Here is a 57,671-nt window from a genome sequence, read left to right on the forward strand (position 1 = left end):
GGGAGCCACCTTCATGATGTAGCCGAACATGATGAAGAGCAGCTTGTTGAAGCTGTTGACCACGTTCAGGGCCAGCTGGCCCGGTGCGCCGAGCTTGCTGAAGGCAAAGCCGCACAGCATTGCAATGACCAGCACGGGCAGGACCTCACCGTCGGCGAAGGCGCCAACGAAGGTGGTGGGGATGATGCTGAGGATGAAGTCCACGGGGTTGCTGCTGGGAAGTTGCGTGGTGTACTTCTGCGCCACCGAGGAGTCCAGGTGAGTGGGATCGATGTGCATCCCGGCGCCGGGCTGGAACAGCGTCACCGCGGCCAGGCCCAGGGCCAGGGCGAGTGCCGTCAGCGCGTAGAAGAGGCCAAGCGAACGGATCAGGGTGGGGCCCACCTTCTTGGTGTCCCGCAGCGAGGTGATGCCTCCGACGATGGTGCAGAACACGATGGGGGCGATCATGAACTTCACGAGTTTCACGAAGCCGTCGCCGATGGGCTTGAGGGACGAACCGAGGTCGGGCCACAGTGCGCCCACAACGACGCCGAGGGCGACTCCGATGAGTACCTGGACATACAGGTGTCCGAGGATGGATTTGATCTTCATTGAACAACTTCCTGGTTGGTGCGGCCCCTTAATGATGGGGCAAAGAGGTAGGGGTGTTAGGCAGACAGCTCGGCGGCCGGGGCCACGTCGATATCTGCGGTGGCGATGTGGCGGGCTGCCCGGTGGAGGGCCACTTCGCTGACGGCGCCGGTGTCATCGGTGATGATTTCGGCGGTGATCACGCCGGCGGGCGTCCCGACCCGCAGCAAGCGGGGAGTTCCGGTGCCGGTGGAGGGTGATTGCCCTGCTGCGTTGGCTACGACCGATGACTGCAGCGAGGATGCAAGGGCAACTGCCACGGCTGAGGTCAGGCCGATGGCCGGGTGGGGTGCGAGCATGGACAGCATCCGCACCCGCACGTCGTGGCTGCCGGCGGTGATGGTTGTTCCGTCCGCGGCGATGTAATCGCCGGCAGGCGCCACAACCCCGACTTTCGGGACAGCGTTCTGCGGCGGATCCTCAGGCTTCCGCAGCCCCATGATGAGGCCGGCTGATGCCCGTGCCGCGATGAGGTCCGGCAGCTGGGCACTGAGGTTGTCCGTCATTGAGGAAAGATCGACGCCGGCCTGGTCGGCTGCGAGGAGCACGGCAGGGGCGCCGGCGTCCACCATCGTTGCGCCCAGGGTCCTGCCGTTGACCTGGAGTTGGTCCACGGTGTTGCCGGTAGGCAGGAGTGCGCCGGTGTTCTGGCCCCAGGGGCCGTGGAACGAGAGGCTGACGGGAACACCGGCGGCGCTGCTGCCCGGAACCCGTGCCAGGCCGGACTTGGGAATGTGGCCGCCGGGAGTTGGAACCGCTCCGCTGAGCACGGCGCCGGAAGTGACGTGGCGCATGCGGACCTTGGTCATGCCGTCCCGGGCGGGAACGATGCCCGTCTGGACGGCGAACAGGGCAATGGCGGTGGCGCAGTTGCCGCAGTTGGAACCCAGCTCAACGGTGGGGTCACCGATCCCCACCTGGGCGAAAAGGTAGTCGAGGTCTGCCTCGGCACCAGGGGTTGCCCAGATGACCGCAGCCTTTGACGTGGTGGACGTTCCGCCCCCGACGCCGTCCAGCTGCCGCGCATCCGCTGCGCCGAAAGCGGCTGACAGCAGTGCGGGGATTTCCTCGCGGGTGGGGGCGTGGAGGGCCACGTCCCTGGCATCGAAGAGCCAGCACTTGCTGGTGCCGCCCCGGTACCAATGTCCTTTGAGTCCCACTGTATTTCTCCCTCGTAACTTGCAGGTGCTCTACTTCACAGCACCTTGTACTTCTACGATCCGGGATGGGAGCCTTCAGCACAATCGCAAATAAATGGACGACTATCTACTTTTGCTAAACTCAGTGCATGGCAATCCTCGATCTCCACCGGCTCCATGTGCTCCGTGAGGTGGGCCGTTCCGGCTCCCTGACCTCGGCTGCTGCCGCCCTTTCCTTCACCACCTCGGCGGTGTCGCAGCAGATAGCCAAACTCGAGCAGGAGATGGGCGTGGTCCTCATCGAGCGCCATCCCCGGGGCGTGGTCCTGACCGAGGCGGGGCACGCCCTGCTGCACTACGCCGACGACATCGACAGGACCGTTGAAGCTGCCCGCGCCGAAATGGGGGAGTTCGCGGGCCTTCGGCGGGGCCAGCTCCGGCTTGGGACCTTTCCCACCGGCGGGGCCTCCCTGATGCCCGACGTTGTGCTGGCGTTCCGCGCCCGCCACCCGGAGGTGGCAGTGACGGTTGTCAGCGCCCGCCGGGACGGCCTGCTGGAGCGGCTGCGGCGGCGGGAAATCGAACTGACGCTGCTGTGGGACTATCCCTGGCAGCAGATCGAGGACCCCGACCTGGCCCTGGTCAGGCTGATGAACGATCCAACAGTGCTGCTGGTACCGCGGGAGCACCCCATTGCCAAACTGGGCTCGGTCCGCATCGGCGCCTTGAGCGACCAGGAATGGGTGGTGCGCGACGAGCACCCCGTGGCCGACGTCCTCAGCCGGGTATGCCGCGACGCCGGGTTCGAACCGCGGATCGCCTTCGCCGCCAACGATTACCAGGAGACACAGGGCATGGTGGCGGCCGGTATCGGGATCGCCCTGGCACCCAGGCTGGCGCTGACGGCCCTGCGGCCCGACGTCGTGGCGGTCCCGCTCGCCGGGTCCCCAAAGCGCCGGATCCTCCTGGCCCACCTGGCAAACCGGCGGCTCAGCCCCGCGGCGCAGCAGGCAACCAAGGTGTTCCGTTCCATCGCCAAGGGCGCGGCTTCCTGACAAAGGAGGGTGCCGCCGTCGTACGGTGCCTTTCCTGACGCCTACCGGGCCAGGGGCCCGGCAACCAGCGCCCGGGCAAGGTCCATGAATTCGCCGTGGGTCACCGGAGCGGGGCCTGCCGTCGAGGCAGTTGCCGTGTGGGTGTTCCGGGCGACGGCGAAGCTGTCGCTGACGAAGCGCCGGTGCACAATGACGCTGCGGATTGCCGGCAGGACCAGCAGGAACTGGCCGTAGTTGCCCTCCGCCAGGAACGCCCCCTCCCACTGCGGGCCGGATTCCCGGGGGAGCCACCACAGGTAGCCGTAGTCGCAGGTGCCAAAACCGGTGGCCGGCGCCATGTCTGCGCGCCTGACATGGGTGGCCACGCTGTCCCTGACCCACTCCCGGGGGACATGCTGCCGTCCCTCCCACTGGCCGCCGGCAGCCATCAGCATCCCGATCTTCGCCAGGTCCCGGGCGGAGAGGAAGAGGTGGTAGGCAGGGAAGGCGGACTTTCGGGCGTCCCCGAGCATTCGCTGGCGTGTGGGGTCGTAGTCGTCGAACCCCAGCGGACCGGCCAGGTGCTTCTGGAACGCTTCGAAGACGGTCAGGCCGCTGGCCTTCTCGAAGATCGCGCCGGCGGCGTTGAAATCCCAGTTGTTGTAGAGGAAATACTGCCCCGGTGCTTTTGTGCCACGTGAAGGGAAGGCATCCTCGTCACTGCCCGGGCTGGAGGGCGGATGGTAGACGCCCGAACGCGACGTCAACAGGTCACGGAGCCGGGCCGTCCGCTCGATGGGCAGCAGGCCGCCAACATCATCAACACCGAACTCATCGAGGGTGGCGTCGAGGCTGACCGTGCCGGCGTCCACCTGGATTCCGAAAAGGATCGAGAGCAGGCTTTTGCGCACGGAGGCGACGTAACTGGCGCGGGTGGTGTCGCCGAGTTCAAGGATGGTCCTGCCGTCCTGGCGGACCAGCAGGGACGAGGTGTTCCGGGGCACCGGAAGTGCGGGGACGTGGACGGCGGTCACGGGGCTCCTGGTGGTGGGTGAATGAAAAAAGCCTGGGGACCCGGCGGAGGCCGGGTCCCCAGGCACGGGATTGCGGGGTTACTTGGTGTAGCCGAAGACCTGGTTCCACTTGGCAAGGTCGTCCTTGCCATAGGTCACGGCGTCGGTGTTCTGCATGCGGTAGACCTTGCCGGAATCGACGGCGGGGAGCGTCACACCCATGATGGTGGGCGGTGCCACGTCGGTGCGGACCGGGTATTCACCGATCTGCGCAAAGACCTGCTGGCCCTGCTTGGAAAGGTTGTAGTTCATGAAGACCTTCGCGGCTTCCACGTTCGTGGCGGTGCCCGTCATGCCCAGGTAATAGTCGTACGAGACGAGTCCTTCCTCGGGGACGATGAACTTGACCGGGGCCTTGTCCTGGACGGCCGAGATGTTGGTGCCGCTGATGGTGACCGTGCCCACGGCCACTTCACCGCGGGCCAGCGCCGTGGCTTCAGCACCCAGGGAGTCGTAGATCTTGGGCTTCTGCGCAGCGTACTTGGCGAAGTAGTCGCCGCCCATCTTGGTTTCCATGAACCTGTTCAGCGCAGCGGTGCTGCCGCCCGAGCCGCCCTGGACGATGCCCAGCTTGCCCTGCCACTTGCCGCCGACGGCATCCGCCCAGGACTTGGGGGCATCGGCTTCCTTCACCAGCTGGGTGTTGTAGCCCAGGGTGTAGACGGAGTTGAACATGCGGGTGAACTGGCCGCCGTCCACGGAAACGTCCTTGAGGGCCGAGGCGCCGGGTACGTCATAGGCCTTCCAGACCTTGGCGTCCTCCATGGACTTGGCAATCCGGTAGTCGGAGGTGCGGATGACGTCGGCGCTGAGCTTGCCGGCGCCCTGTTCGGAGAGAACGCGTTCGGAGAGCTTGTTCGGGGTGAGCCGGACGACGTTGACCTTGATGCCGGTGTCCTTGGTGAAGGCGTCAACCAGCGCGCTTTCAGAGGAATCGGTGTAGCCGGAGTAGAGGGACAGGGTCTGGGTCTTGGCCTTCTCGTAGGTGTCCTTGTCCGCGATGGATTCGCCGTTGATCACCAGTCCGTTGTCGGTGTTCACAGCTGCGGTGGCAGTGACCACGCCGGCACTCTGGGCGGGGCTTCCGCACCCGGCCAGGCTGAGGGCGAGCAGCACTCCGGCTGCGGTGAGGGCGGGAAGTTTGGACGCTAACTTCATTGTGGGTGTCCCTTTCAAAGGTGGGTGAGGTCAGTTCTTGGTCTTGCGTTCGCCGCCGACTTTTTGGGCGATGACGGCGAGGATTCCGATGACGAGGCAGTACAGGACGCTGACGGCGGCAGCTGCCTGGCTCTGGCCGTTGTCGAAGTTGTCGAACACGAGGATGGACAGGATCCGGGTGTTCGAGGTGAAGAGGAAGATGGAGGCGCTGAGCTCACGCATGGACAGCATGAGGAACAGCAGGAACGAGGACATGATGCCGACGCGCATCAGGGGCAGGGTGACGTCCAGGACGGACCTGGTCCGTCCGGCGCCGAGCATGACCGCGCTGTCCTCGAGGTCCTGGTCCATCTGGAGCATCGATGCGGAGACGCCGCGGTAGCCCTGGGGCATGAACACTGCAACGCAGGCGACGGCGAGGATCGCCAGGGTGCCGTAGATGGGCAGGGGCAGCAGCAGCCAGGTCCAGAGCAGTCCGATGCCCATCACGATGGCGGGGACGGCAAGGGGGGTCATGGCGACCAGTTCGATCAGCCGTCCCACCTTGGACTTGGTGCGGTAGCGGATGTAGGAGGCGATGAAGCTGAGGGTGGTGCCGGCGAATGCCGCGATCAGGGCCACCAGGACGCTGTTCTTGAGGGCGAGCTGGAAATCGTTGGATCCGAGGACTTCGATCAGCTTGGCGAAGCTGAGGGAATTGGCCTCCAGCAGCTGCGACATCGAGGACACGAAGGGGGTGGCCTGCATGGACGCGGCGAGCAGTGCGAGCATGGGCAGGACGACGGACACGGCGAAGTAGGCCAGGGCCAGGATGGTGAAGGGCCAGCGCATCTTGCGCAGCGGCACCTGCCGGGGACGGTTGCCCTTGCCGGTCATGGTGGTGAATTTGCGCTTGTTGATGATGCGCTGCTGGATGAGGGTCACGGCCATCAGCGCAACGGTCAGGATCACGGCGACGCTGGCAGCCTGGTTGCTCTTGGCCGGAGTGGCACTCATGAGGCGGTAGATATAGGTGGGCAGCGTGTCCACGCCGGCGGGGTTGCCGATGACCTGGGCCACGGGGAAGTTTTCCATCGTCAGCGCGAAGACCAGGACGGCGGAGCCCAGGATGGCCGGCAGGGCCAGGGGCAGGGTGACGGTCCGCAGCATGGTGCGCAGCGGGGCCCCGTGGACGGTGGCAGCCTCTTCGAGGTCGGCGTTCATCATCGACAGCGAGCTGTGCAGCAGCAGGAAGGCGTACGGGGCGTAGAAGATTCCCAGCACGAACACCAGGCCCGGGAGGCTGTAGATGTTGATGGCGGCGTCAATGCCCAGGTCGCGGAGGAAGATGTTGATGTAGCCGGCGCTGGGCGAGCAGAGCAGGGACCAGGCCAGGGCGCCCACCAGGGCGGGGATGAACATCGGCGCCATGCCGATGAAGAAGATGAACTTCCGCCACGGCGCATCGGAGCGGGCGCACACGAAGGCCAGGAATGCGCCGATCAGCAGGGCGATGAGTGCCGAGCCTGCGCCGACCATGAGCGAGTTGACCAGGGCCCCGAGTGCTTCCGGGGTGGCCAGCAGCGCCAGGTTGGACAGCGTCAGGCCGCCCAGGGAGATGCTGCCCGGCCGGGGAACGCTGTCCGAGAACGCGGCGAGCAGGACCAGGGCAAGGGGGAGGACGATGAGGACGCCGAGGATCACCAGGACGATCAGGCCCGGCGTGTTCTTCCGGAGGCCGGCAAGGGTCCGGGCAGAGCGGTAGTTCCGGGGTTCGGGCTTCGGTGCCAGGCGGGCCTCGGCGCGGCTGGCCGCCTCGGTGGTCTTGAGGCTCATGCGAGGACCTCAGCCGGCAGGATCTGGACTTCGCGGGGGTTGACGGTGACCCACACGCGGTCCCCCACCTTGTGCTGTTCGCCGCGCCTCAGCCCGCCCAGTGCGTCCAGTTCGGGCCCGGATTCCAGCTGGATCGCGTACCGGATGTCGTTCCCCTGGAAGCCCGCCACGCGTACCGTCCCCGGCCACGAGTTGGGGTGTTCGGTGGGCATGGCGGTGATCTGCAGGTCCTCGGCCCGGATGCAGACCTTGGGGGATGCGCCCGCATCACTGGCCTGCTGCGCCGACTGGATGGTGAGCTCACTGTTGGCGATGCGTGCCGTGGTGGCGCCGGTGGCCTTGCCCTCCGGGGTGCAGTCCATGATGTTGGAAACACCCAGAAAGTGGGCGATCGAGGCGCTGGCGGGTGCCTCGTACATGTGCTGCGGGGCGCCCATCTGCACAATCCGGCCGCCCTGGAGCAGGGCGATGCGGTCTGCCAGGGCGAAGGCTTCGTGCTGGTCGTGGGTGACGTACACGCAGGTGAGCCCCAACTGGAGCTGGATCTCACGCAGTTCAACCCGGAGCCGGTCACGCAGGCGGGCGTCAAGGTTGGAGAGCGGTTCGTCGAGCATGAGCACGCTGGGCCGCATGACCAGGCTGCGTGCCAGGGCGACGCGCTGCATCTGGCCGCCGCTGAGCAGGCTGGCGCCGCGGTCGGCGTAGGGCTCCAGGCCGACCAGCGTGAGCGCCTCCATGACGCGCTCATCGATTTCGCTCTTGGAGAGCTTCTTCTGCTTGAGCGAATAGGCAACGTTCTGGGCAACCGTCATGTGCGGCCATACCGCGTAGGACTGGAAGACCATGCCGACGTTGCGCTTGTTCGGGGGCAGGTTGATGCCCTTTTCGGAGTCGAAGACCACAACGTCGTCGATGATGATCCGCCCCGAGGTGGGCTCCTCCAGGCCGGCGATGCAGCGCATCGTGCTGGTCTTGCCGCAGCCCGACTGGCCCAGGAGGACCAGTGCCTCGCCGTCTTCAATGTCGAGGTTGAGGTTTTCGATGGCAGTGAAGCTTCCGTACTTCAGCTGCAGGTTTTGAATGCTGATTTTCATGGCTGATTCCTTGGGCTGGGTTTTCCTGTAGAGGTTTCTTCAGTCACTTGGCACCAGGATGGTGCTTTCGCTGATGACGCGGGCCGAGCGTTGAAAGGAGACTTCAGCGGGATCGGCTGCATCCAATGCCAGCGCCGTCTTGCCTTTCAGTAAGTGGATAAAGAGTCCGGCCTCCGCCGCCGGAACCACGTTGCGCTGCACCACGCTGCCTGCGGTCCCCGAAGCAGCCGCGACGGCGACCGCGCTGGTGAGGCCGATGGCGGGGTGCAACGCGCTCATCGAGATCATCCGGGCCGAAACGCCGGTTGCGCCTGCGGGCGGAGGCCCCACGACGCCAACCTGCGGAATGGAGCTGAGGTTCTGCGGCAGCCCCATCCGGCGTGCGGCCGCAGCGCGCAACTGCGGAGCGATCCGGACCAGTGCCTCCAAGGCTTCCTCGCTGGCGGTTGCGTCCAGCCCCAGGTCCTGTGCGGCAAAGAGTGCAGCCGGGGCGCCCGCGTCGATCAGTGTCGCCTGGTACCGCTTCCCGTCGACCTCGATGTCATCCGTGGGGTTGCCTGTGGGGAACTGTGCACCGTAGCTGGACCAGGAGGACTTCTGGAAGATGACGTCGATGGGGACGCCGGGGTAGTGCTGGCCGTCGAGGCGCCGCCCGCCGTAGGCCGGTACCTGCGCCCCCGGTGTGGGGATCTCGCAAACGAGGCGCAGCCCGGTCACGGTGTTCAGGATGGGGACCCGGGTGACTTCCCCGGTGGGAGCGACCAGCCCGGCATGGAGCGCGTAGAGGCCCAGCGCTGTTGCGCAGTTGCCGCAGTTGCTGGCCCACTCGACTGCCGGCTTGTCGATGGCCACCTGGGCGAACCGGTAGCGGACCGTTCCGTCCCGGTCGGTGCCGGCCACGGTGATCGCCTTGCTGGTGGTGGACGAGGCGCCGCCTACTCCGTCGATCTGGCGGAGATCCGGCGAACCGAAGGTGCGGATGAGGAGACGGTCCGTCTCCAGGGCGTCAGCCGGAAGGTCCTCGTCCCGGAATATCCAGCACTTGCTGGTGCCCCCACGGACGAGGGTGGCCGGCACCGGGGTGACCGGGAGGGTGCCGGCGTGCGGCTCTTCCCTGAATAGAAGCGTCATTGGTTCTCCTGAAAATCCCCGGGCTACCGTGTGCAGCCGCCGGATGAATGTTCAAAGCTGAGCAAACCGGAATCCGGTAATTACCCTGCTGTATGGCGTTGGTCACAAACGGTATACCGTTGATATGACTTAAGCAACAGTCTTCAAAAGATGAATACCGAAAGGGGAGTGTGGGTGCCCGGTGCTTTTGGGGAGAGTGTGCGGAATATCGGCACGGTGTTCACAGCCCGCCGGAACGGTATGCAGTGCGCTAGAATTGCGGCTAAAGGTATGGCGCCGGCGCGTCCTGCCGCTTGTTTGCATGAAGACCGGAGGCCGCCCGTGGCGTCGCAACCAGAGACAAGCCCCTACCTGATGATCAGGAACGCCATCATCTCGCAGGAGCTGCCTCCCCGTGCCCAGCTCGTTGAAAGCGCCCTGGCCAAGAAGTACAACGTCTCCCGGACGCCCATCAGGGAAGCCTTGCGGCGCCTCGAAACCGAAGGGCTCGTGGAGCGCTACGGTTCACGCATGCAGGTGCGGGAGTACCGCCCGGAGGAGATGCTGGACCTCTATGAGGTGCGGACCTTCCTGGAGGAGGCGGCCGCAAAAACTGCGGCTCTCCGGCACACGGACATGGACCTGATGCTGATCGACCGCGCGCACCAGGCCATGGTCACCCTTGATTTCGATGCTGCCACTCCGGCTGAACTGGCCGCCGCCAACCGCACCTTCCATGAGCGCATCTGGGCCGCCAGCCACAGCGCCGCCCTCCTTGACCTGCTCGACCGGATCCTGGTCCACTTCATCCGCTACCCCGGCACCACGCTCTCCACCAAGGAGCGCTGGGGCCGCGTGCTGAAGGAGCACGAGGAGCTGCTGGTTGCCATCCGCGCACGGAACGCGGAGGAGGCCGGCCGCATCGCCAGCGCCCACATGGACGAAGCAAAGAACATCCGCATCCAGATGTACATCGACGCCCAGGAAATCAGCCACCCGCGCCTGGGGTAGCCACCACCTCCGGCACTCACCCTCTCCTGCCATGCCCCCAAGCATGTGCCGCCACCCCATTGCATGCGACGGCATACTTATGTATACAATCGTGTACAGCGATGGAGCTGAGGAGATTGATGATGATCAAGAGCGACGTTTTGGTAGTGGGCGGCGGCAACGCCGGATTTGCGGCAGCACTTGCAGCCGCCGAGCGTGGACGCAAAGTTGTCCTGCTGGAAAAGGCGCGGGAAGCCGCCTCGGGCGGCAACAGCTTCTACACCGCCGGTGCCACGCGCATCTCCCACGACGGGCTCCAGGAGCTCATCGAATTCGTGGAACCGGATGAGCGGCACGCCGCCAGCGAAGTCCCCGCGTACGCCGCTGCCGAATACCTTGCCGATCTGTCCAAGGTCTCTGAAGGGCGCAACGACCCCGAACTGTCCGCAGTCCTGGTCAACGAAAGCAACCCGACCTTGCGCTGGCTTCAGGGCATGGGACTCAAATACCGCCTGATGTACGAACGCCAGGCGTACCGGACCCAGGACGGCGGGTATCTGTTCTGGGGCGGACTGCACGTGGGCAACGTGGGCGGCGGCAAGGGACTCATGGCCGACCACCGCGCCGCCGCAGAGCGCATGGGCGTGGAGGTTATCTATGATTGCGCAGCCACCGGACTGGTCCAGGAGGACGGCCGCGTGTGCGGGGTCCGGTACCGCAGCTCATCCGAAGAAGGTGAGCTCCGGGCCGAGTCGGTCATCCTCGCCTCGGGAGGGTTCGAAGCCTCGCCTGAACTGCGCCGCCGGCACCTGGGGGAGGGCTGGCAGAACGCGAAGGTACGCGGCACGCCGGGCAACACGGGGGAGATGATCCTCGCTGCGCTGGATGCCGGGGCGGCCAGGGGCGGCGATTGGTCCACGTGCCACAGCGTGGCCTGGGACGCCTGGCACCCGGAGAACGAGAGCAACCTGGCGCTCACCAACCAGCTCACCCGCGGCGGGTACCCGCTGGGCATCGTGGTGAACAGCGACGGGAAGCGGTTCGTGGACGAGGGCGCCGACTACCGCAACTACACCTACGCGAAGTACGGCCGGGACATCCTTGCCCAGCCGGGATCGGCTGCCTTCCAGATCTTTGACGCTTCTTCCCGCCCCATGCTGCGCGCCGAGGAGTACGACATGCCGGGCGTCTCGGTGGTCACCGCTCCAACCCTCGCCGAGCTGGCCCAAAAGGCCGGTATCAGCCCCGAGGGTTTGGAGGAGACGGTGCACAACTTCAATGCTTCGATCACCGGCAGCTCGCCCTTCGACCCCAACGTCAAGGACGGACGCCGGGCCGACACCCAGCCGCCGAAGAGCAACTGGGCCCGCAGCATCGCCACCGGCCCGTTCTACGCTTTCCCGGTGACCTGCGGCATCACCTTCACCTTCGGTGGCCTCAAGACGGACACCTGGGGCCGCGTGCTCACCGAAGACGCGGAGCCGCTCGAAGGGCTGTATGCCTGCGGCGAAGCGCTGGGCGGACTGTTCAGCGGAAACTACCCCGGCGGCTCCGGGCTTGCGGCGGGCGCCGTCTTCGGCCGCCGTGCCGGCTCCATCGCCTAGGCAACCCAGCAGCCCCCACCAGCAACGGAAAAGAGGAAAAAGTGGCCAGTCCCATCCATCAGCGGCTTCGCGAGGATGTTCTCGCGAGTGTCTTTGCGCCTGACGAGCCGCTCACGGAGGCGAAGCTCACTGAGCGGTACGGGGCATCCCGGACACCTGTGCGGGAGGCGCTGCAGCGGCTGGAACAGGACGGGCTGGTGGAACGGCGCGGCAAGGCGGTGGTGGTCCGTACGCATTCAGCCGAGGAGATCATCGACATCTACGAGTCGAGGATCATCCTGGAGCAGGCCGCCGCGGCCAAGGCTGCCGTCAAGGCAACCGCCCTGGACCGCCAGCTGCTCACGGGGCTGCTGGCGCAGATGCAGCAGCTGGATCCCAATGATGGCCGGGCGCTCGCGGAAACCAACCGCGCCTTCCATGCCCAGCTGTGGCACGCCACCCACAGCCCGTCGCTGATCGGACTGCTGGAACGCCTTGACCAGCAGGTGCGCCGGTACACCCTCACCACCCTGACCTACCCGGGAAGGTGGCCGGTGGTGCTGGCGGACTACGCCGAGCTGCTGGACGCCATCGGGGACGGCGACTCCGAGCGCGCGGGTGAGATCGCCGCCCGCCACATGTCCGACGCCTTGAACATCAGGCTGAAGATGTACGCCGACGATCCCAGGACGCTCTAGGCCGCCGGCGACCGCGGGCGTCCGCACCAGACCCGCCGGCAGATGTTCCTGCATACTCCATCGCAACAGGAAACCCGAAAGTCGGGCGCAGGGCATCAGCCGGTGCAAAGAGGCGGGGCAGGCTCCAATGGGCCTGCCCCGCCTCGCTTTTCCGCGCCTTATGCGCCGGGCCGGCTTCGCTGGAACGGACGACGACGGCGCCGGGCGAGTGCCGCCGTCGTACTATCTGCGGGGCTGGTTTCCTGCGGGGAAGCGTGCGTCCGGACGCACAGGAACGGCACAGCAGCAACCGGCCCACGGCATAGCCCCGTGCGGTTTCGTTGCATCATGACCACTTCACGCACACCCCGCCAGCCCGACCTTGACCAGCCGCACCCCGACCACGACCGGGGGCTGGAGTTCGACTTGAACACCCTGGTAAGCCGCAGGTCCCTGGGACTGTTCCTGGGCGCAGGCGGTGCTGTGGCCGCGCTCGCCGCCTGCACGCCGGCCGGAACCTCTGGCTCTGTCTCCCCGGCATCAAGCACGGCGGCGGCCGCCACATCCTCCGCGTCTGCCACGACCACTGACTCCGCCGTCACTCCGACGCTGACCAGGGTCATCGCCGAGTGCGGCGTGGAAATCCCGCAGGAGACCGCAGGCCCCTATCCGGGGGATGGCTCCAACGGACCGAATGTCCTGGAGGCATCCGGGGTGGTGCGGAAGGACATCACGTCGAGCTTCGGGACTGCCTCCGCAAAGGCGGAGGGCGTTCCGCTGACCTTCATCCTGACCCTCCTGGACAACGCCAAGGGCTGCACCCCGATGGCCGGTGCCGCGGTGTACGCCTGGCACTGCGACCGGGACGGAAAATACTCGATGTACGACTCGAGCCTGAAGAACGAGAACTACCTGCGCGGCGTGCAGGAAGCCGACGCCAACGGGCAGGTCACGTTCACGTCGATCTTCCCGGCCGCCTACTCCGGGCGCTGGCCGCACATCCACTTCGAAGTGTTTGAGTCCATGAACAATGCCACCGCCGCCGGGCAGGTATTGGCCGTCTCCCAGATCGCGCTGCCGCAGGCGGCCTGCGACGACGTGTACGCCACCCCCGGGTACGAGCGCAGCGTCGCGAACATGACCCGCACAACGCTCAAGTCGGACAACGTGTTCGGGAACGACGGCGGCATCTACCAGCTGGCAACGATGACCGGTTCCGTCGCTGCCGGCTACACAGCGGGACTCAACGTGACAATCTAGGCTGCCGCAGCTCCCCGGTTCCAGGCAACTGCCTCCGGTTTCGTCATGTGGGCCTGGTAGTAAGGGACAATCGAGAGGTCAACACCTGAGGAGCGTGCGGATCGATGGGGCTGGGTATGGGGCGCACCCGCGGGAGCGTGGCTGTTGCCTGCCTGCGTTTGTTCGTTGCCTCGCTCTGCGCAGCGGCGGTGTTGGCCAGCGGTGCTGGCAGTGCGGTGGCCCCTTCCCTGCTGCAGCCCCATGACCGGGTTTCCAGCCAGCCGCGGGTGGTGCCGATGCCACCGCCATTGTCGGACGTGCTGGATCAGCCGGCCGCTGTCCCGGGTGGCTACCCGATGGCCTTGACGGCCCAGGTGGGAAACCACCACGTCCACGCGTCCTGGACCTACGTTGACGGGCTGCCCGCCTTCAACGCCCAGATTGACTCGTGGCTGCTGGGACTCCTGGATGCGGCGGCTCCGGCGGGTGGCCGCTACCGGCCCGCGATGGCACTGAATGCCGGCCAGCACCAGGGCCGGGAAATGGTCATTTCGGCCAAACCCGTCCAAGCCAAGGGCAATGAGCTTGTGGTCCGTCAAAGAGTGTCGGACACCGGGCCGGAGGGAGTCAGTGCGATGGCGTCCGCCACCGTTTATGTCGACCTGGCCTCCGGCGCGGTCCGGAGCGGAACCGACCTGCTGAGGCCTGAGTCCATCCCCGCCATGCAAGCACGCGCGGCGGGCATCCCTGCCGACATCGCGGCCCGCGCCCCTCAAGGAATCCCGACCGACCTTGTCCTCAGTCCGGAAGGCGAACTGACCGTCTCCGCAGGGCAGCCCGGCATGACCGGCCGGGAGGTGACGGCCACGATGAATGCCGCGGACACGGCTGCTGCCCTCAGCGATTACGGCCGCCAGGTGCTGGGGCAGCTGAACGCCGCCGCAGCACCGCGCCCGGCCAGCGCCCCGGCCCACAGGCACGTGAACTGCGATATTGTCCCGTGCGCTGCACTGACCTACGACGACGGGCCCGACCCCCGCACCACGCCCCAGTTGCTGGACATCCTGAAGGCCAACGACGCGCAGGCCACGTTCTTCATGACCGGGTCCAACACCACCGCCAACCCGGCCACCGCCAGGCAGGTTGCCGAGGCCGGGTACGCAATAGGCAACCACACCTTCAGCCACCCCTACCTGACCAAGCTGTCCCCGCCCGCGATCAGGAAAGAGATGGACCGGACGGATGCCGCGATCCTGGCCGCCACGGGTTCCACTCCCACCATGATGCGTCCGCCGTACGGTGCGGCCGATGCCGCGGTCCAGGCGGCTGTGGGCAAACCATTGATGATCTGGGCCGTGGACTCGCTGGACTGGCAGAGCAAGAATCCGGCGGCCTTCGTGCCCAAGGTGCTGAAGGAGATCACGCCCGGGGCGATGGTGCTCATGCATGACGTCCAGCCGTCGACAATATCCGGGCAGCAGGAACTGATTTCCGGCCTGCAGGGGCAGGGTTACAAGCTGGTGTCCGTCCCCCAGCTCTTCGAGGGAATTCCGCTGCTGCCCGGGCACGTTTACCGGTCCCGGCCCGCGCGGCCGTAGGCGGTCTACCGGCCTTCCGGCCGCGTTGAGCAGGATGCCGTGACGGCGGGCGAAGGGGCGCTGCCCGACCTGACGGGGTCATTCCAGCAGCAGGCCTCCGGACCGGGGTGCCAGCACATGGTCAAGGACGATGCAGGCGGCTCCCACGGCCGTGATGTCCTCGCCCAGAACCGATCCCACAAGCTCCACTTCGTGGATCATTCCCATGGCCAGACGGTTGGCAAGGGCGGCGTGAAGCACCTCCAGGTAGCGGGTTCCCACCGGGGGCCAGGACGGGCCGCCGAATACGATGCCATCGACGTCGAGCAGGTTGGCGATATCCTCGACGGCGCGGGCAAGGCGGTCCGCCGCTTCCTGGAGGAGAGACGAGGCACTTTGGTCTCCGGCATCCGCCAACGCCGCCAGCTTGTGGAATTGGTCGGTGATTTGGCGCAGATCCGCCTGGTCGACGGGGCCTTGGAGGATGCCGTTGCCCACGGCGTCGTTGACCAGCTCGACGGGCATGATGGATATGCCCAGGCAGCCCTTGCGTCCGCAACCGCACAGCCGGCCTCCCTCACCGGTGGAAAAGTGTCCGATCTCGCCCACGTTGTTCGAAGATCCGCGCACCACTTCGCCGTTCATCACCACGGCGGCGCCGACGCCGCTGCCGAGGTAGACGAAGGCAAAATTCTGGTCTGATCTCTTGTCCCGCACCCATAATTCGGCGTGGGCTGCCGCGGCTGAGTCCTTGTCGAGGAAGACGGGAAGCCCGGTCGCCTTCCCGAGCGATTCCCGCAATTCCACGCGTTCCCAGCCGGTAAGCATCGGCGGTCCAACCACGGCTCCCTGATCGAATTCGATGGGGCCGGGCGCGGCGATGCCTACGCCCAGAACACGCGTCCGGGGTATTTCCGATTCGCTGATCAGATCTTCAACGGCAGCCGCAATCCGTGCCACGGTTTCTTCCGGTCCGGCAACGGCCACGACCGGAAGGTGTTTGCGGTGCACCACCGCACCTGCCAGGTCCAGCAGCACGAACGTGAGCATAGATGGATCCAAGTGGGCCCCCACCGCATATTTGCTCTTCGGATCAATGGTCAGCGTGGTTCGCGGCTTGCCCTGCGGGACGTGCACTTTTCCGCTCTCCAGGATCAGTCCCAGGTCCAGCAGCCGCCGCGCGATGTTGGACACCGTCTGCGTGGACAGGCCCGTTGCACCGATGAGTTCCACCCGGCTCATCCCCGATTCCGAGCGGCGCACGAGGTCCAGTACAACGGCCTGATTGAAGGCGCTGACACGCTCCAGATTCGATCCGCGAGGCATCCAAACTCCCTAACTCAATTTATTTGACTAAGCCCAATCCTAGACTATAGTGGCCTGTATCACAGGCTGTCTGTTAGTTCGGACACTCCAACAAGTAGCTTCGCAGAGGCGGAGCTCTGTCTCCCAAAGGGATCCCCTGATATAACTAGGACGAGATTTTTTGCGGCTGCAGCAGGTCTGCTCGCGGGCACCGTTGCCCTGAGCGCCTGCGGCAGCTCATCTGCACCATCCCAGGCCACCGACCAGAACGCGGACGCCAAGGAGGTGACGCTGACCATCACCGCCAACTCCATCTCGGGTGGGAAAAACGCTGCCGGCGCCGACTGGATCACCAACTACGTCATCCCTAAGTTTGAGGAGGCGGAAAAGGCCAAGGGCGTCACAGCCAAGGTCAACTTCCAGCCCAACGGCGTGGATGACCAGGCCTACAAAACCAAAGTCTCCCTGGACCTTTCCACGGGCCAGGGCGCGGACGTCACGTCCATCGACGGAATCTGGCTGGGAGAGTTCGCAGACGCCGGGTACATCAGTCCCCTTGAGGACATTGTGGGCAAGGACAAGGTCCAGGCGTGGGACGGGTGGAAGCAGATCAAGCCCGCGGTTCAGCAACTCACTACCTACGAGGGCAAGCAATACGGCGTTCCGGACGGCACGGACGGCCGAGTCATCTATTTCAACAAGACCCTTTTCGCCCAGGCGGGCCTGCCCGCTGACTGGCAGCCCAAGAGCTGGGACGACATCCTCGATGCCGCCCGCAAGCTCAAGAAGCTTCCGGACGTAACGCCCCTGCAGATCAACGCGGGCAAGGCCATGGGAGAAGCGGCAACCATGCAGGGGTTCCTCCCGTTGCTGCAAGGTACAGGCCAGCCGATCAACAAGGACGGCAAGTGGCAGGGCAACAGCCAAGGCGTCCAGGACGTGCTCAACTTCTACTCGAAGGTCTACGGCTCGGAGCAGCTGGGCGATCCCCTGCTCCAGCAGGATGCCAAGGGCAGGGACAAGTCCTTCCAGGAATTCTCGCAAAACAAGTTGGGCATCCTGATCGAAAGTGACTACCTATGGCGCTCGGTGATCAACCCCGTAAAGGGTGTGTCCCCCATGGCCAACCGGGACAGCGCAGTGGGATGGGCCAAGATCCCGGCCCAATCGTCCGGCAAGGGCCCCAACGGCGCTGACTTTGTCAGCATGTCCGGCGGTTCGGGCGAAGTCATCAACCCCAAGACGAAGTACCCGCAGCAGGCGTGGGAACTGCTGCAGTTCATGTCGTCCGCGGACGCGATCAAGGCACGCATCGGGTCAACTCCCCAGATCTCGGCCCGGGACGATGTCAACGGAGAAATCCTCAAGGCCGACCCGCTGCTGAACTTCATTTCCACCGAGGTCCTGCCCGTGACAGCGTTCCGTCCCGGACTTGCGGACTACACGCAGGTTTCGGCTGCACTGCAGGACGCCAGCGGGATGGTGGCCTCGGGCAAATCGGCCGCGGACGCAGGCAGCTCGTATCAGAAGGCGTTGGAGGGAATCGTCGGTGGTAGCGACAAAACCTTCAAGTGACTTAACTGTGGAGGCCCCGGTGACCGCTCCAGCAGCGGGCACCGGGCCCTCCCGGGGAGTCGCAGACGACGGTGACGTAGCAGGCCTGGGCAAAGCGAGGGCAATGGCCTTCCTGGCCCCGGCCCTGCTCCTGATCTCGCTGTTCCTCGTCTTCCCCGCCCTCTGGACGCTCTACCTGGGCCTGACGAACTACCGCCTCAGCGGGTCAGCGGCCAAAAACCCGCAGTTCGTCGGCATAGACAACTACATCAGTGCGCTCTCCGACGACCGGTTTTTCAACTCCCTGGGGCTGACGCTGATCTTCGTGTTCGGGTCTGCCGTCATCGGACAGTCCGCGCTGGGGTTCGCCATTGCCTGGACCATGACCAGGGTCAGGACATCGGTGCGGGCCGTCGTCGAGTTCTTCGTGCTGCTGGCCTGGATCATTCCCAGTTCGGTCACCACCTTCCTGTGGTACGCAATGCTGGACCGCAGCGACGGAACCCTGAACGCAATGCTCTCCACGGGCAACACCGCCTGGCTTCTCGATTACCCGCTGCAGAGCATCATTGTGTTCAACACCTGGGTAGGCACGGCCTTCTCAATGCTCCTCTTCAGTTCCGCCCTGGCTTCGGTGCCGCCGTCCCAGCTGGAGAGCGCGCGCATGGTCGGGGCCGGTGCCTGGGCACAGTTCCGCGATGTGGTGTTCCCACACATCCGTGGACACGTCCTGACCAACACGCTGCTCATCACGCTCTGGACATTCAATACCTTCACCCCCTACCTGCTCACGGCGGGCGGACCCGATGACCGCTCCAACATCCTGCCGATCTTCATCTACCGGTTGGCCTTGAACGACGGAGCACTCGGGCAGGGCTCGGCGATCTCACTGATCATGATCATCATCAACCTGGTCATCGCCACCGTTTACCTGCGCCTGCTGAAGGAGAGGAAATCATGACCGCCGTGACTGGATCCAAGCGAACCGCCAACGGTGAGAGCCGTCAAATGCTCAGGCACTTCCTCGGGCTGATGGGCAAGAGCGTCTTCACGGCCCTGGTCCTGGCGTTCTTCGTCATCCCTGTCCTGTGGCTCGTCTTCGCACCGTTTGACGCCCACCCGGGCCTGAACGTGAAGCTGCCGGAGTTCACCTTCAACAACTTCAAGATCCTGTTCGACAACCCGACCGCCATCGCCTCACTGGGAAACTCACTGATCCTGGCCCTCGGTTCGATGGTGGTGGTGCTGGTCCTCGGATCGCTCGCGTCCTACTCGCTGTCACGGGTAAAAATCCCCGGCCGTGACCTGCTGCTGTACACCCTGCTGCTGCTCTCGTCCATCATTACGGGCACCGCGGCGATGGTGCCCACGTTCCTGTTGATGGTGAAGCTGGGGCTCATCGATTCCCAGTTCGGCGTGATCCTCGTGCTCAGCGGCGGCATCCTCCCCACAGTGATCTTCATCCTCAAGGACTTCATGGACTCAACCCCCAAGTCCTACGAGGAATCGGCCCGCCTGTACGGGGCCAAGCCGTTGCGGATCCTGTGGGACGTCGTCATTCCGCTGGCCCGGCCCGGGCTCGCCACCATCGCCGTCTGGGCTGTCGTCCAGGTCTGGGGCAACTTCCTTGTTCCCTACATCCTGCTGCGGTCACCGTCCAAGTCGCCCGCGTCCGTGGTGATGTACACCTTCTACACCGAAGGCGGCCAGCCGAACCTCGCCCTGATTTCCGCCTTCTCACTGCTCTTTTCAATCCCCGTCGTGGCAATGTACTTCTTCGTCAACCGGCGCTACGGGTTCCGCTTCCATGGAGGTATCAAAAGCTAATGGCCAGCATCACCACCAGCTCCCTGATCAAGGAGTATCCCGGCGGAGTCCGCGGTGTGGACGAAATGGACGTCACCATCCACGATGGCGAGTTCTTCGCCCTGCTGGGTCCATCCGGCTGCGGAAAGACCACCCTGCTTCGCACCATCGCCGGCCTGGAGAAATCCACGTCCGGCAGCATCAAAATCGGCGAGCGGGAAGTCACCAACATGGAACCGGGACAGCGCCGCGTCGCCATGGTATTCCAGGACTATGCGTTGTTTCCGCACATGTCCATTGCCGACAACATCGCCTACCCGCTGAAGATCCAGAAGGTCGCCAAGCCCGAAAGGCACTCACGGGCCGAAGAAGTCGGCGACAAACTGTCCCTCCAAGGCTTGCTGGAGCGCCGGCCCGGCCAGCTTTCGGGCGGCCAGCAGCAACGCGTCGCCCTGGCCAGGGCAGTGACCAGCCGCCCCGACGTCTTCCTGTTCGACGAACCCCTGTCCAATCTTGACGCCCGCCTCCGGCTCGAGGCCCGGACCTTCCTGAAAAAGCTCCAGCTGGACCTCGGCGTCACCACCGTGTTCGTCACCCACGACCAAGCCGAAGCACTCGCACTCGCAGACCGGATCGCGATCATGCGCTCGGGCAAGATGCAGCAGCTTGGAACGCCGCGGGAGGTCTTCCAGCGTCCGGCCAACACCTTTGTGGCCTCGTTCGTCGGCTCAACCTCCATGAACCTGCTCAAGGGCACCGTGGGCGACCACACGGTGACGATCGGCAGCCAGCAGGTGCCCCTGCCCACCGATGCCGTAGGCAGGGTGGCCGAGGGCCAGGACGTCACGTGGGGAGCCCGGCCGGAATACCTGGGCATATCCACCGGCGCGGCCCCCGGCAGCCTGGAGGGAACGGTCACCGTCTCCGAGAACCTGGGCGCCTCCGCCCTGATAACGGTGGAACTGGCGGACAGCGGGGAACCCGTCCAGGTGGTGGTCAGTGAGGACCATGAGCCCGGAATCGGAACGCGCGTATGGGTCACGTTCGAGCCCCGGCGGACGCTGCTGTTCGATGCCGAAGGCCTGCGGATCGGAGACTGACGGTGCGCATCAGCCGGGCGCTGACCCCGGATGACCGGGCAGCGAACCTGTACTTCGATGTTCCTTTCGAGGTGGGACGCTGCGAATCCTTGGAAGTACTCCTGGACTACGACAGGTCCCGGGCGGTCGTTGATCTGGGCTGCATGGGCCCCGACGGGTGGCGGGGTTGGTCCGGCGGAGCCAAGACGCGCTTTGTCATCGGCAGGACCGCGGCGTCCACGGGATACTGCCCGGGGGAGCTTGAAACCGGAGTGTGGAAGGTGGTTCTGGGCCTTCACCAGATTCCGGCGGAGGGTGTCACGGTCGAGTTGACCATCAATACGCCGGCAACGGGGACCGTGGAACCCGAGCCGCCTGCCACCGCGCCGGTCAACACAGTCCCGGCCAGCCGCCGTCGAACCATCCCTGCCGCGGCAGGGATGCGGTGGCTTGCCGGGGACTGCCATGCACACAGCCTCCATTCCGACGGCAGCCTCTCCCTCCGGCAATTGGCGGGAGAGGCTGCACGGAACGGGCTGGACTTCCTGGCCGTGACCGATCACAATACCGTCAGCCATCACCCGCACCTGCAGGGCGTGGGCAATGAGTATGGCATCGCGCTTCTGCCCGGACAGGAAGTCACCACCGTCCGCGGCCACGCGAACGCCTACGGCCGCATCAACTGGGTGGATTTCCGGGACCACCCTGACGCCTGGCTTGACCAGGTTGAAGGCGACGGCGGATTCCTGTCCATTAACCACCCGGTAGCCACCGATTGCTCGTGGCAATGGCAGTTGTCCCGGAAGCCTACCCACGCCGAAATCATGCATGAAACCTGGCTGCCCAACCGGCGCGACACCAGCATCTGGGCGTGGTTGAGCGCCTGGGGCGAGCCGGTTATTCCTCTCGGTGGCGGAGACTTCCACCGGCCGGAGGACGGCCATCCCACCGGATTGCCCACCACCTGGGTGCAGTCCGCGGACCCGTCGGAAGAAGGACTGCTGGCGGCGCTCAAGACCGGGCCGACAGCACTCAGTATGGGAATCGACGCGCCGCTCCTGCTGCGCGTCGACGGCGAACTGCTCGCCATCGACGCGGAAGGGACCATCCTGGTGGACTTTGAAGGCCGCCGTCAGCTCATCCGCGATCCCTATGCAACCATCGACGCCCAGGGAGCCGGCCCGTACCGGCTCGAAACGTCGGACCGCCGGATCCTCGCCCTCACCACATAGCCTGACCACGCAGATACGCCCCGCTTCTGGTGAAGCGGGGCGTATCTGTTGCCGTAATTAAGTCCTGGGGGTCAGGCGCAGTGTGCGGATCTCCCACGGATCCAGCTCGAACTTGTACTCACCGTCAGCCGGTTCCGCTGCCAACGTCCGGCCTGTCAGGTCAACGGTGGACACGCCGCTGAAGGGGCCGGTGACGACGCCACCGGTGGGCTGTTCGGCCAGCAGGACAACACGGATTTCGACGTCGTTGCCCACCTGGCGCATGCTGCTCAGCCGGATGCCGTCACCCCTGAGCCGCAGTCCTTCCGTGGGGTCCGGAACCGAGGGGCCCGGGGTGCCCCGGCCGCGTACGGCCAGACCGGGTGCGTTGAAGTGGTCCGCGAGCTGGACCGCGTCCGCGTTGCGGTAACCCTGGGCTGAGGCCATCACCGCGAATTCGACGTCCACCTGCGTACCTGCTTCTTCGGCGCCCGGGATGGGGATCTCTGAGGCGGCCGGTTCGTCACGCAGCGGGTGCACGTTGACGCTGATCGATCCCACGGCACGCAGCAGCGTCAGGGCCAGTTCCTTTCCCTCCACCACCTCATACTCTGTGGCGTCGTGCAGGAGCACGGTGGCTGGTCCCGCGGACACGAAGGTGTAGGCGGGGAACGTCGGAAGCGGAAATTCGCCGCCGCCGCCCTCTGCGGTAAGCGGACGGGCGGTGATGGCGAACTGGCCTTCCGACGCGGAGGATTCCACGGGGGACGGCAGCGGGAGGTGCATCCGCAGCCGGTGGTCTGCAGCCTCGTTCGTGAACTGGACGCGAAGTCTCAGGAACGGTTCCCCGCGGCGCAGTTCCACGAACGTGTGGACTGGAACGTCGACGGTGTCGTTGTCCCGGCTCCCCATGCTGCGGTCAAGGGAACGCGGCCAGGAGTAATGCCTGGTGACCTTGACGACTGCGCGCACGGGGCCGCGTTCGACAACCTCCAGGGCCACCCGGGAAGGCTCACTGACGATGCTGTCCATGGCCGGAGGGCCGTAGTTGTAGCTGTCCCCGCAGTCTCCGCCGTCAACCAGCCGTCCGATACCGTGCAGGACGGTGCCGTCCGCGCCGGTGAGGGTGATGTCCCCGTCCAGGCCGATGCGCGCCGAGACGAGTCCGTTGTCCAGGATGCCGTCGTCGCAGGATATGTGCTCCGGCTCGGGGCGCTCTGCCTGGAAGACCTTGAACGGGGTAATCCCCATGGCCGCGACGGGGACGTCCACTAGCACCCGGCGCCTTGGTTCGGCGACGATCCGGACTTTCCAGTCGCCCGGGTGGGCCTCGACGGCGGCTGCCAGTTCGGCTTTGAACGCGACGATGTCGAACACCGGGGCTGTGGGCACCTGGGCCACATCGAACTCGAGGGAATACGGCGCCACCCGGTACTGCTCGATGAGCTGGCCGAACAATTCGCGACCGTGGATGCGGTTCATCATGCGTTCCACCAGGACCGAGGCGTCCATGGTTTCATCACCGAGCATGGTGGGGGCGTGCCCGGTTTCCTGCACCGGCAGCAGGGTGCCATCGCCGGTCATGGCGGCCACCGGCATTCCTGCGTCCGGGGCGGGTACGTCGAGTTCGACCACCACGTTGCGGTCCGCGGCCAAGGTGTTGAAGGCCACGAACGCGTCGCTGGGGATGCTGCCGGCCACCGTGAGGGCCACTTCGTCCCGGGCGGCGCGGGCAATCTGGGCTGCCTCGTGCAGCCGGGCCTCTACCTGGCTGACGGTCTCATCGGTGCCGGAGCCCACCACGGAGTCGTGCGCGGTGGATTCGATGATGCGGCGCCAGGACATGCTGATGAAGGGCTCGAAGTCGACGCCCAGGTTGGATGCTGCCAGCCGTTCGGCGTCCAGGACCATGCGCTCGGCCGTGGCCATCGCGATCTTGAGGTTGCGGCGGATGGAGAAGACACCCGGAAGGATGTTGCCCCGGGCATGGGAGCGGAGTTCCCCGCGCACTGCCTCCAGGCGTTCATCGTCCGGGTCGTACGCCGACACGTAGTCCTCCAGCGTGCCGACGCGGATGGGGAAGGCGGATGAATTGTAGGTGTCCACGTGCCGCATCAGTGCCGTGTCGGGCGGCATATGGTCGGTGCCGACCATGCCCAGGATGGGGTCGCCGCGGTACCTTTCGGCGGTTTGTTGCCGGTATTCCCCCAATGCGTGCGGGATGTGTTCGGGAATGGCCAGGAGGTCCAGGGCGCTGCCGTATCCGTCGAAGAGGTATTCCACCCGGACGGATGATCCGTCTGGAGCTTCCCACCTGAACGAATGCCCGGAAACTTTTGATGGCACTCCACGCCAGAGGCAGGCGTGGGCGATGCCGGCCCGGGTAAGGATCTGCGGCATTTGGGCCACGTGGCCGAACATGTCCGGCAGGTAGCCCACGTTCATGTACCCGCCCAGCCGCCGGGCACCGTCCATGCCCATTTGGAGGTTGCGGATGATGGTCTCGCCCGAGCAGAGGAATTCGTCAAGCAGGATCTGCCAGGGGCCCAGGGCCAGTTGGCCGCTGGCCACCACGGCGCGGACCCGCTCTTCGTTTTCCGGCCGGATTTCCAGGTAGTCCTCGATGGCAGCCGTCTGGCCGTCAAGGGTGAACCGGAACCGCGGGTCTTCCTCCGCCATTTTCAGGACGGTGTCGAACATCTGGACAAGCTTGAAGCGGAACACCTGGAAGGGTTCGTACCACTCCCGGTCCCAGTGCGTGTGGGGCACCAGGACGATGCCAGTCTCCTCCGCCGGGCTCATGCCGAGGCCGCCTCTCCGCCGAGGGAGAACTGCATGGACCCGGCCAAGGCTGCGGCGATCAGCTGGGCAACCCTGACGTCCGCCTCACCTTCGGCGATCCCGGTGGGAGGCTTCTCTTGACCGTCCACCATCCGGTGGAAAGCGACGAGTTCCTGCTCAAACGCTTCCGTGACGTCGGCGGAAACGGAGTCGGACACCCCGCCGCCGGCTTTCTCGGTGATCTGCAGCCTGGTGGGGGCGTTGAGGAGGTAGGGGACGGTGAATTCCAGTTTTCCGCTGCCCGTGGTGTGGTGGACGGTCACGGTTTCGCGGTACACGGGGTAATCGGCCAGGTAATGCCAGTTGAAGTGCACGCGGACACCTTCGGCTGCTGTCGCAGCTATTTCGATGGACCCCGGGTCGTCCTGTTCCGCCCAGTAATGGACGGCATCAACTGCCTGCAAGGGGCCTACCAGCGCCCGCACTACCGCGATGTCATGAATCAGGCTGCCAAGGATGACGTTTGAGTAGAGCCGCCGCAGCAGGCCGGGGCTGTCTTTGCCCAGGGCTGCGTCCAGCTTTTGTTCGTCGGCTTCCACCAGCCCGGACAGCACGTCGGCGGGGACGTCCCGGGCTCCCGGGTGGAGGTTGGCGAAGGCCAGCTGCGCGGAGCCGGCAGGGTGGAGCACTTCCACGTTGACGTACCGCGTGTCTTTCAGGCCCGGCAACCGTTCCTTCAGGGTCACGACGGCGGGGTCGTACTCCTTCATATAGCCGAGCAGGAGCATAGGCCTGCCCTGGCCCTGCTCGGCTTTGCGCAGGAGTTCGATCTCGCCGAGGGAGAACGCCAGCGGCTTCTCGCACAGCACGGCCACCCCCGCTTCGATGCACTGCAGCGCCGGTTGGCCGTGGGATCCGGAAGTCAACAGCACGACGGCGTCCAGGTCCTCACCTTCCAGCATGTCGGCCAGGTTTTGGTACTGCTGTGTGGCCGGGATGCCGTATTGGGCGCCCACCCGGCCAAGCAGGGCGGGGGAGAGGTCTGCCACCGCAACAAGGTCGAACAGATCCCATCGCCTTGTGATCAGGGGAAGGTGCACAGACTGGGCAACGGCGCCCAATCCCACAACTCCGATTCGAAGCAAAGTCATTAGGGGATCCACTTTCTGAGTACGTTCCGGTTGATGGCATGGTGTTTGTCGGCAAGGTCGGGGTCGTCGTCAGGCTGGGGTATGGAGTCCTGCTCCAGCACCAGCCAGCCGTCATAGCCTGTCCGGACGAGGCCGTCCATGAACCCCTCCACGTCCAGGTCGCCGTCGCCCAAGGGCACGAACGCCTTCCCGGCCCAGACATCACGCATGTCCCCTTTGTCCCTGACCACGGCGCGCAGGACGTCGGCCCGGGCATCCTTGATGTGGACGTGGTTGATCCGTTCACCCCACAGCCCGAGGCTTTCCACCGGGTCACCGCCGCCAAGAATGAGGTGGCCGGTGTCCAGCGTGAGGCCCACGTCCGTGAGGTCGAGGAACCGTTCGATCTCCTCGGGCGTCTCCACGTGGGTGCAGGCGTGGTGGTGGAACGTGGGTTCAAAGCCGCGGTCCCTGACGAGGCGTGCCGCGGCGGCGATGTTCCGGGCCAGCGTGGCCCAGCCGCCGTCGTCGAGGGCCACGTCCGGGCCTCCACCCGGGTTGGACCGGCGACGGTCGGACCCGCTGTCCGCCAGGGTTGGCAGCGGTGGGTGACCCTGCACGCCATCAGAGGCTTCTTCGAAGACGTCGAGGGCTGCCGTGAGGGAGGGTACGGCGGCTGCGAAGGCGTCGTCGTCGGTGAAGGGAAGGTCGATCCAGCCGCCGGCGAGGGACAGGCCGTGCTGCTTCAACCGGCTGCGGAGTTCACCGTCCCGTCCGAGGAATCCGACCGGTCCCAGATCGATCCCCGTATACCCGTGTTTATTCAGAACCGCGCAGACCTCGTCCGGCCCGGGCAAGCGGCCTCCTGCCGTCGCGCCCAGGTCAAAGACGCCAAAACTCACGGGTGCACCCGCAACTCCGATCAAGGGAAACTCCTCGCAAGGCAAAAGGGAAAGTCGTGGTGGCCCCAGTGAGCCGGCAGCTTGAGCGGCCAGGAGGGACCAAGTCTGGACAAAAGTAATCTAGCCCACACTGGGCCACTAAATCAATTTAGTTGAGTAAGAGGTCTGGTGGCGGCCCGGTGACCACAAACAACGGCGTGAGTACCGTGGGCCGCCTATTCATCCTCGCCGTGGAGGCACCAATGGCCGACACTTCGAACAGCAGCACCGACTGCGAATTCCTGACCGTCTGGCGGGTGGCGGGAACCCCGCGGAAGGTCACGGACATCCTGGGCGATGCCGGCACGCTTCCCCGCTGATGGCCGTCGGTGTATCTGACTGTTGAGAAGTTGGATCCCGGGCAACCCGGACGGCACCGGGAAGGCGTTCTTCCTCCAAACCGCTGCTGCGGCGGCTGGGCTGGCTGCTCAAGCCGGCATTTGCCGCGAACCACCGGTGGGCGATGGCGCGCGGACAGGAGGCGCTGGCGCTGGAACTGCGCCGACGCCGGCCGGGCGCCGACCCAGCCAGAATCCCGCCGCCGGCTGGCCCCACGTTCGCACGCCTGTCCCGCTGGCAGCAGAAAGCTACCCACACCTGACGTGACCGGCTGGTTTTGCTGGAAGGTTCGACGACGGCGCCGGGTGAGTGCCGCTGTCGAACCTTCCATTGGAGGTGCTTCCGGGACCCTGCAGGCCTTTAGCGCGCGACCGGGGCGGTAACGGGCGCGCAGCTGTTGCGCGGCAGGTAGTCCGCTTTGACCTCGATGCGGCGGGCACCCTCCGGGAGCTTCCCCTGCATCCGTCCGAGCACCAGCTCGATGGCGTGAACGGCGAGCATGTCGAGCGGCTGGCGGATGACGCTCAGCGGGGGAGAGGTGAGCTCAGTCCAGGGATTGTCGTCAAAGACGATGAGCGAAAGCTGATCGGGGATGTCAGTGCCCATCTGGACGAGCCTGCGGACTGAACTTTGCACCTGTGCCGTGTTGGCAACGATGAGTGCTGTTGGCGGCTGGCGCATCGCAAGCAGCGATCCTACGGCGTCCCCGCCCGCGTCCCCGCGAAAAGGTACGTCACGTATCAGCGTGGGGTCTACTGGCAGGGAGGCGTTCCGGTGTGCAGCCCTGTAGCCGTTCAACCTCGCACTCCCGGTGGAGGTGGTAAGGGGGCCCGTGATCAGCCCGATCCGGGTATGGCCCAGGCTGATGAGATGCTCGGTTGAGCGTTGTCCCGAGTCAAAGTTTTCGATGCTGACAACATCGACATCTTCGAGTTCTTCGATGGCCCGGTCGATGAAGACGACATTGACGCCGAGGTCGCGCAGGCGCCTCCATTTTTCGATGTTGCCCCCGGTGGGAGTGGCAATGACGCCACTGACCGACCGGTCCAGCAACGTATCCAGGGAGTCCGCCTCCAGGTGCGGATCCTCCTGCGTGGTCATCAACACCACCTGCACGCCATGGCTGCGTGCCTCCCAGACGATCCTGTCCGCCAGGCGGGCGAAGAACGGATTGGAGAGATCGGTGACCACCAGGCCGATGGTGAGTGCATGCCCGGCGCTGAGTTCACGCGCTGCCGCCCTGGGCCGGTAACCCAATTCATCGATGACCCTCAAGACCTCTTGCCTCTTTGCGGGTGCGACCGGTCCCGACTCCGGGTTCAGTACCCGTGAGACCACAGAGACGGATACTCCCGCAGCAGACGCTACGTCGCGAATGGTAGGCGCTTTGCGCACCGCTCCTCCTTGAGACACAAGACCTTCGTGGTTATGACCTACGCGATTTCTTTCAGCCGTTTGATTCATGACGCCGGGCTGGAAGGTGATCGTTGACACAGCTTATCAGCAGCTGGTACAAAAGTGGAACCGGTTCCACTCCGGACGGTTTTCCCATAAAACGCGACAAAGAAGTTGTGCCATCCGGCAAGCCGGAGGTGCTTTTCTTTGGCCAAGCACCCCCTAGAGAGATTCCCGTGAACCTTCATAAACTCCTCAGCGAGCGTGAGCAGCAGTCCCGTCCCATCCGCGTTGGACTGATCGGCGCCGGCCGCTACGGGACCATGTACCTGGCGCAGGCCAACAACATCCCCGGCATCCACGTTGTTGCCATTGCCGACATCAACGTCAAGCGGGCGCAGGGGGCCTTCGAGCTGGTGGACTGGCCTGCCTCCCAGGTAGCTCCCGATATCGCTACGGCGCTGAAGGACCGCTCCACCGCCATCGTCGCCAACGCTGACGAACTGTTCGACGTGGACATCGACGTCATTGTCGAAGCCACCGGTAACCCGATCGTCGGCATCAAGCACGCCCTGAAGGCAATCGAAACCAAGAAGCACATCATCATGGTGACCGTCGAAGCTGATGCCCTTGCCGGCCCTGCGCTGGCCAAGCGGGCCGAGGAAGCAGGCGTGGTCTACTCCATGGCCTACGGGGACCAGCCGGCCCTCATCATGGAGCTCGTCGACTGGGCCCGCACCAGCGGCTTTGATGTGGTTTGCGCCGGCAAGGGCGCAAAATACCTGGAGCACTACCACGAGATGAACCCGGACAACGTCTGGGAGAACTGGGAGTTCTCCAAGGAATTGACCGACTCCGGCCAGCTCAACCCCTACATGCACACCTCGTTCCGCGACGGCACCAAGGCCGCCATCGAAATGGCGGCGGTGGCCAACGGCGCGGGGCTGGCCCCCTCCGATTCCGGCCTGAGCTTTACACCGGGCAACGTTGAAGAGATCGCCACCATCTGCCGCCCGGCCGCCGTCGGTGGATCCCTGGCCCACGAAGGAAGCGTCGACGTCATGTCCAGCGTGAACCGCGACGGCAGCTGGATCAGCCACAACACCCAGGAGGGCGTCTTCGTCGTCGTCAAGGCAACCAACAACTACGTTTCCGGCTGCTTCAACGAATACCCCTGGCACCCGGACCCCACCGGCCAGTACGCCGCCCTGTACCGCCCCTACCACTACGTAGGCCTCGAACTGAACATGTCCATCGCCAACGCAGCCCTCCGCGGCATCCCCACCGGCGGGCCCGTCGGCTTCTATGGCGATGTGGTCGCTACCGCCAAGAAAGACCTCAAGGCCGGTGAATTCCTCGACGGCGAAGGCGGCTTCACGGTGTGGGGCAAGCTGGTTTCCGCCAAGCACTCGGTCTCCACCGGCGCCCTCCCCGTCGCCCTGGCCCACCACGTGGAGCTGCGTAACGATGTGCCCAAGGGAGCGATCGTTGGTTGGGACGATGTCATCATTGATGACTCCCTGTCCCAAGCGCTGGAACTCCGCCGCGAAACCGAAGCGCTGATTTCCGCCCCCGTCACCGTCTCCTGAACCAGTACCACCGCATCCTTCCAATGAAGAAAGGCATCGAATGAACCTCAAGACCCGCGCCATCACCGGGGTACTGGCAACCAGCCTGGCCGCCGCCCTGCTGTCCGGCTGTGCAGGCGGAACCCCCGCCGGCCAAAGCGCCCCGGTGGCCAAGATCCAGCTCTCCATCCCCGATCCGCTGACGTCCTCCGTCGGCGTCACCGCCCAGCACTTCGCCGACCAGGTCAAGAAGACCTCCAACGGTTCCGTCCAGGTCACCGTGGTACCCAACGGCACGAGCTTCAGCGGGGACCAGAATGCCGCCGTGACCCGGCTGCAGGGCGGATCACTCGACGGACTCATCCTGTCCACCTCCGTCTACGCCTCGGTGGTGCCGGAAATGAACGGCATCAGCATCCCCTACCTCTTCTCGGACACCAAGGAAGAGGCAAAGTTCCTGGCTGGAGAACCTGGAAAGGTCCTGAAGGACAAGCTGGCGGCAAAGGACACCGTGGCACTCGCCTTCCTGACCCGGACCGGCCGCGAGATCACCAACTCCGTGCGCCCGATTGAACAGCCTTCCGACCTGAAGGGGCTGAAGATCCGGGTGCCGGGCAACACCCTGTGGACCGACTTCTTCGGCAAGCTGGGCGCAAGCCCCACGACCATGGCCTTCTCCGAGGTCTTTACCGGCCTGCAGACCGGAACGATCGACGGTCAGGAAAACCCGGTTGAGGTCCCTTGGACGAACAAGTTCTCCGAGGTGCAGAAATACGTCTCAATGACCAACCACATCAACGACGCCTGGGTGCTGGCACTGTCATCGAAGAAGTGGGATTCCCTCACGGATGACCAGAAGAAGGCACTCACCGCCGCTTCAGAGGAAACGGCAACCTTCAAAACCGGTTATGACGAGGAACAGTCCAAGAAGCAGCTGGATGAACTGGCAGCCAAGGGCATGAAGGCCAACGAGCTCAGCGCGTCCGGGCTCGCCGAATTCAAGGCCACCTCCCAAAGCCTCTACCCGGAGTTCTCCAAGCTCATCGGCAAGGAATTCTTCGACCAGGCCATCGCCTTCGCCGGCAAGAAGTAGCAAGGACGGGTGGGAGCCCACAAGGCGGCTCCCACCCGTGCCAACACCCCACTCCCCACACACATCCCGCTATCAATGTCGACAGTCTGGAAAACCATGAAACCCACCGTTGCTCCCCAGGACTACGAGGAAGTCCTTCCCCTCGAAGCGGAGGAAATCCTTCACCACGACCACGTGCCAGACCGCTGGAGCGGCGCAGCTTGGCTCGACAAGACGCTCGAAGGGATTGTGGGAGCGGCGATTCTCGCGGAACTCGTGGTCATCCTCCTGAACATCACCGTCCGCCTCATTACCGGTGATTCGGTGCTCTGGACACAGGAAGTGTCCGAGATTGCCCTGCTGACCATTGCCTTCATCGGCGGCGCCATCGCCTACCCGAAAGGCGCACACATGTCCGTCCAGGCGCTCATCATGCGCCTGCCCGCAACCTGGAAGCCGTACCTCGCCGCGCTGGTCGACTGGCTCGTCTTTGTCATGAGCGCCGGCGCGCTCGCCCTGTTCGTGCCCACCCTCGTCCAGCAGGTCGAGGAAAAGACACCGATCCTTCAACTCCCCGTGTTCTGGGTCAACCTGCCCTTCTCGGTGGGCATGGTCCTCATCGCCTGGTTTGCCCTGGTCAAACTTCGGCGCCAGGCCTGGCGACCCGCCGTCGTCGGTGCCGGAATCGCAGCCGCCCTCGTCGCCGTCGTCCTGATCTCCCCGCCGCTGTTCTACTACGCCTCACCGAACGTCCTGCTCGTGGTGGTCCTCGTGGCCCTGTTCGGCCTGCTGTTCCTGGGACTGCCCATTGCGTTTGTCCTGGCCCTCGCCTCCGGCATCTACCTGTACCTCGGCGGCATTTCCGACGTAAGCGCCATCCCCATCGGCATGGCGTCCGGAGCCAAGGGATTCGTCCTGCTGGCCATCCCGTTCTTCATCCTGGCCGGCACGGTCATGAACTCGGCCGGCCTTACCCTGCCGCTGGCCAAGCTCGTCGATGCGCTGATAGGGCATCTCCGCGGCGGCCTGCTGCAGGTGGTGGTGGTGACGATGTACATCTTCTCCGGTATCTCCGGCTCCAAGGTCGCCGATGTCGCAGCAGTGGGCACCACCATGCGCGGCATGCTCGAAGAGCGTAAATACCCGCGTGGAGAAGTGGTCGCCGTGCTGTCGGCGTCGGCCATCATGGGCGAAACCATCCCGCCCAGCATCGTCCTGCTCATCCTGGGCTCCATCACCACCATCTCGACCACCACCCTCTTCCTTGCAGGCTTCGTGCCGGCAGCCTTCCTCGCCCTGGTGGTCATGGCACTGGTGTTCCTGAGGGCGCGCAAGCAGGGAGGCGTCCCAAGCGCCAAGGCCACGTGGCGGGCCCGGGGCTCAGCCACGTTCTTCGCCCTGCCGACGCTCCTGCTGCCCGTAGGCATGGTGGTGGGGATCCTCAGCGGATTCGCCACCCCCACGGAAGTTTCCTCGGTCGCCGTCGCCTACGCCTTCGTGCTCGCGGCAGCCTACCGCCGCGGCAGCAGGCGCCTTCTGGGGGACACCTTGCGTGAAACAACCACGACGGCGGGCATGGTGCTGTTCATCATCGCCGCGGCGTCGCCCCTGGCGCAGACTCTCGCCCTGGCCGGCGTTTCGCAGCAGATCCACGACCTGATGTCCGAGCTGGGCGATTCCCCCATCCTGTTCATGCTCTTCACGGTGGTGCTGCTGATCATCATGGGCCAGCTCCTCGAAGGCCTGCCAGCGGTGCTCATCTTCGCGCCCCTGCTGCTGCCGATCGCCACCGACTTCGGCGTCAACCCCGTGCAGTACGCCATGGTCCTCATCATCTCCATGGGCATCGGATCCTTCGCCCCGCCGGCAGGGGTTGGCTTCTACGTCGCCTGCGCCACCGCCCGCGAAACCGTGGAAAACAGCCTCAAACACTTCTGGCCCTACCTGGTGGCGGTGTTCGTCGGCCTCCTCGTCCTCGCCGCCGTGCCCTGGTTCAGCACCTTCCTTCCCGCCCTCGCCGGCCTGATCCCCTTCTAACCGATGACAGAAACCAAACCTCCCTCGCCGCTCGATCCCGGTGTCTCCGTCTCGCTGCTCGGCACCGGCCCCATGGGAGCCCCCATCGCCCGGAACATCATCAACGCCGGGGTACCCCTGACGCTCTGGAACCGCACGCTCCAGAAAGCCAAAGCCATCGAAGAGGGGACAGTAGCGCTCCGGCCGGCGGAGGCCGCGGCGGATGTGGTCCTCACCGTCCTGCCGGACCTGCCCCAGGTCGAAGCACTCCTGGAAGGCGAGGACGGCCTGCTCGCGGGGTGGGCGAGGACAGGTGCGGTTGAACCTGTCCTGGTCATCCACGGCACCGTGTCCCCCACCGCCGTCGCCGCCTTCGCAGCCCACTGCAAGTCCCGTTACGGGGTGGTGGTCATCGACGCACCGCTCAGCGGCGGGACCATCGGGGCGGAGCAGGGGCGGCTGAGCATCATGACCGGCGGCCCCCGGAGTTCGGTCGAGTGGCTCACTCCGCTTTTCAAGCTCTATAGCTCCACGGTCATGTGGTTCGGGGAGGCCGGCGCCGGGGCCATCGTGAAAGCCTGCAACCAGATCGTGGTGGCCGCCACGGTCACCGCCCTGTCGGAATCCATGGCGCTGGCGAAGGCGTCCGGCCTGGACCTGGACAAGGTCCAGGCCATCCTCAAAGGCGGGCTGGCCAACTCTGAAGTCCTCCAGCAAAAAGGCAGCCGCTGGATCACGGGGGACTTCCACGGCGGTGGCTCTGCCAAGAACCAGCTCAAAGACCTGCGCTTTGTCACGGAGGCGGCCGCGGAGGCCGGACTCGCACTGCCCGTCGCCAACACCCTGACCTCGGCATTCCAAACGATGGTCACCGAGGGCCTCGGGGACCTTGACCACACAGGCATTTATCTGAGCATCACCAGCAATCGAGTAAAGGAACCATCATGACCATCGTCGTCACTGCAGTCTTCACGCCCAACGACGGCGCCCGCGACCAGGTTGCCGCGGCCCTCAAGCCCGCCATCGCCGAGGTCCACGAAGAACCCGGATGCCTCCTGTACGCCATCCACGACGCGCCCAACGGCCAGATCGTCATGATCGAGAAATGGGAGAGCGCCGAGCTGCTCGACGCACACGGAGTGGGGGACGCCGTGAAGCGGCTCAACGCCTCCCTCGAAGGACTCCTGGCCAAACCCGTCGAGGTCACCCGCCTGACGCCCATTCCCGCCGGCACCGCCCGGCAGGGCACCCTGTAATGCCCCAAAGCATCGTGGTGATGGGGGTCTCCGGTGCAGGGAAATCCTCCGTGGGCCAGGCGCTCGCCACCCGGCTCGGCGCCAGCTTCGTCGATGGCGACACCCTGCACCCGGAAGCAAACGTCAAGAAAATGGCTTCGGGCGTTCCCCTCACGGATGAGGACCGATGGCCGTGGCTGCACCTGGTGGGTACCAAGCTGTCCGCCAGCACCGAAAAAGCAACCATTGTTGCCTGCTCAGCACTGAAACGAAGCTACCGGGACGCCATCCGGACGGCCGCGCCTGCCACCACGTTCATCCTGCTGAAAGCCGACAGGCCGGCACTGCAGGACCGCCTCACCCAACGCCCCGGGCATTTCATGCCGGCCTCGCTGCTCACGTCCCAGCTGGAAACCCTGGAGGAGCTGCAGACCGACGAATCCGGCCTGATGGTCGAGTCAACAGGGGGCATCGACCCAACCGTCGAACGCATCCGACGGCTGCTGGAGCAATCAGCAGCGGACTGAGCCTCCCCTTGCTGGAAGGTACGACGACGGCGGCAGGGTGAGTGCCGCCGTCGTACGCTTCCGCGGGGGTGCTTTTCTCGGGGACGGTCAGCCTGCAGCTGACGGTGTGGGGGAGTCCTGCCGCTGGGTGACACGCTGGATGAACTCGACCGTCTCGCGCTCTGTCTCTGCGCGGGTGGTGGGTTCGTTGTGCACTTCATGCCGGACGCCGGGGAAGACGCGGGTGCGGACGTCCGCGTGGCCCGAATCCGCTAGGCGGTTTGCCACGTGGTAGGCGCCTTCGCCGTAGTTGGTCACGGGGTCCTGGTCGCCGGCGAGGATCAGCACGGGGAGGTCCGCGGGGAGCTGTTTGTACCAGTCGTCCGAGGTGACCTGATCGTAGAGGTCAACGAAGCCCTGCAGGAACCGCGCGCTCAGCCGTGCGCCGAAGTTGTTGAAGGGGTCCCTCCCGTGGTCCGTGACGACGTCGGCGTCCAGCGCCACCCAGGCTGTGGGGCCGGCGTTTTCGCCGAGGCGGCCCAGGAAACCGTCGAACAACTGGCCCACCAGTTCCTCAGGCGCGGGCTCCGCCGCACTCTCGCCGGAGGCAAGCCGGGCGAGTTCGGGCCGGTTGATCATTTTCTCGATGCCACGCATTTGGGCGGCGATTCCGCAGAGGATCAGGCCGGAAAGCTGCGCACCTGGATTGACGGCCATGCCGCGGGCGATCATGGAGCCCCAGCTGTGGCCGAACACCACGTACGGAAGCTGGGGGAGTGCCTCCCTGGCTTTGGCCTGGAGGGTGACCTCGTCCGCCACCACCACGCTGGCTGCGTCCTCACCGGCATCGCCCCACGTGCCCTGCTGCATCGCGGTGCGCCCGTGCCCGGAATGGTCGCCTGCCACCACGATAAATCCCGCGTCCACCAGGGTGGAGATGAGGTGGAGGTAGCGGCGGGAGTGCTCGCCGAGCCCGTGGATCAACTGCACGATCGCCTTGGGCTGCCCGATGGGTTCGTAGACCCAGGCCTGGATGGTGTCACGGCCGTTGGCGGACGTGAATTCGATTTCCTGCAATGACATGTATTCCTCCTGTGGCGGGCCGTCGCTGGCTCGTGGTGAGCCTAACCACAAGGCCGTCATGTGCGTCAATGCTTGCTGGTTCATTTAGCGGGCTTCCGCCTAGTCTGAAACCAGCCCCGTCCGCCGCTTTGAAGGAAGCCGATGCCGCACCCCAACCGTCCCCTGCGCAAGCTGGGGTTTCTGACCATTGGTTTGTTTGATCCGGCAAACCCGGCTGCGGGCCACGAGTCCACGTTGCAGATCATCGAGCTGGGGGAGCGGTTGGGGTTCGACAGTGCCTGGCTGCGCCACCGCCACCTGCAGTTCGGGATTTCTTCCCCTGTGGCGGTGATGGCTGCGGCGAGCCAGCGCACCTCGCACATTGAGCTTGGCACTGCCGTGACGCCGCTGGGCTGGGAAAACCCGCTGCGCCTGGCCGAGGACCTGGCCACCGTGGACCTGCTGGCAGGTGGACGCATCAACCCAGGCGTAAGCGTTGGGGAGCCGATGCAGTACGACACGGTGAAGCACGAGCTGTACCCGGACACCGCGGACGTGGAGGACTTCAGCTACGCGCGGGTGGGGCGGTTTGCGCGGTTGGTTGCCGGGGAGCCGGTGCGGGAATTCTCCGGCAAGCAGGGCGTGGTGGAAGAGTTCTCGAACCGGGTGGAGCCGCACTCTCCCGGGTTACGTGACCGGCTTTGGTACGGGGCCGGGAGCACGAAGTCAGCGGTGTGGGCCGGTTCCAATGGGTTCAACTTGCTCTCCAGCAGCGTGATCTTCCCGGACAAGGACCAGGAACCGGACTTCGCCCTTGTCCAGCAGTCGCAGATCCGGGCGTTTCGTGAGGCGGCCGCTCTGTCGGGGCATGCGGGGGCGCGGGTGTCGCAGGGCTTGGTGGTGATCCCGACTGACTCCGCTTCGCCGGCGCAGCGGGAGAAGTATCAGCGGTACGTCGACGAACGTACTCCGCGCACTGCTGCTCCGCAGGGGCCGAGGGGCATGATGTTCGCCAGGGATCTGATCGGCACCAGCGAGGAGATTGCCGAGCAGCTGTACGCCCACGCCGGTTTCCGGGAGGTGGATGAGGTGGCGTTCGCCCTGCCCTTCAGCTTTGACCACGAGGACTACGTCCAGATCTTGACCGATATGGCGGGGAAACTGGGGCCCACCCTTGGCTGGCGCCCGGCAGAGGGCATCCAACTGCCGTCGTAGTACTCGGAACACGGGGGAGCTCAATGGGCAGATCGAGGAGACCTCACCGGGGGCCAATGCGTTGCAGCCCGGCTGGCTGCGTTCTTACGGATACGCGTGGGCTGCCTAGGCAGAACGGTAACGAGGGCCGCCTAAATATCTACAGCTTCCAGTTCGCGAGGTAGGCTAGGCGGCAAAAGCTCCGCTTGACTAAGCGTTACTGTGTGGTGCGCCAACCGGCCGACAGCTAACTATGCGTATGCCAAGGCAAGTACGGCCCGTGTGGCGAAGTCGCGCCGCTGAACGTCCGTCAAGTCGCGGTCCTTTCTATCCGATACCTCGTAGTCAGGGATTCCATTGGCGGGAGACACGTGGATGAGCGCATTGGCAAGTGCGGCCTCTCCAATGCCGAACCTGAATTCATCTTCGCGAAAGGTGATGTCGTACTTGACGCCCGCCCCGACCCATTCACTGAAGGAGACGTAGGCGGTGGCCGCGTCAATGAGCGTCTCCCCATTGGATACGCGTTCCGAGAGGAAGCCGCGATGGTCCTGGATGTCTGTAATCCATATACAGAAAGACGTCATATGAATCAGCTCTTCCCGTTGTAAGGTCGCAGCTAGCGGTTCACTCCGGACCTCAGTTATCCAGCACTCCACAATTGGAGCGTAGAGACTCTTGATTTGCGAGGCTTCGTAGCGGTTTGAGCGCTGAGCCGCGTATGCGCTGCCCGCGAGGGTCGGATATCCGAAACGTGCAATGACTTGATTCGTCGAAACAACATTTGTCTCTAGTGCGAGGAAAATCTCCTGCGCCATCCAATGCTCCACGGATGACACCCTATTTAGTCCCGCATTCCCTAACGTGCTAATTTCCGTTCTAATATGCTCTGCAAAGTCTAAAAGGGTGAGTGAGGTGTGCTGCCTACGTCGTCTCATATTGATGACTATTTCTAGAGCGAGGGCAGACCGATCCTTGTCCGGCCCGAGCAAAATCTGTTTCAAGTGCTGCACGTCTTGGTCACCGACACGTCCGTGCTCGAGCTGCTGCATCGCACTTTGCGTTCGCCGCTCGCTCACGTCATCCTCGGCAAGTCCTACTTGGAAATAGCGTTCGAAGTAACGAGAGGCATTCATTCGGCCTTGTCGACTTGAATATGCTCCCGCGAGTCCGGCAGGTTTGAACAAAAAGTTGACTGCTTCCTTCACAGGCGTGGCATGACCACGCGTGACGAGGGCTTCAATGCGTTCCATCCTCGTTTTTGTTGTCGCATCTGCATCCCCTTCTCGCCAGGATAAATAGTCATGAGGGTTCAACCGGATGTGGTCCCAAATTCGATGGTGAGTAATGCGCAACCACGTTAAAGCCGTAAAATCGAGAGCGTCTACTTCTGCGTCAGCGAGAAGCGGGGAAAGACTGCGCATTTGTTCTCGCAGGCGTTCGGCCGCTCGTGGAGTCTCTAGGCCTAAAGCAAGAATTCTAACGAGGTCTTCACGCTCGTCGGCGTAGTCCGCCCCAATCTCGTCTTCCTCAGGGCTAACGGTGTCGAGGACCGCTCTACTCCAGCGCCGCCGAACCGCCATGGGCACTGGGGGAACTTCGAATGGATACTGGACTATCTTCTCCATGAACTCAGAGCTGTCACCATTCGTACCCATGGACTCTAGAACTCTCTCAACTGTGGCCTGGTCGTAAGCCATGAGGTAGTGCACGTTGGTGAAGCGCCCGAGTAGTCGCACCACGCGCAATAGTGTTCGCAATTCGTCACCGTCGAGCCGGTCGACGTCATCGACGATCATGAGCACCCTTTTATGTTGCTCCGCGATTTCGTCGCTAAGTCTGCCGAACTCAGAATTCCAAGCGGGACGCTTTGTGATCTCCGCTACCACCTCCGTCGTTATAGAAGCTAGCGCTCCACCAACCACCGGGATCATTTTTAAGGCAGGGGCACCGAAGCGCGAGTACGTGGCCAGCTTGTCTTTCACTGGTGAGGACTGAGGGAAAGCCTCGGTGAGAGCAGAAACAAATTCTACTGTAATGGACCCGACATCCGCGACAGACCAAGGACTGAACCAGACGGTTGTCCACTCTTCTAATTGCCCCGCAACGTCCTTTAATAAGGTTGTTTTGCCGCTCCCCCACGGCCCGACCAAGCCAAAAACTGTCGAGCCCTGACCGTCGAGGCATGAATCGATGCGAGTTGCTACTACACGAGTGAACTCGTCACGACCCGCAATATCGCTTCTAGTTCGAGACTCGTCGCTCCAAGGTTTGCTATTCATAGCAGTAGTCCATCACCCTCTTGGTACTGCCCCCGTATTTGATGCTGTGTCGCGAGCCTGCTATCTCAAGAAACCACATCATGTGCTGAGCTAAACTGGGAAACGAGTGTTCGAGCCAAGGTCGGGATTACCGCGTTTCGCACCTTTAACACCATCAGCCCATGATCCGCGGCTCTAATTCATGGCCCGATATACCTGCACTTAGAATGTGCTCTGTTATAGCTAATCTTTACGGACGGCAGCCTGGCTCCGCTCTCTACTTTGTTACGATGCGCTAGTCGATTTTGAGTATCTATGCACTAGGAAATATATGGCGGCCGTAATGGCATGGAATCGAAATTCCGCATCCGCGGCAGTGGTCATTCCCGGGTGAGAGCCATTCGCATGACTGATCTTCCACAATCCTTTGAAGTAATCGTGCTCACCTTCCTCGAACATTTTCTTACCCTTGAGGACTTCGATGGCGTCACCCCCCTTGTCTGTCCTGGTCCAGTTCGTTGCTCTATGCGTTAACTCAAGAAGTGTTTCCTCCAAGGCTGGACGCAGTTGGCTGTTTGACGACTCGAAGTTTCCCGCTTTGAAATTCTCGAAAGCCTGCGCGTAGTGCCCAGCTGCGGTCTCTAGCGAATTTTTTATCAGCAGGCTTTCAAGCTGTCCCGCTTGGACAGTTATCGGAATCTCATCCGCACCCAGCGGACCCAGCTGCCAGGCGTAAAGCATGGTTGGATCTGACCACTCATTTTCCTTGACCTGGCTGGTCTCGGTGTGTAGGGAAAGGTTCGCTGCACGTAGTTCGCCAACGAGTTCATGCAACCACTCAGGCTGCCCTTTGCTGGCAAGAGAATTGCACGTAATGATCGTCAGCTTTTGGAGAGCCTTCTCCCGAACCGCTGGCGGCGCCTTCGTGATGGCCATTCGCAGTCGGCTCGGCTTATTGATATTTTTACCCTCTTTGTCCTTGTCGCCGGGATCGTAATCACCTAGGCCGGCGCTTAGTAAGACCGTGCCGAGCATTCCATGCGTGTTGTTGTCGACGAGTTGATTGATGAGGATGGCTGTGGCCTCACTTGGAAATGTCATCTTCCTAAATTAGCCTAACCTGGACACTTCGACTGATTGCATAATTGGGCGTAAGCTTGCAGGCGTTCGTGCCTTACTTCCAGTGAAAGCAAATGACTTTCCGGCCTGTAAGACATCGGCTGACTGGGACTTGAATCGGCGTGCCTGGCCGCTCGAATAGAGGTTTGTGGGTTGTGGCGTTTGGTCGGCCTTCTTTAGTCGGCGAACCACAAGGAGATTCTGAAGAACCGCCTTCAGCCGCGCCGCGTAGCATCCGGACACACAGCGCAACCCAGGCGCCTCCGCCCGTAACCTGTTTAGATGCCTCGTTTTGCGCTTGATATTGAGTCCGTGCCCCGCCCTGCCCGTTCGCAGGAGCTCCTGGACGCCGTGAACCACAGGGTGGTCATTGCGGACGGCGCCATGGGCACCATGCTCCAGGGCCGTGACCTGCAGCTGGACACGGACTTCCAGAATCTCGAGGGCTGCAACGAGATCCTCAACGACACCCGCCCGGACGTGATCGCTGACATTCACGACGCCTACTTCGCCACCGGCATCGACGCCGTGGAAACCAACACCTTCGGCGCCAACTGGTCCAACCTCTCCGACTACGGCATCGATGACCGCATCGAGGAACTGGCGAGAAAAGGCGCCCGCATCGCCCGTGAACGCGCCGAAGCGGCAGAAGAAACCGACGGCAGGATGCGCTGGGTCCTCGGCTCGATGGGACCCGGCACGAAGCTCCCCAGCCTGGGCCACACCAGCTACGACTACCTCAAGCAGACCTTCGCCCTCCAGGCAGAGGGCCTCATCGACGGCGGCGCGGACGCGTTCCTCATCGAAACCAGCCAGGACCTCCTGCAGACCAAGGCCGCGGTCAACGGCTGCAAGCAGGCCATCGTGAACCGCGGCGTCCGGCTCCCCATCTTCGTCGAGGTGACGGTGGAAACCACCGGAACCATGCTCATGGGCTCCGAAATCGGCGCCGCGCTCACCGCCCTCGAACCGCTCGGCGTGGACGCCATCGGCCTGAACTGCGCCACCGGCCCGGACGAGATGAGCGAGCACCTGCGCCACCTCTCCAAGCAGTCCTCCGTGGCCATCGCCTGCATGCCCAACGCCGGCCTGCCTGTCCTCGGCGCCAACGGCGCCCACTACCCGCTCTCACCCTCCGAACTCGCCACCGCGCACGAGCAGTTCGTGCGCGAATTCGGCCTGGGCCTGGTGGGCGGCTGCTGCGGTACGACGCCGGAACACATGGCCGCCGTCGTCGAACGCCTTGCCCCCTTCCGCACCAAAGCCGTGGAGACCACAGCAGACAACGCACCGGCAAGAATCCCCGAAGAGCGCGAGGCCGGCGTCGCCTCCCTTTATCAGCACGTCAACTTCGACCAGGAATCCGCGTACCTGGCCATCGGTGAGCGAACCAACGCCAACGGCTCCAAGGCCTTCCGCCAGGCCATGCTCGAAGAACGCTGGGACGACTGCGTGGATATCGCCCGCGAACAGATCCGCGTCGGCGCCCACCTGCTGGACGTCTGCGTCGACTACGTGGGCCGCGACGGCGTCGCGGACATCAAAGAGGTCGTCAGCCGCTTCGCCTCCGCCTCCACCCTCCCGCTGGTCATCGACTCCACGGAGCCGCCCGTCCTGCAGGCCGGCCTGGAACTTATCGGCGGCCGCCCCGTGGTCAACTCCGTCAACTACGAGGACGGCGACGGCCCCAACAGCCGCTTCGCCCGCATCATGCCCCTGGTCAAGGAACACGGCACCGCCGTCATCGCCCTGACCATCAACGAAGAGGGCCAGGCCCGCACCACCGAAGGCAAGGTGGCCATCGCCTCCCGCCTGGTGGACGCCCTGGTGGGCGAATGGGGCATGCGCGTCGAGGACATCATCGTCGACTGCCTCACCTTCCCCGTGGCCACCGGCCAGGAGGAAACCCGCCGGGACGGCATCGAAACCATCGAGGCCATCCGCCAGATCACCGCCAAGTACCCCGGCATCAACACCACGCTCGGCGTCTCCAACGTCTCCTTCGGCCTGAACCCCGCAGCGCGCATCGTCCTGAACTCCGTGTTCCTGCACGAAGCCGTCCAGGCCGGCCTGACCAGCGGCATCATCGACGCCGCCAAGATCGTCCCGCTCGCCTCCCTCCCGGAAGAGCAGCGCAAGGTGGCCCTGGACCTGGTCTGGGACCGCCGCGAATACGACGCCGACGGCAACGTCACCTATGACCCCCTGGCCAGCATGCTGGACCTCTTCGCCGGCGTCGACACCGCAGCGCTCAAGGACCAGCGCGCCGCCGAACTCGCCGCGCTGCCCACCGGCGCGCGCCTGGAGCGGCGCATCATCGACGGCGAAGGCAAGGGCCTGGAAGAGGACCTGGACTTGGCCCGCAGCGAGGGCATGACCCCGCTGGGCATCATCAACGACCACCTGCTCGAGGGCATGAAGGTGGTGGGCGAACGCTTCGGCGCCGGCGAGATGCAGCTGCCGTTCGTACTGCAGTCCGCCGAGGTGATGAAGAACGCCGTCGCCCTGCTCGAACCGCACATGGAGAAATCGGACTCCTCCGGCAAGGGCACCATGGTGATCGCCACCGTCCGCGGTGACGTGCACGACATCGGCAAGAACCTGGTGGACATCATCCTCACCAACAACGGCTACAAGGTCATCAACATCGGCATCAAGCAGGGCATCGCCGAGATCATCGCCGCAGCCGAGCTGCACAACGCCGACGTGATCGGCATGTCCGGCCTGCTGGTGAAGTCCACCGTGGTGATGAAGGAAAACCTCGCGGAGCTGCAGTCCCGCGGCCTGGCCAAGAAATGGCCGGTCATCCTGGGCGGCGCAGCACTCACCCGTGCCTACGTGGAACAGGACCTGGCGGAGCAGTTCGACGGCGTGGTCCGCTACGCCAAGGACGCCTTCGAGGGCCTCTCCCTCATGGAGCCGCTGGTGCGCGTGGCCCGCGGTGAATCACCGGACGACGTCGGCCTGCCGCCTTTGAAGAAGCGCATCCACAAGGGCGGCGCGAAGTTCACGGTGACCGAGCCCGAGGCCATGCCCGGCCGGTCCGACGTCGCCACCGACAACCCCGTCCCCGTGCCGCCGTTCTGGGGCACCCGCATTGTCCGCGGCGTCTCGCTCCACGAGTACGCTGCGTTCCTCGACGAGCGCGCCACCTTCATGGGGCAGTGGGGCCTGAAGCCCGGCCGCGGCGAGGACGGCGCCTCCTACGAGGAACTCGTGGAACGCGAGGGCCGGCCGCGCCTGCGCTACTGGCTGGACCGCATCCTGGGCGAGGGGATGCTGGACGCGTCCGTCGCCTACGGCTACTTCCCCGTGGTCTCCGAAGGGGAGCAGGTAGTGGTGCTGCACCACGGCGAGGATCCCGACGGCGTCCTGGGCACCGCGGGCCTGCTCGCCCCCGACGGTGGTTCAGGCGGCCCGATCGGCACCGACCGCTTGCGGTTCGACTTCCCGCGTCAGCGCCGCGACCGGCACCTTTGCCTGGCCGACTTCGTGAAGTCCCGCGAGTCCGGGCAGATCGACGTGCTGCCGGTGCAGCTGGTCACCGCCGGCTCCAAGATCGAAGAGTTCACGTCCAAGATGTTCGCGGCCAACCAGTACCGCGACTACTACGAACTCAACGGCCTGGTCATGCAGCTCACCGAGGCGCTTGCCGAGTTCTGGCACGCCCGCATCCGCAAGGAGCTGGGCTTCGCGGCCGAGGAGCCCAAGGACACGGCAGGGTATTTCAAGCTCGACTACCGCGGCGCCCGGTTCTCCCTGGGCTATCCCGCCTGCCCGGACATGGAGGACCGCCGCAAGGTCACCGAGCTGCTGAAGCCCGAACGGATGGGCGTGGTCCTCAGTGATGAGCTGATGCTGCACCCCGAGCAGTCCACCGACGCGTTCGTGTTCCACCACCCGGAGGCGAAGTACTTCAAGGTGTGAGGTGAAGCCGGTCGTTGGCCGGGCATGGGATCGCCCTCGACCAGGTCTCGGTCGAGGGCGATCCCCGAAGTGCGGGGCGTTACATGGTTACGAGGGCACCAGAAGGACGCCTATGGCTTGGAATTGTGCGCCTGGATCCCGCCGTGTGGAGTCTCGAAGAGCAGGTGCTCTCCCTCCAGCACTTCGCGGTCTGCCGGGGCGACGGTGGCACGCGGGCCCTTGCTGCCAGTTTCCGGAAGCGTGAAGTAGGCGATGAGGGAGAGGGCGACAATGGCGATCATGTAGTACGCGACGAACATGGGCTGTCCGGCGCCGACGAATGCAGCGGCAATCAGTGGTGCAGTGCCTCCGAAGACGGCGATCACGATCTGGTGTGCAAAGCCGATTCCGGAGACCCGGACAGAAGCCGGGAACAGCTCGGCCTGGATTGTCGGATAGACCGACTGCCAGATTCCAAGAACCACCCATCCCGACGCTGAGACCAGAACGTACACGCCGAAGCCTGGCTGGTTCAGCAGCAGAAGCAGTGGGTAGAAGAGCACGATCATGCCGATGGCACCGATGATGGGGAAGATCTTTCGTCGGCCGAGGCGGTCGGAAAGGTATCCGCAGACCGGCACGATGACCACCAGCAAGGCAAGGCCGATAACGCTTCCGGCAAGAGTGGAGGACAGGTCGCGGCCGGTGGTCAGCTTGGCATAGGTGGGAAGGAAGGTGGCCCAGGTGTAGTAGGCCACGGCCGGAGCAGACAGCGCAGCTGCCTGCAGCAGAGCCTTCGGGTGTTCGCGCAGCAGGTCCATCAGGCGCGCCGCCGCGGACTTTTGGTCGACAAGGGCAGTCGCCTCAAACTCAGGGGTCTCATCAGAGCGAGCCCGCAGGATAAGCCCGACTACGCCAAGGACACCGCCTATGAGGAACGGGATGCGCCAGCCCCAGGCGGCGAGGTCGTCGGGAGCAAAAGAGGAGGTCACGATCGCGGCGGCACCGGTCGCGGCGAGGGTCGCCAGGCCGCTGGCCATATTGGAGAACGAGCCAAACAGACCCCTCCGGTTCGCGGGAGCGTGTTCGACCATGAAAGCGATAGCGCTCTGCTGCTCGCTGCCGGCCGAGATGCCTTGAAGGATGCGTGCAACCAGGAAAAGAACTGGCGCTGCGTACCCGATTGTCGCAAATGACGGCGTGAGACCGATGATCAAAGCGCCGAGCGCCATTCCGGAGATGGAGAGCGTCAGGACGAGCCTGCGGCCGAAACGGTCGGCCAGTGGTGAAATGATGATTCCGCTGAGCGGGCGGACGACAAACCCGATTGCGTAGGTCAGTAGTGCTGCGACCAGGGACGCAAACGGGGAGTCGCCGGGGAAAATCTGCGATGAGAATACTGCTGCCAGCAGCCCGTAGATGTACCAGTCGTACCACTCCACGAAGTGGCCGATCGTGCCTGCCACCATGTTGACGGAGCGCCTGCGTGGCTCCGGCACTTCCGGAAATCCCGAAGGGCCCGAGCTGTCGAGCGCATCTTTTGAGGTCTTCATTGAACTCTCCATACTTCCACGTTTGCTGAGGAGGGGTTAGGGGTTGAGCCGGGGCGGTCAATGCTCCGGCTGCAGCTGCCGTTACCGCCTTGGCGGATCAGCAAAACCAATAAGATCGGTTGCTGAGATCGGTTGCTGAGATCGGTTGCAATCAGATTACGGACGACAGAACAGACTTGTCAACGTTTTTTGTGAGCCTCGTCGCAGATTCTGGTGTCGCCCCTCTAGGAGGGGCAACCGCTTTGCGGCAGTGGGTGCAGCGGTGGGGCCATTACCCCTCTGCCGGAAGGGGTGTCTCGTTGTTGAAGTCCAGGTACTGCACGCCGGACCAGGCGCATTCCAGGTCTCCGTAGACAGGCCAATACTCATTCCAGTGGGTGAGCTTCCATTGGTCCCGTTCCAGGCCGCGGAGGGTGAGCCGTTCGCGTAGAAGGTCCTGCGGGACCCTCACCCGTACCACCGTGGTTTGGGAAGGTGGCCAATCGAATTTCTTTGCCGCGTTGGTCAGAAAATCCGGGTCTTCGAAGTAGGCCCCGAAGGGGGCGTCGAGCACGACGGACCGGCCCAGGCGCAGGTTAGCCCCGGCCACGTCCATGAGGGTCTCGTACTCGAGGGGAAGCAGGTTGTCGCGGTAGTACTCGTTGGACTCCCGGTCGGTGGGGTCGTGTCCGGTTGCCTTCAGTGCGAACTCGACAAAGCGTCCGCATACCCGGTCCTTGTCCAGGTAGGCCGCGTTGTTTTCTCTTGCTGTTTTCTGTGCGACCGTTGTTTTCCCCGAGCCGGCCGGTCCGATCACGACAAAGACGCTAGGGGTCGTCATCGGCGGGCCTCTGCCACTGCTGACAGGAACTCCTTGGCGGCTTTGGTGACGCGGTCGAAGTCGCCGTCGGGCTGCCATGCTTTGGTGACGTAACTGCCGACGCCGACGCCGGCTACGCCCGCGGCGAACCATTCGCCTACGTTCTCCAGGGTGACGCCGCCGGCCGGCATGATCGGCAGGTGGGCGAGCGGTGCGAGAACGGATTTTGCGTAGGGGATACCGCCGGCTTCGGTGGGGAAGAGCTTGAGGATGTCAGCGCCTGCCTCGGCGGAGTTAACAAGCTCGGTCGGCGTGTAGGCTCCGCTAACGGTGGGCACCTGGTACCGGTTTGCTGTCCGGATCATCGCCGGGTTGAGCTGGGGACTGACCAGGAATTCAGCCCCGGCCCGGATGCACTCATAGGCTGCGTGCTCGTCCAGCACCGTTCCGGCGCCGATCGCGACTCCATTGGCAGCATGTTTGGCGGCGAGGCGGCGGATTACCTCGACGGCGCCTGGGATCGAAAGTGTGATTTCAAGGGCGCGGAAGCCTCCGGCGATGGCAGCTTCGGCAACTCGTTCTGCGACGTCGGCGTTCTCGAGGCGGACGATGAGGACGGCGCCTGATTCGTCGATGGTCTGCAAGGTGCGGAGTTTCTTGTACATGGTGGCCTTTCTTGGGGCCGAGGCTTCGGACGATCCTTGTTGCCTGGGCCACTGTTGAAGTGTCGTTGACAAACTTTCCCACCATCCATACTGTTATTGCAACCGATCTCAGCAACCGATCTCATGTTGAGTGGACAGCAAGACCCATACTTAGCAAAGGAGCTGTGAGGGTGAGCAAAACACGCACGATCATTCTTGGTGCTTCACACTGGCACGTTCCGTTGTATGCCCGGGCAATCGGCGAAGAACACCAGGTCGTCGGCATCAGTGATGAGGACGTGTCACTCGTTCAGGGACTGGCAAAGACTTGGGCCGCTCCCGTTGAGGCGGACTGGCGGAGCCTGCTCGATCTGCCCGAGGTGGGGCTCGCCTATGTTTTCGGCCCGCACGATGGAATGGCCGAAAAGTGTCTTGACCTGATCGAGCGTGGCATTCCGATTGTGGTGGAGAAGCCGCTGGGAACGTCCTTGACGGAACTTTCGCAGGTGCGCAAGGCGGCTGAGGCAGCCGGCGTCCCGGTCACCGTCCCGCTGGTCCAGCGGGGTGGTCCGACGGACCGTTGGCTGGCCAAGGCTGGCCGGCCTACGTACCAGAGGATCTCCTTTATTGCCGGTCCGCCTTCGCGTTACCTGGCTAACGGCAACCCTTGGATGCTGGACCCTTCCACCGCCGGGGGAGGGTGCCTGGCAAACCTGGGACCGCATTTCGTGGACCTGTTCCTGCAGGCCTGTGACGAGTCAGCGGCGAGTGTCGAGTCGCGGCTGTCGGCGGCGCTGCATGGCGGGGCTGTTGAGGACCATGCCAGTCTCATCATCACCACCCCGAGCGGGTGTGAAGCCATTGTGGAGGTGGGGTACGCCTTCCCGGGTTCGCCGTTGAAGCGGTACTGCAGCTACACGTCGGCGGGCGGGGCAGGATTCGCCTCCGTCAACTCGGATGGTTCTGCCACGTTCACCGCGTTGGACGGGACAACGGAGTCTGCCGTGATCGACGTGGACAGTGACCCTCTCTATGATCCGTTCGTGCGCCGTGTCGCCCAGACACTGGAAGATGGATTCAAGGGGCTGCCAACATTGGCCCAGCTCGAAGATGTGATGCGCCCGATCTGGCAGGCGTATGACGACCAGCGCGGAGGAAAAGAAGATGGCTGACCTAAGTATTGACGTTGTCGCGAAGGCGGCCGGTGTCCACCGCTCAACGGTTTCCCGGGCATTCTCCCGGCCGGAAGCGGTGAAGAGCGAAACCCGCGAGCACATCCTCCGGGTTGCCGAAGGCCTTGGCTACACAATGAGTCCACTCGCCCAGGCACTCCGCCGAAAGACCAGCACCTTCATCCCGCTGATCGTCCCTGACATCACCAACCCGTTCTTTGCAGAACTGGCCAAGACGATGACGCAGGCGGCGGATGAGCGCGGCTACCAGCTGCTGCTCTGCGTCACCAATGGGGACCCCGCTAAAACTGAGGGATACTTCGTCGCCATGCAGGCCATGTATGCCCCCTTTGGTATCGTCGCGCCCTCCACGAAGGTCGATACCGAGGCGTTGAAGCGCTTCGATTTCGGCCACAAGGTGGTGGTGATCGACCGGGTGGAAGGCGATGATACGGTTCCAACTGTCACCGTCGACAGCCGCCGCGGAATTATGCTTGCGCTGGACCACCTGCACTCACTGGGGCACACTTCCATTGGCTATGTTTCCGGCATCGCCGGTACGCACACCGCCCAGGACCGGATGGACGCGTATCTGGAGCTGTCCGCCGAGAGCGGCAGTGCACCTGTTGTGCTGGACAGCGGGTCGGATCTGGATGCGGGTACGCGTGGGGCAGAGCATTTCCTCGAGATGGAGAATCCGCCGACGGCCATCATCGCCGCGAATGACATGGTGGCCTTTGCGGTCATCTCGGCCCTCGGTAGAAGCGGCGTGCGTGTACCGGAGGACGTGTCGGTCATCGGTTTCGACGGCCTGGCTTTGGGGGCCCGGTTCAACCCGGCCCTGACCACCATCCGGCAGCCTATCTCCGACATGGGACACCTCGCCATCGAACTGGCCGAGAAGCAGAACGCGGACGGTTCCGTGGACCACATCGTGCTCGAACCTGAGCTTCTTGTCCGTGCCTCCACCGCAGGACCGCGCAAATGACCGCGCAAAGGTACGATGCCACAGCAGGCTCACTGCGGCGTTTGCCGGGGCTCCAGCATGCGGACCACATCGGCCTGACCGTTCCCAACCTCGAGGAGGGCGTCCGGTTCTTCGTCGACGTGCTCGGGGCCGAGGAACTGTACCGCTCCGAACGTGGGCCTGACGAAGAATTCATGCCCACAAACTTCGACGTCCCGGCCGATGCGAAACTCACGCTCGCCATGCTTCGCCTGCCCCCGAATCTGAACATTGAGCTGTTCGAATGGAGCAGCGCCGAGCGGCGCGAGACCCCGCCACGGCATTGCGACGCGGGCGGACACCACCTGTGCTTTGTCGTGGACGACGTTGACGAAGCGATCGCCGTACTGCAGGAAACCCCGGGAGTCCGCGTGCTCGGGGAGCGCAAAGAAGTCGCCGGCGACAGCCCGCGCGTGGCCGGCAACCGCTGGACCTACTTCATCACCCCTTGGGGCCTGCTGATGGAGATCGTCGACCGATCCCGGGTCGCGTCCCCACCCAGGCTCGTCGGTCCAGCGGACTGGACGGCAACACAACACACTTCCAGGAAGGACAATCAACAATGAGGTTTGCAGGTCACACACTAGGCACTCCGCACCATACGGTCCCCCAAGCGCTAAAGCTCTTCCGGGACGCAGGGCTTGATGCCGCGGAAGTCATCTACCAAAACGGCTATACCTCAGGGTTGCCGCTGGGGGACCGCCGCGCCGCCATGGAGGCACTGACGGCGGCAGACGGCGAGGGCCTTCCGATCCTTGGCCTCACGCCCTACACCACGGCCATCAACTCCCTTGACGAGAGTCAGTGGCGCGGGGGAGTTGACGAATTCCGCGGCGCAATTGAGACCGCCCACCTGCTTGGCGCCGACCGGGTGCGTGTATACGCGGGAGCGTGGCATCCCGGTGACACCGATCGTGACCGGCGATGGGCGAAACTGCGGGAGGCCCTGCAGACCCTGGCACCCGAGGCTGAACAGGCCGGCGTGCGGCTGTGTGTGGAGAACCACTTCGGCACCATGACCCAGACCGCGGCAGAAACCGCTGCGCTCGTACGGGAGGTTGCCCACCCGGCCGTTCGTGTTCTTTACGACCAGGCCAACCTCACCTTCACCCATGACGAGACGTTCGAGGAAGCCTTTGCCGTCCAGGGCGACCTGATCGGTCACGTGCACGTGAAGGACCTCGTGTTCACCGATCCGAACGCAGCTTTCCGTGCCACGGAAACAGCCCGCGTCGACGCGTCCGAGCGCGCCGTCCGATCAAGGGTCATCGGTACCGGTGTTCTTCCCTGGCCCCAGATCCTCGCTGCGCTGCTGCGCCACGGCTACGATGACCTGCTGAGTATCGAGTATGAGTACCGCTGGCACCCGCAAGACCTCCCCACCCCTGAGGACGGATTCCGGGAATCCGTGACCGCACTGCGCGGAATGCTCACTGATCTGGCTGAAATGGAGAACGCCCGATGACCGGGCAGCGCCTCCGCGTCGGCGTCATCGGCGCAGGCAATATCGCCACCATCGCCCAACTACCCACACTCGTCCAGCGCGATGATGTGGAGCTGGCAGCCCTGGTATCCCGCCGCGAGGACCCGGGCAACCTGGTTCGGCGCTGGGGATTCGGCGCCGCCTACCGGTCAGTGGAGGACATGCTGGACGCGCAGGACCTGGATGCCGTCTTCGTCCTCACACCCCGATCCGAACACGCGCACGCGGTCCAGTTGTGCCTCAACAACGACGTCGATGTGTTCTGCGAAAAACCTCTTGCCCCGGCAACCGAGGAAGCAGAACGTTTGGCGGACCTGGCCGACGAGCGCGGCCGCATCCTCATGGTGGATTTCAACCGCCGCTACGCACCCGTCTATGCCGCCGGCCGTGAGCTGTTCGGCGCAAAAGGCGCTACCTTCTGCGTCGCGCAGAAGAACCGCCCCGGATCCGAATACCGTGCAACGTTCGAGAACGCCATTCACATGGTTGACCTGCTCCGCTGGTACTGCGGCGGCGATCCCGTGGACGTTGCCGCACACGCAGCCGGTGACGACCTCTGGGAAGAAGACGGCGTCGCAGCCATGATCCGCTTCAGCACCGGCAACACTGGAGTGCTGATGGCTGCCCGGACAGCAGGTGCCTGGAATGAGAAACTCGACGCCTACGGCGATGGCAAGACCGTGGAAGTCAGGGCGCCGGAGACCGTCTCGACCACCGTCAAGGGAGTCACAACCTCACGGGAGCTCAGCTCTGAGGCGTATGGCTGGGCAACGGCGACCGACACACTCGGATTCTCCGCCGCCGTCCACCACTTCCTGGACCGGGTGGCCGACAGGGAACAGCCACTGACCTCCGGTCGCGAAGCCGTCCATACCCAGCGGCTGCTTGACCAGGTCCTCGCCGCCTCCGGACTGCCCACACAAGAACAAGAAGGCCGGCAATGGGCAAGCCACGCCGTTAGCGGCAACAGCTAGGCAGCGCGGGCAGGTGCACCACCCTGGTCCGCGCCCGGAGTGACGGCTCACCCCCCATGAAACCTCAAGTAAGGAGCTGGAAAGATGAAACGAGCAGCCCACCAGCCAGCCGCAGGGCAGCAACAGATAAGCGGAGAAATCAGATGAGCCTCAAAGACCAAGTCGTTCTGGTGACCGGATCAAGCGGCGGAATCGGTAATGCAGTCGTCGAGGCACTCACAGCCGAAGGGGCACTCGTCATAGGTGCCGACCGCGGCCCGAAGGATGGCCAGGAACTCGCCGGCTTCTTCCCGCTGGACATCACCTCCGAAGAACAATGCGCCACAGTCGTCCGTGATGTCACAACCACGCACGGGCGCATCGACGCTCTCGTCCACGCAGCTGGAGTCCTGGGTGCCACGCCGGACATCATGAAAACAACGACCGAAGAATTCGACTCCATCATGCGGATCAACGGTTCCGGAACCTTCACCATGGTCCGCGAAACCGCACAATCAATGATTGGGACCGGCACTGCCGGCGCCATCGTGATCCTCTCCTCCGTTGCAGCCAAAGAAGCCCGCCTCAACTACTTGCCCTACAACGCAAGCAAACTCGCAGTACTCCACATCATGTGGTCCTTCGCCGAGCTGCTCGGCCCCAACGGCATCTCGGTCAACGCCATCGCGCCCGGCCCGGTAAACACTCCTATGTGGGCACAATTCGCCAAAGACTCTGGCCCTGATGCAGCCGCAAACCGCGCCAAGCGCGCCGCCCAGCTTCCAATGCGCCGCTTCGCCGAACCAGAGGAAGTCGCCCGCGCCATCCTTTTCCTTGCCGACCCGGACAACCGCTACATCACGGGCGTATCCCTCGATGTGGCAGGCGGAGCCCACCTGGGAATAGGAACCTGATCCGGGGCTTAGGGCTCAGGGCCTAGGGCTGGTGCCGGATGGCCTGTGCAGTCACTGGCATGGGACAGCTCTTCATGCCTCTCATGATCGAAGAGCTTGTAGTGATGAGATCAGGGTCACAGGAGCTGCAACAAAAGCGCGAGATTTTGAAGATAACCATGCGCAAGGATGCATGATTCATCCACAGCTCATGCCAACGCAACCATCTTTCGGCGGGTCCTCAGGCCCTGAGTTGTAGCGGGTCCACGACGTGGGTGGGCTGGGGCCGCGCGGCCTGCCCACCCTCGCCGGAGACCGGCTTCACGCGCCGCAGCGAGGCGAGAATGGCGCGGCCCACCACGGCGATCCCGATCACCGTGGTGACGGCGCGCAGGGTGTCCCAGCCCGCCGTCGACGTCAACAGCGAGTAGAGCAGGAAGCTGCTGAGGTTGGTGGCCAGCGGCGCGCCGGACACGTAGGAGATGCCGGTGCCGGCACCCACGGCGAAGGGCCAGAACCACAGGTTGGTCAGCAGCCCGAACAGGTACGACGCCACCACGCCGTACCCGGCCAGCATCCACAGCTCTGCCCTGCCGCGCACCCGGCGGGGGAGCAGCCCGGCACCGGCGCCCACCCAGGCGCAGGCGAAGACCTGGAACGGCGTCCACGGCCCAACGCCACCCCACAGCACACTGGAGACTGCGATGGTGGCGGCGCCGAGGAGCAGGCCAAACCGTGGACCGAACGCCCGGCCCGCCAGGATCAGCAGGATGAAGACCGCCTCCACGCCGCCGACGCCGGTGCTCGCCACCCGGACAGCGGAACCGACGGCCGCCAGCACGCCCAGCAGTGCCACCGTGTGTGCCGAGCGGACGGACCCGTCCAGGGACACCACGACGGCGACGGCCGCCAGTGGTGCGATGGCCAGCGCAGCGTAGGGGAGGGCAGCGGTGGCATCCTGCGGCACGGCGGCGGCGAGCAGCGGCCAGCAGAAGGCCGCCAAGGCCAGCAGGTTTGCAGCCGCGAGGACTGCCAGCTCGAGCACCCGCGGCATCCGGGGGCGCCGGGGCTTTGCAGCGTCCCGTGGGCCAGCCTGCTCGTTGAGGGTCGCTGGCTGTGGCCTCGTTGCTGCCGGCCGCGATGGGAGGACAAGCGGTTCAGGGCTGATGGCTGCTTTGGCTGACGGCGCCACGCCGTCCCGCATCGGCAGGATCCGGGCGCCCAGGCCGCGGGCAAACTCAAGGTCGTGGGTGGCAATCAGGACTGCGGCGCCGTCATCCGCCGCCGCCCGCAAAGCCGCCGAGACAGCCGTCCGCGCCGCGGGATCCAGGCCGCGCGTGGGCTCATCGATCAGGAGGACCTGCGGGCTGTCCATGGTCTGCAGCGCGATGGCGAGGATCCTGCGCTCACCGGCAGAGAGGTCCCGGGGATGCTCGTGGCCAATGGCGATCTGCACGCCTCCCCGCAGCCGGGCCAGGCGTGCCGCCGCAAAGCCGGGGACGGGCTGCCCGCCCTTCTTCCCACGGGCATCCTTCTTCCCACGGGCCAGGCGCCGCTCGGCCGCACGGAGCTCTCCGGACACGGTGTCCCTGGTGAAGAGGTCGTCCGAGGCGTCCGGCACCAGGGCCACCCGGCCGCCGTCGAGCACTCCTTTGTCAGCAGCTCCCTCACCCAGGGTCAGCGCCACCAGGAGGGAGGACTTGCCGGCTCCGTTCGGCCCCACCAGTGCCACCACTTCACCGGGGTGGAGGGCCAGGGACGCGTCGCGCACCAGCGGCGTACCTTTGTGGTGCACGGCGAGGTGGGCCGCCGTCAGCACCGGCGCGGAGCCGGCCACCTCCCGCGCCGGACTGTCACCGGAAGGCACCGGCGCCGCGGGCGGCGCAGAACCCTGCACCAGCGCGCCGCCGTCAATGGTCCACCATGCATCGGCGACGGGGGCGAGTGCTGACGCCCGGTGCTCCGCCACGATGACGCAGACGCCGTCGCCGGCGAGTGCGTTGAGCACTGCGATGACGCGTGCGCGGGCTGCCGTATCAAGATCCGCCAGGGGCTCGTCCGCCAGGAGAAGCTTTGGATGGTCCACGACGGCGGCGGCGATGGCCACCAGCGTCGCCTCACCGGCCGAGAGGGTGCTGACATTCCGGTCCAGCAGTGCCGGGATTCCGATCCGCCCGGCCACCTCCAGCACCCGCGCCTGCGCGGCGGCGGTCGGCACGCCGCGCAGCTCAAGGGCCAGGGCGATTTCATCCCGGACCCGGGTGGTGGCGAAGGCCGCCCGGGGATTCTGGAGGACGGTGCCGATGAGGCGGGCGGTGTCCCGCGGCGGTGTGGCGGCGCGGTCCAGTCCGCCGGCGAGAACGGTGCCGGAAACCGCTCCGCCGTCAACGTGGGAGAGCAGGCCGGCGATGCCCCGCAGGATGGTGGATTTTCCGGAGCCCGTGGGCCCGGTGATCACAATGACGGAGCCGGGCATCGGCGCGAACCCGTCAACCGTTACGCAGGTGTCCCCAATCCGGAACTGTGCGTTCCGGACGATAAGCGGCGGGCCGCCGTCGAGCCCTGGCTGGTGCGCTGCCCGGCTCCCGAAACCGCGCAGTTCCAGGGCTGCGGCAACCCGCCCGGCGTGCTCCAGGGTGCGCTCCAGTATGGGGACCAGGGCGCGGGGGCCGAAGCGTTCGCCCCGGAGCCGGAACGCCAGGCGCACGGAGGCCACGGCGTCGGACAGAGCGGGGAGGGCCGCCCATGCCACCACCAGCATCCGGGCCACGCCCTGCAGCGGGCCGCCGCGGGCCAGCCGCACGAAGCCGCGGGACACATCAACCCACGCGTTGAGCAGGCCGAAGCCGAGGATGGTTGCGGCGATGGGCAGGGCGGACAGCGCCGCCTGCCAGAGGCCCGGCGCGGTGACCGGACCGAGGAAGACTACATGGGCATACGGGGCGGGAAGCCGCAGCGGCGGCAGGTCGAGCAGGACCGGGCTGCCGGTGCCCGCCCCATTGAAAAGGACGCGGTAAATGACCCGCGCCGCGATGAACACAGCGGCGAGGACTGCCGCTGCGCGCAACGGCGCGGGCCGGAAGGTCATGCCGCGGGCGCGGCCGGCTCGCCGTCGACCGTGAAGAGCAGTTCCAGGCTCTCACCGGGGCTCACCTTCAAGGTGGCGAGGCCTTCCTGTGCGTAGGCCCATTCACCGGAGGCGGGCTTGACCCAGAGACCCCAGTAGGCGAAAGCGGCGGGCATGCCCTTGCACTCTTCGCGGTAGGTGCCGTCCTTGTGCTTGATGTCGAAGTCGGCGGCGGGCACGCCGTTCACGCGGCACACGATTTCGTTGGGGTACTGGGTGGTGCCCTCGGTCTTGACTTTTGCCTCGTCGAGCACCTTGGACGCCACGGTGGGTCCGTCCACGGACACGCAGGTGGAGGTGTCCGCAGCGGCCTGCTTCAGGGCGCCGGAATCGACGATGACCTTAACCCCGGCGCAGGGGCCGGCTGTGGTGGACGCGGCGCTGGCAGAAGCTGGGGAAGCGGGCGCAGAGGCGCTTGGCTGGGTGGCGGCCGGGGTGGAACAGCCGGCGAGGGTCAACAGGAGACCGGCGGCGGCGAGGGAGCCCGCGGCGGCGGTACGAATCTTAGTCAAAGTCACCTATCAAGGGTAGGGCGTTGCCGCTCCGGATCAGGAGGCCGCTTCCTTGTGTGACGACCGGCCTCAACATGGCGGTGGCCGGAGGCGCAGAAAAGGCCGACGACGGCACTCACGTGAGTGCCGCCGTCGGCCCCTTCCTTTGTATGCGCTGCTGCAGCGGACCCTGCTGCAGCAGCAGCCCTATGGCACCTGCACGTCCACCAGGTGGTGCTCCCCGGAAGCGGCGCGTGTGGCGCTCGACGACGGGTGGGCAGCCACGGCTGCGGCGTGCTCGGCCAGTACCCCTGTCTGGTGGCGGATCTTCAGGCGGTAGAGGAGGGTCCCGCCAATGATGACGGCGGCCACGAACATCACGCCGCCCCACTGCAGGTACCACTCGAACGGGGGCACCGAGTTGTAGATTTCCGGGCGGGGCCACACCAGGTTCACCGTCATGGCAGCGCCCCACAGGACGGCCAGGATGTTCACGGGAACGCCCCACTTGCCCATGCAGAACCCGGGCTCGGAAACGTCATCAGCCAGCGGCCATTTCCTCAGGAACCGCTTGCGCAGCAGGGGAACCGTGACCAGGAGGTAGGACAGGTAGATCAGCACGATGCTGATGCTGGACAGGATGGTGAAGATGGCCGGCTGCATCACGTTGACCAGCAGCGGGATGACGGCCATGATTCCGATGACGATGGCGGCGACAGTGGGGGTCCGGCGGACCGGATCCACCTTGCTGAGCTGCCGGCTGAAGGGCAGGTTGTTGTCGCGGGCCATGGCGAACATCATGCGGATGGCGGCGGCGTGGACGGCCAGGGTGCAGACCACCACGGCCACCACGATGCAGGCCAAGAAGGCCTTGCCGAACGGGCCGCCCAGGACGGAGAGCACGATGTGCTGCAGCCCGCCGTCGGCCGCCCCCACCTGGGGGTCGCC

Annotated in this window: 47 protein-coding genes (2 of these 47 cut by a window edge); 26 read left to right on the forward strand and 21 right to left on the reverse strand. The window is 64.7% G+C overall.

What is annotated here, in order from left to right; all coding sequences use genetic code 11:
• Positions 1-594 carry the beginning of a C4-dicarboxylate transporter DctA gene (dctA, locus tag ACV095_RS01060; protein ID WP_134164971.1) on the reverse strand. The gene continues 717 nt to the left of window position 1, outside the view, so the window shows 594 of its 1,311 coding nt (coding positions 1-594); it begins with the start codon at positions 592-594; its stop codon lies beyond the left edge, outside the window.
• A 56-nt stretch (positions 595-650) separates the two neighbouring features.
• A complete protein-coding gene (locus tag ACV095_RS01065) occupies positions 651-1,793 on the reverse strand; it encodes a PrpF domain-containing protein (protein ID WP_478222709.1) in 1,143 nt (380 codons plus the stop codon).
• Positions 1,794-1,921: 128 nt separating this feature from the next.
• On the opposite strand from ACV095_RS01065, the gene ACV095_RS01070 reads away from it, so the two are divergent.
• Positions 1,922-2,827 carry a LysR family transcriptional regulator gene (locus tag ACV095_RS01070; protein ID WP_056392023.1) on the forward strand — a complete coding sequence of 302 codons (906 nt, stop codon included), beginning with the start codon at positions 1,922-1,924 and terminating at the stop codon, positions 2,825-2,827.
• 41 nt (positions 2,828-2,868) lie between these two features.
• On the opposite strand, the gene ACV095_RS01075 is transcribed toward ACV095_RS01070, so the two are convergent.
• From ACV095_RS01075 to ACV095_RS01095, 5 genes are all read right to left on the reverse strand, one after another.
• Complete coding sequence (locus ACV095_RS01075) at positions 2,869-3,840, reverse strand: serine hydrolase domain-containing protein (protein WP_478222710.1); 972 nt, start codon at positions 3,838-3,840, stop codon at positions 2,869-2,871.
• Between the two features lie 78 nt (positions 3,841-3,918).
• Entirely contained in the window at positions 3,919-5,037 is a 1,119-nt protein-coding gene (locus ACV095_RS01080; RefSeq protein WP_478222711.1) for an ABC transporter substrate-binding protein, read from the reverse strand.
• A gap of 30 nt (positions 5,038-5,067) precedes the next feature.
• Positions 5,068-6,852, reverse strand: coding sequence for an ABC transporter permease (locus ACV095_RS01085; RefSeq protein ID WP_478222712.1), 1,785 nt, complete (start codon positions 6,850-6,852; stop codon positions 5,068-5,070).
• The gene (locus tag ACV095_RS01090) at positions 6,849-7,946 is read right to left on the reverse strand and encodes an ABC transporter ATP-binding protein (protein WP_478222713.1); all 1,098 of its coding nucleotides are present in this window, start codon (positions 7,944-7,946) and stop codon (positions 6,849-6,851) included. The genes ACV095_RS01085 and ACV095_RS01090 overlap by 4 nt, the downstream gene beginning before the upstream one ends.
• 39 nt (positions 7,947-7,985) lie before the next feature.
• The gene (locus ACV095_RS01095) at positions 7,986-9,077 is read right to left on the reverse strand and encodes a PrpF domain-containing protein (RefSeq protein ID WP_478222714.1); all 1,092 of its coding nucleotides are present in this window, start codon (positions 9,075-9,077) and stop codon (positions 7,986-7,988) included.
• Positions 9,078-9,398: 321 nt separating this feature from the next.
• Here ACV095_RS01095 and ACV095_RS01100 point away from each other — a divergent pair, with 321 nt between their 5' ends.
• From ACV095_RS01100 to ACV095_RS01120, 5 genes are all read left to right on the forward strand, one after another.
• A complete protein-coding gene (locus ACV095_RS01100; protein ID WP_478222715.1) occupies positions 9,399-10,067 on the forward strand; it encodes a GntR family transcriptional regulator in 669 nt (222 codons plus the stop codon).
• Between the two features lie 119 nt (positions 10,068-10,186).
• Positions 10,187-11,650: an FAD-dependent tricarballylate dehydrogenase TcuA gene (gene tcuA / locus ACV095_RS01105; RefSeq protein ID WP_478222716.1), complete on the forward strand. Its 1,464-nt coding sequence runs from the start codon at positions 10,187-10,189 to the stop codon at positions 11,648-11,650.
• A 41-nt stretch (positions 11,651-11,691) separates the two neighbouring features.
• Positions 11,692-12,327, forward strand: coding sequence for a GntR family transcriptional regulator (locus tag ACV095_RS01110; RefSeq protein ID WP_026266199.1), 636 nt, complete (start codon positions 11,692-11,694; stop codon positions 12,325-12,327).
• 327 nt (positions 12,328-12,654) lie between these two features.
• On the forward strand, positions 12,655-13,566 hold the full coding sequence (locus ACV095_RS01115; protein ID WP_478222717.1) for an intradiol ring-cleavage dioxygenase: 912 nt from the start codon (positions 12,655-12,657) through the stop codon (positions 13,564-13,566).
• Between the two features lie 116 nt (positions 13,567-13,682).
• A complete protein-coding gene (locus tag ACV095_RS01120) occupies positions 13,683-15,143 on the forward strand; it encodes a polysaccharide deacetylase family protein (protein ID WP_478222718.1) in 1,461 nt (486 codons plus the stop codon).
• 78 nt (positions 15,144-15,221) lie between these two features.
• On the opposite strand, the gene ACV095_RS01125 is transcribed toward ACV095_RS01120, so the two are convergent.
• Entirely contained in the window at positions 15,222-16,448 is a 1,227-nt protein-coding gene (locus ACV095_RS01125) for an ROK family transcriptional regulator (RefSeq protein WP_478222719.1), read from the reverse strand.
• A gap of 264 nt (positions 16,449-16,712) precedes the next feature.
• Between ACV095_RS01125 and ACV095_RS01130 the strand changes: the two genes are divergently transcribed.
• Genes ACV095_RS01130 through ACV095_RS01150 form a run of 5 tightly spaced genes read left to right on the forward strand, consistent with a single transcriptional unit; the run spans position 16,713 to position 22,098 of the window.
• Positions 16,713-18,002 carry an extracellular solute-binding protein gene (locus ACV095_RS01130; RefSeq protein WP_478222720.1) on the forward strand — a complete coding sequence of 430 codons (1,290 nt, stop codon included), beginning with the start codon at positions 16,713-16,715 and terminating at the stop codon, positions 18,000-18,002.
• 19 nt (positions 18,003-18,021) lie between these two features.
• Positions 18,022-18,942 (forward strand): carbohydrate ABC transporter permease, encoded by a 921-nt coding sequence (locus ACV095_RS01135; RefSeq protein WP_478222721.1) that lies wholly within the window; start codon positions 18,022-18,024, stop codon positions 18,940-18,942.
• Positions 18,939-19,808 (forward strand): carbohydrate ABC transporter permease, encoded by an 870-nt coding sequence (locus ACV095_RS01140; protein WP_387451262.1) that lies wholly within the window; start codon positions 18,939-18,941, stop codon positions 19,806-19,808. Before ACV095_RS01135 ends, ACV095_RS01140 begins: the two co-directional genes overlap by 4 nt.
• Positions 19,808-20,887, forward strand: a complete 1,080-nt coding sequence (locus tag ACV095_RS01145) for an ABC transporter ATP-binding protein (RefSeq protein ID WP_478222722.1) — start codon at positions 19,808-19,810, stop codon at positions 20,885-20,887. Before ACV095_RS01140 ends, ACV095_RS01145 begins: the two co-directional genes overlap by 1 nt.
• 2 nt (positions 20,888-20,889) lie before the next feature.
• Complete coding sequence (locus tag ACV095_RS01150) at positions 20,890-22,098, forward strand: CehA/McbA family metallohydrolase (RefSeq protein ID WP_222430057.1); 1,209 nt, start codon at positions 20,890-20,892, stop codon at positions 22,096-22,098.
• Positions 22,099-22,155: 57 nt separating this feature from the next.
• Here ACV095_RS01150 and ACV095_RS01155 read toward each other — a convergent pair whose 3' ends face one another.
• Genes ACV095_RS01155 through ACV095_RS01165 form a run of 3 tightly spaced genes read right to left on the reverse strand, consistent with a single transcriptional unit; the run spans position 22,156 to position 26,914 of the window.
• The gene (locus ACV095_RS01155; protein ID WP_478222723.1) at positions 22,156-24,879 is read right to left on the reverse strand and encodes a glycoside hydrolase family 38 N-terminal domain-containing protein; all 2,724 of its coding nucleotides are present in this window, start codon (positions 24,877-24,879) and stop codon (positions 22,156-22,158) included.
• Positions 24,876-26,009 (reverse strand): Gfo/Idh/MocA family protein, encoded by a 1,134-nt coding sequence (locus ACV095_RS01160; RefSeq protein WP_478222724.1) that lies wholly within the window; start codon positions 26,007-26,009, stop codon positions 24,876-24,878. Before ACV095_RS01160 ends, ACV095_RS01155 begins: the two co-directional genes overlap by 4 nt.
• The gene (locus ACV095_RS01165) at positions 26,009-26,914 is read right to left on the reverse strand and encodes a TIM barrel protein (protein WP_478222725.1); all 906 of its coding nucleotides are present in this window, start codon (positions 26,912-26,914) and stop codon (positions 26,009-26,011) included. The genes ACV095_RS01160 and ACV095_RS01165 overlap by 1 nt, the downstream gene beginning before the upstream one ends.
• 155 nt (positions 26,915-27,069) lie before the next feature.
• Here ACV095_RS01165 and ACV095_RS01170 point away from each other — a divergent pair, with 155 nt between their 5' ends.
• A complete protein-coding gene (locus ACV095_RS01170; protein WP_478222726.1) occupies positions 27,070-27,249 on the forward strand; it encodes a hypothetical protein in 180 nt (59 codons plus the stop codon).
• 379 nt (positions 27,250-27,628) lie between these two features.
• Here the strand turns inward: ACV095_RS01170 and ACV095_RS01175 are convergent, their stop codons facing one another.
• Positions 27,629-28,732, reverse strand: a complete 1,104-nt coding sequence (locus tag ACV095_RS01175; protein ID WP_235509817.1) for a LacI family DNA-binding transcriptional regulator — start codon at positions 28,730-28,732, stop codon at positions 27,629-27,631.
• A 167-nt stretch (positions 28,733-28,899) separates the two neighbouring features.
• Between ACV095_RS01175 and ACV095_RS01180 the strand changes: the two genes are divergently transcribed.
• The 6 genes from ACV095_RS01180 to ACV095_RS01205 all read left to right on the forward strand — a co-directional run bounded on the left by ACV095_RS01180 (position 28,900) and on the right by ACV095_RS01205 (position 35,081).
• Complete coding sequence (locus tag ACV095_RS01180; protein WP_018769920.1) at positions 28,900-30,252, forward strand: NAD(P)H-dependent oxidoreductase; 1,353 nt, start codon at positions 28,900-28,902, stop codon at positions 30,250-30,252.
• Between the two features lie 40 nt (positions 30,253-30,292).
• The gene (locus tag ACV095_RS01185) at positions 30,293-31,324 is read left to right on the forward strand and encodes a DctP family TRAP transporter solute-binding subunit (RefSeq protein ID WP_478222727.1); all 1,032 of its coding nucleotides are present in this window, start codon (positions 30,293-30,295) and stop codon (positions 31,322-31,324) included.
• A 96-nt stretch (positions 31,325-31,420) separates the two neighbouring features.
• Entirely contained in the window at positions 31,421-33,340 is a 1,920-nt protein-coding gene (locus ACV095_RS01190; protein WP_478222728.1) for a TRAP transporter large permease, read from the forward strand.
• A 3-nt stretch (positions 33,341-33,343) separates the two neighbouring features.
• Entirely contained in the window at positions 33,344-34,267 is a 924-nt protein-coding gene (locus ACV095_RS01195) for an NAD(P)-dependent oxidoreductase (RefSeq protein WP_478222729.1), read from the forward strand.
• Positions 34,264-34,575, forward strand: a complete 312-nt coding sequence (locus tag ACV095_RS01200) for a putative quinol monooxygenase (RefSeq protein ID WP_478222730.1) — start codon at positions 34,264-34,266, stop codon at positions 34,573-34,575. The genes ACV095_RS01195 and ACV095_RS01200 overlap by 4 nt, the downstream gene beginning before the upstream one ends.
• Positions 34,575-35,081 carry a gluconokinase gene (locus ACV095_RS01205; protein ID WP_056392010.1) on the forward strand — a complete coding sequence of 169 codons (507 nt, stop codon included), beginning with the start codon at positions 34,575-34,577 and terminating at the stop codon, positions 35,079-35,081. The genes ACV095_RS01200 and ACV095_RS01205 overlap by 1 nt, the downstream gene beginning before the upstream one ends.
• Positions 35,082-35,168: 87 nt before the next feature.
• Here the strand turns inward: ACV095_RS01205 and ACV095_RS01210 are convergent, their stop codons facing one another.
• Positions 35,169-36,143 carry an alpha/beta fold hydrolase gene (locus ACV095_RS01210; protein WP_478222731.1) on the reverse strand — a complete coding sequence of 325 codons (975 nt, stop codon included), beginning with the start codon at positions 36,141-36,143 and terminating at the stop codon, positions 35,169-35,171.
• Between the two features lie 141 nt (positions 36,144-36,284).
• Between ACV095_RS01210 and ACV095_RS01215 the strand changes: the two genes are divergently transcribed.
• Positions 36,285-37,337: an LLM class flavin-dependent oxidoreductase gene (locus ACV095_RS01215; protein WP_478222732.1), complete on the forward strand. Its 1,053-nt coding sequence runs from the start codon at positions 36,285-36,287 to the stop codon at positions 37,335-37,337.
• 230 nt (positions 37,338-37,567) lie between these two features.
• On the opposite strand, the gene ACV095_RS01220 is transcribed toward ACV095_RS01215, so the two are convergent.
• Together ACV095_RS01220 and ACV095_RS01225 are read right to left on the reverse strand one after the other, a co-directional pair.
• Complete coding sequence (locus tag ACV095_RS01220) at positions 37,568-39,598, reverse strand: KAP family P-loop NTPase fold protein (protein ID WP_478222733.1); 2,031 nt, start codon at positions 39,596-39,598, stop codon at positions 37,568-37,570.
• Positions 39,599-39,862: 264 nt separating this feature from the next.
• Positions 39,863-40,678, reverse strand: coding sequence for a hypothetical protein (locus ACV095_RS01225; RefSeq protein ID WP_478222734.1), 816 nt, complete (start codon positions 40,676-40,678; stop codon positions 39,863-39,865).
• A gap of 300 nt (positions 40,679-40,978) precedes the next feature.
• On the opposite strand from ACV095_RS01225, the gene metH reads away from it, so the two are divergent.
• Entirely contained in the window at positions 40,979-44,623 is a 3,645-nt protein-coding gene (metH, locus tag ACV095_RS01230; RefSeq protein ID WP_478222735.1) for a methionine synthase, read from the forward strand.
• 110 nt (positions 44,624-44,733) lie between these two features.
• Here metH and ACV095_RS01235 read toward each other — a convergent pair whose 3' ends face one another.
• The 3 genes from ACV095_RS01235 to ACV095_RS01245 form a co-directional block, all read right to left on the reverse strand.
• Positions 44,734-46,155, reverse strand: coding sequence for an MFS transporter (locus ACV095_RS01235; protein WP_134164989.1), 1,422 nt, complete (start codon positions 46,153-46,155; stop codon positions 44,734-44,736).
• A 271-nt stretch (positions 46,156-46,426) separates the two neighbouring features.
• Positions 46,427-46,975, reverse strand: a complete 549-nt coding sequence (locus tag ACV095_RS01240; protein WP_478222736.1) for a P-loop nucleotide/nucleoside kinase family protein — start codon at positions 46,973-46,975, stop codon at positions 46,427-46,429.
• Positions 46,972-47,619, reverse strand: a complete 648-nt coding sequence (locus tag ACV095_RS01245; RefSeq protein ID WP_223992936.1) for a bifunctional 4-hydroxy-2-oxoglutarate aldolase/2-dehydro-3-deoxy-phosphogluconate aldolase — start codon at positions 47,617-47,619, stop codon at positions 46,972-46,974. The genes ACV095_RS01240 and ACV095_RS01245 overlap by 4 nt, the downstream gene beginning before the upstream one ends.
• A gap of 170 nt (positions 47,620-47,789) precedes the next feature.
• Here ACV095_RS01245 and ACV095_RS01250 point away from each other — a divergent pair, with 170 nt between their 5' ends.
• The 6 genes from ACV095_RS01250 to ACV095_RS01275 all read left to right on the forward strand — a co-directional run bounded on the left by ACV095_RS01250 (position 47,790) and on the right by ACV095_RS01275 (position 53,126).
• Entirely contained in the window at positions 47,790-48,770 is a 981-nt protein-coding gene (locus tag ACV095_RS01250; protein WP_018769935.1) for a Gfo/Idh/MocA family protein, read from the forward strand.
• Positions 48,763-49,758, forward strand: a complete 996-nt coding sequence (locus ACV095_RS01255; protein ID WP_134164991.1) for a LacI family DNA-binding transcriptional regulator — start codon at positions 48,763-48,765, stop codon at positions 49,756-49,758. Before ACV095_RS01250 ends, ACV095_RS01255 begins: the two co-directional genes overlap by 8 nt.
• Entirely contained in the window at positions 49,755-50,342 is a 588-nt protein-coding gene (locus tag ACV095_RS01260) for a VOC family protein (RefSeq protein ID WP_134164992.1), read from the forward strand. The genes ACV095_RS01255 and ACV095_RS01260 overlap by 4 nt, the downstream gene beginning before the upstream one ends.
• Positions 50,339-51,241: a sugar phosphate isomerase/epimerase family protein gene (locus tag ACV095_RS01265; RefSeq protein ID WP_056391970.1), complete on the forward strand. Its 903-nt coding sequence runs from the start codon at positions 50,339-50,341 to the stop codon at positions 51,239-51,241. Before ACV095_RS01260 ends, ACV095_RS01265 begins: the two co-directional genes overlap by 4 nt.
• Complete coding sequence (locus tag ACV095_RS01270) at positions 51,238-52,233, forward strand: Gfo/Idh/MocA family protein (RefSeq protein WP_478222737.1); 996 nt, start codon at positions 51,238-51,240, stop codon at positions 52,231-52,233. The genes ACV095_RS01265 and ACV095_RS01270 overlap by 4 nt, the downstream gene beginning before the upstream one ends.
• Before the next feature lie 170 nt (positions 52,234-52,403).
• Positions 52,404-53,126, forward strand: coding sequence for an SDR family NAD(P)-dependent oxidoreductase (locus ACV095_RS01275; protein WP_478222738.1), 723 nt, complete (start codon positions 52,404-52,406; stop codon positions 53,124-53,126).
• Between the two features lie 220 nt (positions 53,127-53,346).
• Here the strand turns inward: ACV095_RS01275 and ACV095_RS01280 are convergent, their stop codons facing one another.
• The 3 genes from ACV095_RS01280 to ACV095_RS01290 all read right to left on the reverse strand — a co-directional run.
• Positions 53,347-56,193, reverse strand: a complete 2,847-nt coding sequence (locus ACV095_RS01280) for an ATP-binding cassette domain-containing protein (RefSeq protein WP_478222739.1) — start codon at positions 56,191-56,193, stop codon at positions 53,347-53,349.
• The gene (locus ACV095_RS01285) at positions 56,190-56,750 is read right to left on the reverse strand and encodes a hypothetical protein (protein WP_051081384.1); all 561 of its coding nucleotides are present in this window, start codon (positions 56,748-56,750) and stop codon (positions 56,190-56,192) included. The genes ACV095_RS01280 and ACV095_RS01285 overlap by 4 nt, the downstream gene beginning before the upstream one ends.
• Before the next feature lie 180 nt (positions 56,751-56,930).
• Positions 56,931-57,671 carry the final stretch of an APC family permease gene (locus ACV095_RS01290; protein WP_018769944.1) on the reverse strand. It continues 822 nt past the right edge of the window, so only the last 741 of its 1,563 coding nucleotides appear in the window; the start codon falls outside the window, past its right edge; it ends in the stop codon at positions 56,931-56,933.

The organism is Arthrobacter sp. JDC6 (genome assembly GCF_056484025.1).

What these genes read in the sequence shown, in the direction of transcription:
- ACV095_RS01070 (WP_056392023.1), top strand. Translation starts at nt 1,922, where the DNA reads ATGGCAATCCTCGATCTCCACCGGCTCCATGTGCTCCGTGAGGTGGGC.
- ACV095_RS01080 (WP_478222711.1), bottom strand. Translation starts at nt 5,037, where the DNA reads ATGAAGTTAGCGTCCAAACTTCCCGCCCTCACCGCAGCCGGAGTGCTG.
- ACV095_RS01085 (WP_478222712.1), bottom strand. Translation starts at nt 6,852, where the DNA reads ATGAGCCTCAAGACCACCGAGGCGGCCAGCCGCGCCGAGGCCCGCCTG.
- ACV095_RS01090 (WP_478222713.1), bottom strand. Translation starts at nt 7,946, where the DNA reads ATGAAAATCAGCATTCAAAACCTGCAGCTGAAGTACGGAAGCTTCACT.
- ACV095_RS01095 (WP_478222714.1), bottom strand. Translation starts at nt 9,077, where the DNA reads ATGACGCTTCTATTCAGGGAAGAGCCGCACGCCGGCACCCTCCCGGTC.
- tcuA (WP_478222716.1), top strand. Translation starts at nt 10,187, where the DNA reads ATGATGATCAAGAGCGACGTTTTGGTAGTGGGCGGCGGCAACGCCGGA.
- ACV095_RS01115 (WP_478222717.1), top strand. Translation starts at nt 12,655, where the DNA reads ATGACCACTTCACGCACACCCCGCCAGCCCGACCTTGACCAGCCGCAC.
- ACV095_RS01120 (WP_478222718.1), top strand. Translation starts at nt 13,683, where the DNA reads ATGGGGCGCACCCGCGGGAGCGTGGCTGTTGCCTGCCTGCGTTTGTTC.
- ACV095_RS01125 (WP_478222719.1), bottom strand. Translation starts at nt 16,448, where the DNA reads ATGCCTCGCGGATCGAATCTGGAGCGTGTCAGCGCCTTCAATCAGGCC.
- ACV095_RS01140 (WP_387451262.1), top strand. Translation starts at nt 18,939, where the DNA reads ATGACCGCCGTGACTGGATCCAAGCGAACCGCCAACGGTGAGAGCCGT.
- ACV095_RS01145 (WP_478222722.1), top strand. Translation starts at nt 19,808, where the DNA reads ATGGCCAGCATCACCACCAGCTCCCTGATCAAGGAGTATCCCGGCGGA.
- ACV095_RS01155 (WP_478222723.1), bottom strand. Translation starts at nt 24,879, where the DNA reads ATGAGCCCGGCGGAGGAGACTGGCATCGTCCTGGTGCCCCACACGCAC.
- ACV095_RS01160 (WP_478222724.1), bottom strand. Translation starts at nt 26,009, where the DNA reads ATGACTTTGCTTCGAATCGGAGTTGTGGGATTGGGCGCCGTTGCCCAG.
- ACV095_RS01175 (WP_235509817.1), bottom strand. Translation starts at nt 28,732, where the DNA reads ATGAATCAAACGGCTGAAAGAAATCGCGTAGGTCATAACCACGAAGGT.
- ACV095_RS01185 (WP_478222727.1), top strand. Translation starts at nt 30,293, where the DNA reads ATGAACCTCAAGACCCGCGCCATCACCGGGGTACTGGCAACCAGCCTG.
- ACV095_RS01190 (WP_478222728.1), top strand. Translation starts at nt 31,421, where the DNA reads ATGAAACCCACCGTTGCTCCCCAGGACTACGAGGAAGTCCTTCCCCTC.
- ACV095_RS01195 (WP_478222729.1), top strand. Translation starts at nt 33,344, where the DNA reads ATGACAGAAACCAAACCTCCCTCGCCGCTCGATCCCGGTGTCTCCGTC.
- ACV095_RS01200 (WP_478222730.1), top strand. Translation starts at nt 34,264, where the DNA reads ATGACCATCGTCGTCACTGCAGTCTTCACGCCCAACGACGGCGCCCGC.
- ACV095_RS01205 (WP_056392010.1), top strand. Translation starts at nt 34,575, where the DNA reads ATGCCCCAAAGCATCGTGGTGATGGGGGTCTCCGGTGCAGGGAAATCC.
- ACV095_RS01210 (WP_478222731.1), bottom strand. Translation starts at nt 36,143, where the DNA reads ATGTCATTGCAGGAAATCGAATTCACGTCCGCCAACGGCCGTGACACC.
- ACV095_RS01215 (WP_478222732.1), top strand. Translation starts at nt 36,285, where the DNA reads ATGCCGCACCCCAACCGTCCCCTGCGCAAGCTGGGGTTTCTGACCATT.
- ACV095_RS01220 (WP_478222733.1), bottom strand. Translation starts at nt 39,598, where the DNA reads ATGAATAGCAAACCTTGGAGCGACGAGTCTCGAACTAGAAGCGATATT.
- ACV095_RS01225 (WP_478222734.1), bottom strand. Translation starts at nt 40,678, where the DNA reads ATGACATTTCCAAGTGAGGCCACAGCCATCCTCATCAATCAACTCGTC.
- metH (WP_478222735.1), top strand. Translation starts at nt 40,979, where the DNA reads ATGCCTCGTTTTGCGCTTGATATTGAGTCCGTGCCCCGCCCTGCCCGT.
- ACV095_RS01235 (WP_134164989.1), bottom strand. Translation starts at nt 46,155, where the DNA reads ATGAAGACCTCAAAAGATGCGCTCGACAGCTCGGGCCCTTCGGGATTT.
- ACV095_RS01240 (WP_478222736.1), bottom strand. Translation starts at nt 46,975, where the DNA reads ATGACGACCCCTAGCGTCTTTGTCGTGATCGGACCGGCCGGCTCGGGG.
- ACV095_RS01245 (WP_223992936.1), bottom strand. Translation starts at nt 47,619, where the DNA reads ATGTACAAGAAACTCCGCACCTTGCAGACCATCGACGAATCAGGCGCC.
- ACV095_RS01255 (WP_134164991.1), top strand. Translation starts at nt 48,763, where the DNA reads ATGGCTGACCTAAGTATTGACGTTGTCGCGAAGGCGGCCGGTGTCCAC.
- ACV095_RS01260 (WP_134164992.1), top strand. Translation starts at nt 49,755, where the DNA reads ATGACCGCGCAAAGGTACGATGCCACAGCAGGCTCACTGCGGCGTTTG.
- ACV095_RS01265 (WP_056391970.1), top strand. Translation starts at nt 50,339, where the DNA reads ATGAGGTTTGCAGGTCACACACTAGGCACTCCGCACCATACGGTCCCC.
- ACV095_RS01270 (WP_478222737.1), top strand. Translation starts at nt 51,238, where the DNA reads ATGACCGGGCAGCGCCTCCGCGTCGGCGTCATCGGCGCAGGCAATATC.
- ACV095_RS01280 (WP_478222739.1), bottom strand. Translation starts at nt 56,193, where the DNA reads ATGACCTTCCGGCCCGCGCCGTTGCGCGCAGCGGCAGTCCTCGCCGCT.